Source organism: Arthrobacter woluwensis, from assembly GCF_030816155.1.
GTDB lineage: Bacteria > Actinomycetota > Actinomycetes > Actinomycetales > Micrococcaceae > Arthrobacter_E > Arthrobacter_E woluwensis_A.
On record NZ_JAUSXR010000001.1, the window covers coordinates 2,806,989 to 2,863,433 of the forward strand.

The 56,445-nt window shown below is 68.7% G+C and carries 51 protein-coding genes and 4 pseudogenes (2 of these 55 running past the window's edge); 21 read left to right on the forward strand and 34 right to left on the reverse strand.

The annotated features are described in order from the left end of the window. The 5 genes and pseudogenes from ccsB to QFZ52_RS12830 form a co-directional block, all read right to left on the reverse strand. Window positions 1-494, reverse strand: partial view of a c-type cytochrome biogenesis protein CcsB gene (gene ccsB / locus QFZ52_RS12810; protein ID WP_307497976.1) — the 5' portion only. It extends 520 nt beyond the left edge of the window; 494 of the gene's 1,014 nt are visible here — the first part of the coding sequence; its start codon is at window positions 492-494; its stop codon lies beyond the left edge, outside the window. Beyond that, window positions 491-2,270 (reverse strand): annotated as a pseudogene (gene resB / locus QFZ52_RS12815) (cytochrome c biogenesis protein ResB). Before resB ends, ccsB begins: the two are co-directional and overlap by 4 nt. Before the next feature lie 72 nt (window positions 2,271-2,342). Continuing rightward, window positions 2,343-3,101, reverse strand: a complete 759-nt coding sequence (locus QFZ52_RS12820; RefSeq protein ID WP_307497977.1) for a cytochrome c biogenesis CcdA family protein — start codon at window positions 3,099-3,101, stop codon at window positions 2,343-2,345. 3 nt (window positions 3,102-3,104) lie between these two features. Next, complete coding sequence (locus tag QFZ52_RS12825) at window positions 3,105-3,719, reverse strand: TlpA family protein disulfide reductase (RefSeq protein ID WP_307497978.1); 615 nt, start codon at window positions 3,717-3,719, stop codon at window positions 3,105-3,107. A gap of 3 nt (window positions 3,720-3,722) precedes the next feature. Beyond that, window positions 3,723-4,388 carry a histidine phosphatase family protein gene (locus tag QFZ52_RS12830; protein WP_307497979.1) on the reverse strand — a complete coding sequence of 222 codons (666 nt, stop codon included), beginning with the start codon at window positions 4,386-4,388 and terminating at the stop codon, window positions 3,723-3,725. Between the two features lie 245 nt (window positions 4,389-4,633). Here QFZ52_RS12830 and QFZ52_RS12835 point away from each other — a divergent pair, with 245 nt between their 5' ends. The 5 genes from QFZ52_RS12835 (at window position 4,634) to QFZ52_RS12855 (ending at window position 8,532) form a co-directional block, all read left to right on the forward strand. Further along, window positions 4,634-5,179: a YceI family protein gene (locus QFZ52_RS12835; RefSeq protein ID WP_307497980.1), complete on the forward strand. Its 546-nt coding sequence runs from the start codon at window positions 4,634-4,636 to the stop codon at window positions 5,177-5,179. A gap of 215 nt (window positions 5,180-5,394) precedes the next feature. Continuing rightward, entirely contained in the window at window positions 5,395-5,904 is a 510-nt protein-coding gene (locus QFZ52_RS12840) for a hypothetical protein (protein ID WP_307497981.1), read from the forward strand. 116 nt (window positions 5,905-6,020) lie between these two features. Then, window positions 6,021-6,680 (forward strand): hypothetical protein, encoded by a 660-nt coding sequence (locus QFZ52_RS12845; protein WP_307497982.1) that lies wholly within the window; start codon window positions 6,021-6,023, stop codon window positions 6,678-6,680. A 102-nt stretch (window positions 6,681-6,782) separates the two neighbouring features. After that, entirely contained in the window at window positions 6,783-7,640 is an 858-nt protein-coding gene (locus QFZ52_RS12850; protein ID WP_307497983.1) for a hypothetical protein, read from the forward strand. Window positions 7,641-7,815: 175 nt separating this feature from the next. After that, window positions 7,816-8,532: a GntR family transcriptional regulator gene (locus QFZ52_RS12855; protein WP_307497984.1), complete on the forward strand. Its 717-nt coding sequence runs from the start codon at window positions 7,816-7,818 to the stop codon at window positions 8,530-8,532. Window positions 8,533-8,553: 21 nt separating this feature from the next. On the opposite strand, the gene QFZ52_RS12860 is transcribed toward QFZ52_RS12855, so the two are convergent. The 3 genes from QFZ52_RS12860 to QFZ52_RS12870 form a co-directional block, all read right to left on the reverse strand. Continuing rightward, window positions 8,554-9,237 carry an HAD family hydrolase gene (locus QFZ52_RS12860; RefSeq protein WP_307497985.1) on the reverse strand — a complete coding sequence of 228 codons (684 nt, stop codon included), beginning with the start codon at window positions 9,235-9,237 and terminating at the stop codon, window positions 8,554-8,556. A 152-nt stretch (window positions 9,238-9,389) separates the two neighbouring features. After that, the gene (locus QFZ52_RS12865; RefSeq protein WP_307497986.1) at window positions 9,390-10,124 is read right to left on the reverse strand and encodes a redox-sensing transcriptional repressor Rex; all 735 of its coding nucleotides are present in this window, start codon (window positions 10,122-10,124) and stop codon (window positions 9,390-9,392) included. 29 nt (window positions 10,125-10,153) lie between these two features. After that, entirely contained in the window at window positions 10,154-10,408 is a 255-nt protein-coding gene (locus tag QFZ52_RS12870) for a glutaredoxin family protein (RefSeq protein ID WP_278267286.1), read from the reverse strand. Window positions 10,409-10,472: 64 nt separating this feature from the next. Here QFZ52_RS12870 and QFZ52_RS12875 point away from each other — a divergent pair, with 64 nt between their 5' ends. Beyond that, window positions 10,473-11,288, forward strand: a complete 816-nt coding sequence (locus QFZ52_RS12875) for an HAD family hydrolase (RefSeq protein ID WP_307497988.1) — start codon at window positions 10,473-10,475, stop codon at window positions 11,286-11,288. A gap of 533 nt (window positions 11,289-11,821) precedes the next feature. Here QFZ52_RS12875 and QFZ52_RS12880 read toward each other — a convergent pair. The 3 genes and pseudogenes from QFZ52_RS12880 to QFZ52_RS12890 form a co-directional block, all read right to left on the reverse strand. Further along, entirely contained in the window at window positions 11,822-11,920 is a 99-nt protein-coding gene (locus tag QFZ52_RS12880; protein ID WP_003792170.1) for a 30S ribosomal protein bS22, read from the reverse strand. Window positions 11,921-12,082: 162 nt separating this feature from the next. Further along, the gene (locus QFZ52_RS12885; RefSeq protein WP_066215872.1) at window positions 12,083-12,286 is read right to left on the reverse strand and encodes a helix-turn-helix domain-containing protein; all 204 of its coding nucleotides are present in this window, start codon (window positions 12,284-12,286) and stop codon (window positions 12,083-12,085) included. A 147-nt stretch (window positions 12,287-12,433) separates the two neighbouring features. Further along, a pseudogene (locus tag QFZ52_RS12890) lies at window positions 12,434-13,587 on the reverse strand (3-deoxy-7-phosphoheptulonate synthase). Window positions 13,588-14,030: 443 nt separating this feature from the next. Between QFZ52_RS12890 and QFZ52_RS12895 the strand changes: the two are divergent. From QFZ52_RS12895 to QFZ52_RS12910, 4 genes are read left to right on the forward strand one after another with little or no spacing between them, the layout of a single operon-like run. Next, the gene (locus tag QFZ52_RS12895; protein WP_307497989.1) at window positions 14,031-15,047 is read left to right on the forward strand and encodes a sulfate ABC transporter substrate-binding protein; all 1,017 of its coding nucleotides are present in this window, start codon (window positions 14,031-14,033) and stop codon (window positions 15,045-15,047) included. Continuing rightward, entirely contained in the window at window positions 15,044-15,838 is a 795-nt protein-coding gene (gene cysT / locus QFZ52_RS12900; RefSeq protein ID WP_307497990.1) for a sulfate ABC transporter permease subunit CysT, read from the forward strand. Before QFZ52_RS12895 ends, cysT begins: the two co-directional genes overlap by 4 nt. Beyond that, the gene (locus QFZ52_RS12905; RefSeq protein WP_307497992.1) at window positions 15,831-16,808 is read left to right on the forward strand and encodes a sulfate ABC transporter permease; all 978 of its coding nucleotides are present in this window, start codon (window positions 15,831-15,833) and stop codon (window positions 16,806-16,808) included. The genes cysT and QFZ52_RS12905 overlap by 8 nt, the downstream gene beginning before the upstream one ends. Next, entirely contained in the window at window positions 16,805-17,761 is a 957-nt protein-coding gene (locus QFZ52_RS12910) for a sulfate/molybdate ABC transporter ATP-binding protein (RefSeq protein WP_307497993.1), read from the forward strand. The genes QFZ52_RS12905 and QFZ52_RS12910 overlap by 4 nt, the downstream gene beginning before the upstream one ends. A gap of 103 nt (window positions 17,762-17,864) precedes the next feature. On the opposite strand, the gene QFZ52_RS12915 is transcribed toward QFZ52_RS12910, so the two are convergent. Both QFZ52_RS12915 and QFZ52_RS12920 read right to left on the reverse strand, forming a co-directional pair. Then, window positions 17,865-18,368 (reverse strand): ArsR/SmtB family transcription factor, encoded by a 504-nt coding sequence (locus QFZ52_RS12915; protein ID WP_307497994.1) that lies wholly within the window; start codon window positions 18,366-18,368, stop codon window positions 17,865-17,867. A 114-nt stretch (window positions 18,369-18,482) separates the two neighbouring features. Next, window positions 18,483-19,664, reverse strand: a complete 1,182-nt coding sequence (locus tag QFZ52_RS12920) for an acetoin utilization protein AcuC (protein ID WP_307497995.1) — start codon at window positions 19,662-19,664, stop codon at window positions 18,483-18,485. A gap of 334 nt (window positions 19,665-19,998) precedes the next feature. Here QFZ52_RS12920 and QFZ52_RS12925 point away from each other — a divergent pair, with 334 nt between their 5' ends. Continuing rightward, window positions 19,999-21,423 (forward strand): TrkH family potassium uptake protein, encoded by a 1,425-nt coding sequence (locus QFZ52_RS12925; RefSeq protein WP_373425717.1) that lies wholly within the window; start codon window positions 19,999-20,001, stop codon window positions 21,421-21,423. Further along, window positions 21,416-22,102 carry a potassium channel family protein gene (locus QFZ52_RS12930; protein WP_066215881.1) on the forward strand — a complete coding sequence of 229 codons (687 nt, stop codon included), beginning with the start codon at window positions 21,416-21,418 and terminating at the stop codon, window positions 22,100-22,102. The genes QFZ52_RS12925 and QFZ52_RS12930 overlap by 8 nt, the downstream gene beginning before the upstream one ends. Window positions 22,103-22,204: 102 nt before the next feature. On the opposite strand, the gene proC is transcribed toward QFZ52_RS12930, so the two are convergent. The 10 genes from proC to QFZ52_RS12980 form a co-directional block, all read right to left on the reverse strand. After that, entirely contained in the window at window positions 22,205-23,032 is an 828-nt protein-coding gene (proC, locus tag QFZ52_RS12935) for a pyrroline-5-carboxylate reductase (protein ID WP_307497997.1), read from the reverse strand. A gap of 802 nt (window positions 23,033-23,834) precedes the next feature. After that, complete coding sequence (locus QFZ52_RS12940; protein ID WP_307497998.1) at window positions 23,835-24,455, reverse strand: DUF305 domain-containing protein; 621 nt, start codon at window positions 24,453-24,455, stop codon at window positions 23,835-23,837. 53 nt (window positions 24,456-24,508) lie between these two features. Next, entirely contained in the window at window positions 24,509-24,892 is a 384-nt protein-coding gene (locus QFZ52_RS12945; RefSeq protein WP_307497999.1) for a DUF6153 family protein, read from the reverse strand. After that, window positions 24,889-27,096: a heavy metal translocating P-type ATPase gene (locus QFZ52_RS12950; RefSeq protein WP_307498001.1), complete on the reverse strand. Its 2,208-nt coding sequence runs from the start codon at window positions 27,094-27,096 to the stop codon at window positions 24,889-24,891. The genes QFZ52_RS12945 and QFZ52_RS12950 overlap by 4 nt, the downstream gene beginning before the upstream one ends. A gap of 64 nt (window positions 27,097-27,160) precedes the next feature. Beyond that, window positions 27,161-27,508, reverse strand: a complete 348-nt coding sequence (locus QFZ52_RS12955; protein WP_307498002.1) for a heavy-metal-associated domain-containing protein — start codon at window positions 27,506-27,508, stop codon at window positions 27,161-27,163. Between the two features lie 275 nt (window positions 27,509-27,783). Beyond that, on the reverse strand, window positions 27,784-28,581 hold the full coding sequence (locus tag QFZ52_RS12960; RefSeq protein ID WP_307498004.1) for a sugar phosphate isomerase/epimerase family protein: 798 nt from the start codon (window positions 28,579-28,581) through the stop codon (window positions 27,784-27,786). 1 nt (window position 28,582) lies between these two features. Further along, entirely contained in the window at window positions 28,583-29,560 is a 978-nt protein-coding gene (locus QFZ52_RS12965) for a Ppx/GppA phosphatase family protein (protein ID WP_307498005.1), read from the reverse strand. 19 nt (window positions 29,561-29,579) lie between these two features. Continuing rightward, the gene (gene topA, locus QFZ52_RS12970) at window positions 29,580-32,318 is read right to left on the reverse strand and encodes a type I DNA topoisomerase (protein ID WP_307498006.1); all 2,739 of its coding nucleotides are present in this window, start codon (window positions 32,316-32,318) and stop codon (window positions 29,580-29,582) included. Between the two features lie 133 nt (window positions 32,319-32,451). After that, entirely contained in the window at window positions 32,452-33,057 is a 606-nt protein-coding gene (locus QFZ52_RS12975; protein WP_307498007.1) for a winged helix-turn-helix domain-containing protein, read from the reverse strand. 74 nt (window positions 33,058-33,131) lie between these two features. Next, window positions 33,132-34,763: a DUF7059 domain-containing protein gene (locus QFZ52_RS12980; protein ID WP_307498008.1), complete on the reverse strand. Its 1,632-nt coding sequence runs from the start codon at window positions 34,761-34,763 to the stop codon at window positions 33,132-33,134. 149 nt (window positions 34,764-34,912) lie between these two features. Here QFZ52_RS12980 and QFZ52_RS12985 point away from each other — a divergent pair, with 149 nt between their 5' ends. The 3 genes from QFZ52_RS12985 (at window position 34,913) to QFZ52_RS12995 (ending at window position 37,217) form a co-directional block, all read left to right on the forward strand. After that, a complete protein-coding gene (locus QFZ52_RS12985) occupies window positions 34,913-35,311 on the forward strand; it encodes a YybH family protein (RefSeq protein ID WP_307498010.1) in 399 nt (132 codons plus the stop codon). Window positions 35,312-35,314: 3 nt separating this feature from the next. Then, window positions 35,315-36,673, forward strand: a complete 1,359-nt coding sequence (locus tag QFZ52_RS12990; RefSeq protein ID WP_307498011.1) for a purine-cytosine permease family protein — start codon at window positions 35,315-35,317, stop codon at window positions 36,671-36,673. Window positions 36,674-36,776: 103 nt separating this feature from the next. Continuing rightward, window positions 36,777-37,217, forward strand: a complete 441-nt coding sequence (locus QFZ52_RS12995) for a hypothetical protein (protein ID WP_307498013.1) — start codon at window positions 36,777-36,779, stop codon at window positions 37,215-37,217. 93 nt (window positions 37,218-37,310) lie between these two features. On the opposite strand, the gene trhO is transcribed toward QFZ52_RS12995, so the two are convergent. Next, window positions 37,311-38,207 carry an oxygen-dependent tRNA uridine(34) hydroxylase TrhO gene (trhO, locus tag QFZ52_RS13000; RefSeq protein ID WP_307498014.1) on the reverse strand — a complete coding sequence of 299 codons (897 nt, stop codon included), beginning with the start codon at window positions 38,205-38,207 and terminating at the stop codon, window positions 37,311-37,313. A 152-nt stretch (window positions 38,208-38,359) separates the two neighbouring features. Here trhO and QFZ52_RS13005 point away from each other — a divergent pair, with 152 nt between their 5' ends. Both QFZ52_RS13005 and QFZ52_RS13010 read left to right on the forward strand, forming a co-directional pair. Further along, window positions 38,360-39,049, forward strand: a complete 690-nt coding sequence (locus QFZ52_RS13005; protein ID WP_307498015.1) for a GNAT family N-acetyltransferase — start codon at window positions 38,360-38,362, stop codon at window positions 39,047-39,049. 229 nt (window positions 39,050-39,278) lie between these two features. After that, window positions 39,279-41,643, forward strand: a pseudogene (locus tag QFZ52_RS13010) (DEAD/DEAH box helicase). 215 nt (window positions 41,644-41,858) lie between these two features. Here QFZ52_RS13010 and QFZ52_RS13015 read toward each other — a convergent pair. The 7 genes and pseudogenes from QFZ52_RS13015 to ssd form a co-directional block, all read right to left on the reverse strand. Continuing rightward, window positions 41,859-42,230 (reverse strand): annotated as a pseudogene (locus tag QFZ52_RS13015) (Rv3654c family TadE-like protein); the annotation flags it as partial. Continuing rightward, window positions 42,227-42,544: a TadE family type IV pilus minor pilin gene (locus QFZ52_RS13020; protein ID WP_307498016.1), complete on the reverse strand. Its 318-nt coding sequence runs from the start codon at window positions 42,542-42,544 to the stop codon at window positions 42,227-42,229. The gene QFZ52_RS13020 and the pseudogene QFZ52_RS13015, both read right to left, overlap by 4 nt. A gap of 62 nt (window positions 42,545-42,606) precedes the next feature. Further along, entirely contained in the window at window positions 42,607-42,906 is a 300-nt protein-coding gene (locus QFZ52_RS13025) for a DUF4244 domain-containing protein (protein ID WP_307498017.1), read from the reverse strand. Window positions 42,907-43,037: 131 nt separating this feature from the next. Next, window positions 43,038-43,553, reverse strand: coding sequence for a type II secretion system F family protein (locus tag QFZ52_RS13030; protein WP_307498018.1), 516 nt, complete (start codon window positions 43,551-43,553; stop codon window positions 43,038-43,040). A gap of 158 nt (window positions 43,554-43,711) precedes the next feature. Then, window positions 43,712-44,518, reverse strand: a complete 807-nt coding sequence (locus QFZ52_RS13035) for a type II secretion system F family protein (RefSeq protein WP_307498715.1) — start codon at window positions 44,516-44,518, stop codon at window positions 43,712-43,714. After that, window positions 44,518-45,831: a TadA family conjugal transfer-associated ATPase gene (locus QFZ52_RS13040; protein WP_307498019.1), complete on the reverse strand. Its 1,314-nt coding sequence runs from the start codon at window positions 45,829-45,831 to the stop codon at window positions 44,518-44,520. Before QFZ52_RS13040 ends, QFZ52_RS13035 begins: the two co-directional genes overlap by 1 nt. After that, complete coding sequence (ssd, locus tag QFZ52_RS13045) at window positions 45,828-46,946, reverse strand: septum site-determining protein Ssd (RefSeq protein WP_307498020.1); 1,119 nt, start codon at window positions 46,944-46,946, stop codon at window positions 45,828-45,830. Before ssd ends, QFZ52_RS13040 begins: the two co-directional genes overlap by 4 nt. Before the next feature lie 132 nt (window positions 46,947-47,078). Between ssd and QFZ52_RS13050 the strand changes: the two genes are divergently transcribed. Beyond that, window positions 47,079-48,797: a bifunctional 3'-5' exonuclease/DNA polymerase gene (locus QFZ52_RS13050; protein ID WP_307498021.1), complete on the forward strand. Its 1,719-nt coding sequence runs from the start codon at window positions 47,079-47,081 to the stop codon at window positions 48,795-48,797. A gap of 84 nt (window positions 48,798-48,881) precedes the next feature. Here the strand turns inward: QFZ52_RS13050 and QFZ52_RS13055 are convergent, their stop codons facing one another. The 3 genes from QFZ52_RS13055 to QFZ52_RS13065 are packed head-to-tail and all read right to left on the reverse strand — an operon-like array spanning window position 48,882 to window position 52,342. Then, window positions 48,882-49,562, reverse strand: coding sequence for an NUDIX hydrolase (locus QFZ52_RS13055; protein ID WP_307498022.1), 681 nt, complete (start codon window positions 49,560-49,562; stop codon window positions 48,882-48,884). Further along, complete coding sequence (nth, locus tag QFZ52_RS13060; protein ID WP_307498023.1) at window positions 49,559-50,380, reverse strand: endonuclease III; 822 nt, start codon at window positions 50,378-50,380, stop codon at window positions 49,559-49,561. The genes QFZ52_RS13055 and nth overlap by 4 nt, the downstream gene beginning before the upstream one ends. Window positions 50,381-50,386: 6 nt before the next feature. Further along, on the reverse strand, window positions 50,387-52,342 hold the full coding sequence (locus tag QFZ52_RS13065; RefSeq protein ID WP_307498024.1) for a hypothetical protein: 1,956 nt from the start codon (window positions 52,340-52,342) through the stop codon (window positions 50,387-50,389). Window positions 52,343-52,654: 312 nt separating this feature from the next. Between QFZ52_RS13065 and acs the strand changes: the two genes are divergently transcribed. The 3 genes from acs to QFZ52_RS13080 form a co-directional block, all read left to right on the forward strand. Next, window positions 52,655-54,625, forward strand: a complete 1,971-nt coding sequence (gene acs, locus QFZ52_RS13070; protein ID WP_307498025.1) for an acetate--CoA ligase — start codon at window positions 52,655-52,657, stop codon at window positions 54,623-54,625. A gap of 182 nt (window positions 54,626-54,807) precedes the next feature. After that, window positions 54,808-55,551 carry an ABC transporter ATP-binding protein gene (locus QFZ52_RS13075; RefSeq protein WP_307498026.1) on the forward strand — a complete coding sequence of 248 codons (744 nt, stop codon included), beginning with the start codon at window positions 54,808-54,810 and terminating at the stop codon, window positions 55,549-55,551. Beyond that, window positions 55,548-56,445: the 5' portion of an FtsX-like permease family protein gene (locus QFZ52_RS13080; protein ID WP_307498027.1), read on the forward strand. The gene runs 458 nt beyond the window's last position; the window shows 898 of its 1,356 coding nt (coding positions 1-898); its start codon is at window positions 55,548-55,550; the stop codon falls past the right edge of the window. The genes QFZ52_RS13075 and QFZ52_RS13080 overlap by 4 nt, the downstream gene beginning before the upstream one ends.

Genomic DNA, 56,445 nt, shown 5'->3' on the forward strand with positions numbered 1-56,445 from the left:
GCCGCCACGAGCATGATGATGACGAGCGCCGTCACGAAGGTGCCCACGAAGCGCAGGTCGCGGCGCAGCAGGACGAGCAGGAAGACCACGGCCACGAGCCAGGCGCCCGTGGTGAGGAATTCATACATGTTGCCCCACGGCACACGGCCGGCGGCGATGCCACGGGTGATCACGCCGGCGCCGTGGATCAGCGCCGCGAGGACCGTGAGCGCGACGGCCACGCGGGCGGGGACTCGCCGTTCCGTGGCGTAGCGCATGGAGGGATCCGCCGTGATGGCGCCGCCCCCGGAGGAGCCCTGGGACGTGACGGGCGCGCCCGCTCCGACCAGCTGGCGGGCCTGCTGCTGCGCGGCCCGCTCATCGATCGCCTTCAGGGTGGCGCTGCTCTTGGCCAGGTCCCAAGCGAAGGCGATGAACGCCACCGTGTAGGTTCCGGCGGCGAGCAGCATGAAGAGCTCGCTGTACTGCCCCAGCAGCGGGTTCAGCGGTGTCATGAGCTTTCCTTTCCATTGCGCGCCGCCCCGGTGTCAGGCCCGGACGCGTTCTTACCATTATCCGCCGTGCTTCCGGAGCCGCCAGGCGGGTCTCCGGGTCCGGCGTTCAGTCCCCAGCCGTCCTGAAGCGCCTGCCGGATCTTCGCGGTCTCCTTGGCCAGGCCGTGGTCCTCACCGCGGGCCAGGAGGCCGTACTCGACCATGACCCGGCCGTCGTCGGCGGTTCCGGTCCGGACCCAGGCCCGGCGGCGCCCGACGTAGAGGGAGATCACCAGACCGCCCACGGCCACCAGCGCGAACACGAGCGCGGGGACCTGGCCCGGGTTGTGCCGGACGTCGACGGCGATGAAGCGCTTGAGCCCGTCGAACGTGATGGACCCCTTGCCGTCCGGGAGCTTGTAGGTCTGCCCGGCGTCCAGCACGATGCCCTTGGCCGGCAGATCGCGGCCGTTGAGCTGCTTGAGGTTCTTCACGTCCAGGCTGTAGACGTTCTGCGGGGATCCCGAGTCGAGGCCGAGGTCACCGTAGTACGAGTTGAGGTTCAGCTGCGGCTTGAGCGGATCCGGGTCTGCGCTGAACGCCACGCCCTGCTCGTTGAGCTCAGCGGTCGGCAGGAAGAAGCCCACGAAGCCCAGCTGATCCGGCTTGGCGTCGGGCACCTTGATCACCATCGTGGAGGTGTAGACGCCGTCCGTCGGGATAGAGGGCATCGGCCCCTGCAGTGCCACGTTCCCGTTGCCGTCGCGCACGGTGACGACCGGAGCGTAGCCGTTGCCCACCAGGTAGACGCCGGTCCCGCCGATCTCCAGCGGGGAGTTGACCTTCAGGGTCTGCTGCTGGGGCGCCGCGTCGGGGCCGACCTGCGTGGTGACGTGGGCGGTGAAGTCGATCGGCTGGCCGAACTGCTTGACGGATTCGCGGTCGTAGCGGACCTCGAACTTGTCCAGCCTCATCGAGTACGGGCTCAGCCAGGCCGACTGGAAATTGGTCCCAGGGCGTGAACTGGTCGTAGCCCACCAGAGTGTTGACGAAGGTCTCGCCCTCCACGATCGTGCGCTGGCCGCTGTATCCGAAAAGTCCACCGAGGGCCACGGAGACGAGCACACCCACGAGCGAGCTGTGGAACACGAGGTTGCCGACCTCACGCAGGTAGCCGGTCTCGGCGCCGAGGTGGGGACGCTCGCCGTCGGCGTCGCGGGTCTCCACGCGGTAGCGGCGCTTGCGCAGCACCGCCGCGGCATCCTCCAGCGCCGACGACGCCGTCGCCCCCTGCGCGGCCGGGATCACCAGGGTGCCGTACTGGGGCAGCCGCGAGATGCGGCGCGGGGTCCTCGGCGGGGCGGTGCGCAGCGCCTTGTAATGCGCCCGCACGCGCGGGATGATGCAGCCGATCAGCGAGATGAAGAGCAGCAGGTAGATGGCGGAGAACCAGTAGGACGCGTAGACGTCGAAGAGCTGGAGACGGTCCAGCCACGGCCCGGTGACCGGGTTGTTCTTGATGTACTGCGTGACCACGGCCGGGTTGGCCGGGCGCTGCGGGAAGAGCGAGCCGGGGACCGCCGCCACCGCCAGCAGGAGGAGGAGCAGCAGGGCGGTGCGCATACTGGTCAGTTGCGTCCAGGCCCAGCGGAGCATGCCGAGCGGGCCCAGGACCGGGACGGCGATGTCCCGCTGCTGCGCCTTCTTGCTCTGGGCTTTCTTGCTCTGGGCTTTCTTGGCCTGTGCCTTCGTGGCCTGCGCTTCCGTGTCCTCGGGCTTCTTCACCGTCTCACTCATCCGTGCTTCTTCCCTGTCTGCGCTTTTCCCTGTCCGCGCTTCATGTCCTCTGGTCCCATTCCCGCGCCGGCCCTAGATGGGCAGCTTCACCTCGTTCTGGAACCAGGTCTGGAGCTGAACCGTCCATTCCCCCCACAGGCCGCTGATCATCAGCAGGCCCAAGGCGATCAGCATGAGTCCGCCGAGCCGCTGGATGGCGAGCTTGTGCTGGCGGAAGAACTTCATGACACCCATGCCGCGCCGGACCGCCAGGGCGATCAGCAGGAACGGGATCCCCAGGCCGAGGCTGTAGGCGAAGGCCAGCAAGGCGCCCTTGGCCGCCGTCGAACCGCCCGAGAGGCTGAGCAGCTGCACCGCCGAATAGGTCGGGCCGATGCACGGCGCCCAGCCCAGTCCGAACGTCATGCCGAGCAGGGGCGCGCCCCACAGCCCGGCGGGCGGCTTGGCTTTGAGCTTGGCGTTGCGCTGGAAGAAGTCGAAACCGCCCAGGAAGATGATGCCCATGATCACCACGACCACGCCGAGCCAACGGGTGACGGTCGGCAGCCGGTCACCCGAGATCAGACCGCCGAGCTGACCGAACGCGCCGCCCAGCAGGACGAACACCACGGAGAAGCCCAGCACGAACAGCGCCACGCCCGCAAAGATCCGGCCGCGCCGCTGCTTCTCCAGATCCACCCCGGTGAGCCCCGTGACGTAGCCGAGGTATCCCGGCACGAGGGGCAGGACGCACGGTGAGAGGAAGGAGACCAGCCCGGCGAGCATGGCCACCGGGATCGCCAGGAGCAGCGAACCGTTGAGCACGGTCTCCGCGAAGGGGTTGTTGGGCATGGGTCAGGCCCGCTCCGCCAGGGCGGACGCGATCAGGGTCTTCAGCGTGCCCTTCTCGAGCTGGCCGAGAATGCGGGCACTGACCCGGCCCTTCCGGTCGAAGATCAGCGTGGTGGGCACGGCGCCCGGAGGAACCAGGCCGGACACGGAGAGCAGCACTTGCCCGTCCTTGTCGTTGAAGCTGGGGTAGGTGATGCCGAAGTTCTTCTCGAACGCCTCGGCCGTGGCCTTCTCGTCGCGGAGATTGACGCCGTAGAACTCGACGCCCTTCGGCGCGAACTCGGTGTGCATGGCCTTGAGGTCCGGGGCCTCGACGCGGCAGGGCGCGCAGGCGGCGAACCAGAAGTTCATGACCACCACCTTGCCCTCGAGGTCCTTGCTCGTGACGCGCTTCCCGTCGAACAGGACACCCTGGAAGTCCTTGGCCGCCTTGCGCTGATCCGGGGCGAACTCGGTGACGGAACCGTCCCCGGCCACGTAGTTCTTGTTGTCACCGGCGCGGGCCTGCTTGGCGAGCGGGTCGTCCTGGCTGCAGGCGGACAAGGCGAGGCCCAGAAGACCGGCGCCCGCCAGGCCGAGGACCCGGCGGCGGTCCGGGGAGAAACGTTCGGTGCTCATCGCTCAGGCTCCCGGGGTGGTCGAGGCGCCCACCAGGAGGTCGGCGGCGGGTTCACGGTACGTCACACCGACCAGCCGGCCGGCGTCGTCGAACAGGAGGGAGGTGACCGAGGTGAGCGTGCATTCCCGCTTGCGGGGGTCATGGGCCAGACGGCGGCCCTCGGCGGCCAGGCGCGTGGACCAGATGGGCAGCTGGTGACTGACGATCACGGCCTCCGCTCCCGCTCCGGCACGCGCGACGGCGGTCTCCCGGGCCTGGTGCACGGCCGCCATGACGCGGCTCACCTGAGCGGCGTAAGGCTCACCCCAGGACGGGCGCAGGGGGTTCATCAGGTGCGGCCAGTGCCGCGGGTTCAGGAGTTCCTTGCGGTTGACCCGCAGTCCTTCGAAGTGGTTCTCCGCCTCGATGACCCGTTCGTCGGTCTCGATCTCCAGTCCCAGCGCGGAGGCGGTGGGAGCGGCGGTCTCCTGGGCGCGGAGCAGGGGTGACGCCACCAGGTGCACGATGGCCGCACCGGCCTCACGCTGCGCGCCGAAGTACTCGCCGAGACGGTCCGCCATGCGATAACCACGTTCTGAGAGGTGGAAGCCGGGGAGCCGCCCGTAGAGGACGCCGTCCGGGTTGTGGACCTCGCCGTGGCGCATCAGATGAACGATTGCATGGGGCATGGCTCCATTTTCTCAGAGTTTAAGGGCGGCCCGGGCCAGAGTGGGCCCGCAGCGGCTGAGAATCCGCCATGAATCGGCGGGCGGCGCCGATCACGCGGGGACATGTGACTGGCGCCACGCTGGAAGTTCAGGAAAAATTTTCCGAACCCGGGAACAAAAGATGCATATGCATGTTTATACTGGGTGACAGAAGGTTGGTTGAGGCTTCAACCAATCGACCTGAGTGACCTGACAAGGAGAACCCCATGAGCATCCCCACCAACCTCACCGCCGGCACCTGGACCCTGGACCCGTCCCACAGCGAGGCCGCCTGGACCGTCCGCCACGCAGGCATCAGCAAGGTGCGCGGCACCTTCGGCGATCTCGCCGCGACCGTGACCGTCAGCGACAGCGACGCCGTCGTGGACGCCACCATCCAGTCCGCCAGCATCAGCACCGGCGACGCCAACCGTGACGGCCACGTCAAGGGCGAGGACTTCTTCGACGTGGAGAACCACCCGACCCTGACCTTCAAGTCCACCAGCCTGGAAGGCGACGGCGAGGACTACAAGCTGAACGGCGAGCTGACCATCAAGGGCGTCTCCGTCCCCGTGACCTTCGACGCCGAGTTCGGCGGCGTGGCCGTCGACCCCTTCGGCAACACCCGCGCCGGCGTCTCCGCCGAGACCACCATTTCCCGCAAGGAGTTCGGCCTGACCTGGAACGCGGCCCTGGAAGCCGGTGGCGTGCTGGTCTCCGACAAGGTCAAGATCAACCTCGAGCTCTCCTTCCTGGCCCCGTCCGCCAACTGAAGCCCGCCCGGCGCACGGCCGCAGCATCGTCCTGAAGGATGATGCCGGCCTGGATGCCCGACGACGCCACCCGGCGCCGTCGGGCATCCTGCGTTAAGCGCCGCGTCATCCCAGGTCACTCACACCGTTACCTCGGGGTAACGGATGCATTGCGCTCCGGCGAAAGTTACGCCAGGGTCTATCCGGCGCGGCCCGTCGACCCTAAAGTGTGGATTATGAGCAGCCAATATCCCGGGGCTCCGGGCACCGCACCCAGCAACCAACCTCCCGCGGGTCTCGGCTATGCAGCCCCGGCCCGGAACAGCTTCGGTTTCGACACGAAGAATCTCGCCGTCCGGCTCAAGGACGTGTCCGGCGTCCCCCAGCAGCTGGCCTACTCCTACTGGCTCTGGGTGGCAGGAGCCGTGCTCGGCGTGCTCCTGTCCATCATCAACGTCTTCCTCCTCACCGCGACGTACGGCTCCTACGCGGGCATCGCGATCGGCGCTTCCGTGGGCGGGATCATCTGGAGCATCATCTGGGCCGCCGTCGTCATCTTCATCGCCGTCCGGCTCAAGGAAGGCTCCCGCTGGGCACGGATCGTCCTCAGCATCCTGGGCGGCCTCGCCGTCATCGGGCTGATCGTGGGCCTGGTAGGCCTCAGCATCACAGCCATCGGCTCCGCGGTGACCGTCGCCGCGGCCGTCCTCATGTGGCTGCCCGAGTCGCAGAAGCACTTCGTCTGAGGAATTGAAGAATCATCCCCTGGGCTGGGGATACGCCCCCGCCCAGGGGATACGGTAGAGGGAACGCCGTGTTCCTGGCGGCGCGACCCGTACATGCCGTTCACGAAGGAGCTGTCATGAGCAGCACACCCAACGAGCCTGCAACCCCTCAGCAGCCAGGCCAAGACCAGCCGTCCAGCGCACCCCAGTACGGTGCATCCCAGCCGAGCGCATCCCAGCCGGGCCCGCCGCAGTACGGTGCGAATCCGAGCGCACCGCAGTACGGCGCTCCCCCGGCCTATGGAACCCAGCCGGGCCCGCCGTCGTCCGGCTACCCCGGCGCTCCGCAGTGGCCCGGCGAGAACCCCTCGGCACCCGTCGCACGTCCCCAGAAGGTGGAGATCGCCTTCTGGCTCATCATCGCGGCCGGCGTGCTCAATCTGGTGGCCTCCCTGCTGGGCGCCGCCCTCGTCGGCGACACGGCTCAGTACCGTGACCTGGTCCGCCAGGTCGAGCAGTCCGGCGGCACCGCGGATTCCCTGCGGTCCATGATCACCGTGATGTCGATCGTGATCGGCGTCATCCAGCTGGGCCTGTATCTCCTGGTGGCGTTCTTCGTCCGCAAGGGCGCCAACTGGGCGCGCATCCTCGGCACCGTCTTCGCGGCGCTCTCGCTCTTCAGCCTGATGAGCGGCAACGTCCTGAACATCGTCGTCGTCCTGATGGGCATCGCCGCCATCGTGCTCCTTTACCTGAAGGACTCGAGCCCGTACTTCGCCAAGCGCCCGAAGTTCTGAGCGCCGGAACCGCAGCAGCACACCGTCCATGAGCCGGGGTGGGACGTGGTCGACGTCCCACCCCGGCTCGTCCGGGGCCACGCCCCAGTCAGGGATTTCCACATGAACAGCCACACGCCCACTCCGGAACCGGGCCGCGAGCCCGTCGCCCCGGAAGGTGGCTCGGGGCAGGACGCCCAGCAGGCGCCGGGCCAGCCGGCCGGCGCCCAGGCGCCACTTCAGCAGGACCGGCCCCAGCAGGACCGGCCCCAGTACGGGCTCCGCGCCGCCGATCTCGGGCTGCCCTCCCCGTATGAGAAGTACCAGCGCGACCAGGAGGCCGAGGCACGCGCCGCCCAGCAGGGCGGCTGGCAGGGTCACGCCCAGCAGCAGCCCGGTCCGTACGCCCCGCACCAGGGTCCATACGCTCCACAGCCCGGCGCCCAGTCCTGGCAGACACCCGTGCAGCCCGGTCCCTGGTACCAGGGCGCCCCGCCGGAAAAGCCGCAGGAACCGCGGACCATCGGCTGGGCTTTCTGGCTGATCCTCTCCGGCTGCGCCTTCGGCCTCATCTCCTCGCTGCAGGTGTTCCTGGGCATGGACCTGGACGAATTGTTCCGCCGGGCCCTGGAGCAGGCGCCGGCCAGCACCAGGGACATCCTGTCCCGGCAGAGCGGCGATTCGCTCAAGGGCATGGTCATCGCGTCCATGGTGATCACCCTCATCCTCACCGTGGCGCTCTATCTGCTGGTGGCCATCTTCGTGAAGAAGGGCCACCATTGGGCCAGGGTCCTGGGCACGGTCCTGGCCGCGATCTCCGTGACCGGCTTCGGTTCCCCCTCCCTCCTGGATCTGCTGAGCATCCTGTGCGGCGTCGTCGCGATCGTGCTGTGCTGGCTGCCAGACTCGGGCGCCTTCTTCGCGCGCATGAAGCTCTACAGGGACTTCCAGAAGTTCGCCCGCTTCCGCGCACCGCTCTGACCACGATCGCACCTCTCACGGACGACGACGGCGACTCCCACCCGTTCCGTCCCCCCGCAGCGCCCCGCCCACCTGGGCGGGGCGCTGCGGCATTCCCGGCTGCGGCATTTCCGGCATCGGCATACCCAGCTGCGGCATTCCTGCGGCCGTCACGGCCGGGCGATAGGCTGACCCCGTGACCGGCAGCCCCTCCTCGCAGCGCATTGAAGACGCCCTCCGGGACGCCATCGCCTCCGGCCGGTACGCGCCCGGCACGAAGCTCCCGGCCGAACGTGACCTCGCAGCGGAACTGGGCGTGAGCCGCATGACGCTCCGGCAGGCGCTGGAGACCCTACAGTTCCAGGGGGTGCTCCGCCGCCGTCCGGGACGGGCCGGAGGGACGTTCGTGTCCGGGGACGTCCCCGTGCTGGAACTCGGTTCCCTGCAGGGGCTCTTCCAGCAGCTTTCACGTGCCGGAGCGGTGGTCGAGTCCCGGATCCTGCTCGCCGAAACCTTCCCCGCTCCGGAGGACGTGGCCGAGGCGCTCCGGATCCCCGCGGGAGATCCCGCGCACCGGCTCCGTCGGCTCCGCTTCCTCGACGGGGAACCGCTCATGCTTGAGGACTCGTGGTTCCCGACGGAGAGGCTGCCCGGCTTCGCCGTCGAATCACTGACCGGCTCCGTCTACGCGCGCCTGGAGGGTCTCGGCTGGGAACCCGTCCGGAAGACCGAGGACCTCACCCCTTCCGCGGCCACACCGGAAGAGCGGGAACTCCTCTCGATCGGCGCCCGCCACCCGGTCCTGCGGATCATCAGGACCGCCTATCGTTCGGACGGCCTGCCGGTGGAGTACGCGGAGGACATCCACCGCTCGGACTCCCTGCGCCTGCGGGTCACCACCGGCGCCACCTGAGCCAATCCCGTCCGGGAGCGCTCAGGCCGCCAGCGCCGCGAGCTCCCCGAGCGGGTGCACCTCCGCGGGCGCACCCGTGGCCGGCGTCGCAGTGGCGAGCGGCCCGACCAGCACACACCGCATGCCCGCCGCCCGCGCAGCGGCCACCCCGGCGAGTGAGTCCTCGAAGACCACGGTCGCCGCGGCAGGCGCACCCAGCAGCTCGGCGCCGCGCAGGAAACCCTCCGGGTCCGGTTTGCCGCGCTCGACGTCGTCACTGCAGACCGTGGCGGAGATCAGCCCCGACAGCCCACTGTCCTCCAGCGCAGGCTCCAGCAGGCGGCGCAGTGTGCCCGTCACGACGGCGACCCTCGTCCCGGCGGCAACGAGTTCGCGGACCAGGGCGACGTGCGCGGCGGGGATCCGCGGCTCCCGGCGGATCTCGCGGAGGTACGCCCCACAGAGATGGTCCAGGATGCGGGCTGCGAGGCGCTCATCCCCCGAGGCCAGGGCGGCGCAGATGTCCGGATCGCTGAGGCCCACGAACCGCTCGCCGTATTCCTCCGGAGTGAGCTCCAGCCCGCAGACCTCCCGTGCGGCGTCCGCGTAGAGCCGGGCCATGAGGTCCTCGTCGAGGGAGAGCGTCCCGTTGAAATCGAACAGCACCGCCTCGGCCGAGTCCAGGAGCGCGCGGACGGCGTCGGGGGCGGAGGAGGGCTGAGGCATGGGAGTTCCTTTGCGGCGGGAGACCTTACGGAGGGAACACTAGAGGCTCGACTCCCGGGATCTTTTGGTCTAGACCAAAGTTTACCGAGTGTTCCCCCGCCAGGCGGCGACTTTTCATCCCCGCGGCCGTTCCGGCGCCACGAAGGGCCGGGTCAGTCCACCAGACGCTGAGCGTGATACGCCAGGATCTGCAACTCGGTGGCCATGTCCACCTTGCGCAGATTCACCCCGTCCGGGACCTGGAGCGTGATGGGCGCGAAGCTCAGAATGCTCTTCACCCCGGCCGAGACCACGCGGTCACACATCTCCTGGGCCACATGCGCGGGCAGTGCGAGCACCACCATGTTCGCCCGGGTCTGCGCCAGTCCTGTTTCGAGACCGAGGACGTCGCTGACCCGCAGGAAGCCGATCTCCTGGCCGACGATGAGCGGGTCGGCGTCGAAGATCGCCACGATGTCGAACCCGCGTGACTGGAAGCCGCCATACCGGGCGAGCGCGCGGCCCAGGTTGCCCGCACCCACGATTGCCACTTTCCAGTCCAGCGTGAGGCCCAGCGCGGCGGCGATCTGCCGGTTCAGGTAATCCACCTCGTAGCCGACGCCGCGCGTGCCGTGCGAGCCGATGTAGCTGAGGTCTTTCCGCAGCGTCGCCGAGCTGACCCCGGACGCTTCCGCCAGCGCCTCCGAGGAGACCCGCTCCACGCCGTCGCCGGTCAGGGAGTTGAGGGCGCGCAGGTAGAGCGTCAGACGAGCGACGGCGGCCGGCGGGATCTGCTTGACCGCCTGCCCGGCAGCCGGATATCCGCTCAGCGGGTCCTGCGCGGTGCGCGGCACCTCCACAGGGGGCTTCCCCCCGGTCGGCAGCGGACTCAGTTCTTTTTTCTTCATCGGTCTGTCTTCTTCACGGGCGGCCTCGGTCAGCCCTGCTGCGCAGCGCGCAGCTTCCGTTCCAGGCGGACGGGGTCGATCGTCCAGAAGTCGCGCTGCACGCCGTCGATCATCACCACGGGCACTTCGTCGGCGAACCGTTCCCGCAGCCCGGCGTCGTCGTCGATCAGGGATTCGCGCCAGGGGACGCCCAGGCGGCCGGCCACCTCGGACACGGTCTCACGGGCCGCGGCGCACAGATGACAGTCCTTCTTGGTGATGAGGAGAAGTTCAGGGACCCGCATCCTCCCACGGTAGCGGTATCGGGGCGCCCACGGCACATCAGCGCCGTTGGATAGACTCGTCTTCATGGCCTCCACGCGAACTGAATCATCCTCCAGCGTTCCCGTGGCCGATCTGCACCGCCATGAAGCCGCCTTCTTCGACGTGGACAACACGCTGATCCGCGGCGCCAGCATCTTCCACGCCGCCCGCAAGATGTACGAGCGGAAGGTCTTCACCCTCCGCGACGCCGCCTCGTTCGGCTGGCAGCAGCTCAAATTCATCGTCCGGGGCGAGAAGCTCTCCGACGTCCACGAGATCCGCGACCGCGGCATGAAGATCGCCGCCGGGATCCGCGCCGAAGACGTCGCGACCCTCGGGGACGAGGTCTTCGAGGAGAGCATCTCCAGCCGGATCTGGCCCGGCACCCGCGCCCTCGCCGAGCAGCACCTGCGCGTCGGCCGAAGGGTCTGGCTCATCACGGCCACCCCGATCGAACTGGCCGAACCCATCGCGTCACGGCTCGGCCTGACCGGCGCGCTGGGCACGCGGGTCGAAGTGGTCGACGGCGTGTACACCGGACGGCTGGTCGGAGACATCCTGCACGGGGAGGCCAAAGCCGACGCGGCCCGCGCCCTCGCCGACGCCGAAGGGCTGGACCTGGCGGAATGCTGGGCCTACAGCGACTCCCACAACGACATCCCCCTGCTGAGCATGGTGGGCCACCCGGTCGCGATCAACCCCGACGCCGGTCTGCGCCGTCACGCCAAAGCCCAGAACTGGCCGGTCTACGACTTCCGCTCCGGCCGCCGTGCCGCCACCCTGGGCCTGAAGGCGGCCACCGTGGGCGGGGCGGTGTACGGGCTCTGGAGGGGTCTCAACCACGCCCGCGGGCGGAGGTAGTTCTTCCTGCCGTGCCGGCTTTCGCGGGTTTTCACGCGGCTTAGACACGAGCCTTCGCTCGTTCCTCGCTACGGCTCGCGATGCGCCGCTTCCGAAAACCCACGACGCCGGCTCCTGTTCCACTCCGCCCGCGACGTGGTTTCGGTGGGAGATTGCCCGAGGTGCTCGGATTCTGCGGGGGCGGCTGGTCGAGAGTGCACTTTCTCGGGGTTCCACGCCTCCCAAACCCCAGAAACTGCAACCTCAAGAACACCCCGCCCCTCGGGCCTCTCCCCACGGAGCAGGCGTCAGCCCGGAACCTCAACGTCCCGGCCTCACGCTCACGGGCGCGACGACCGCGGTGACATCGGAAGAGCCGTGAGGCGATCCCGAAAGCGGCGCATCGCGAGCCGTAGCGAGGAACGAGCGGAGGTTCGTGTCTAAGCCGCGGGGGATTGCCTCGCGGCCACCCAAGGCGACCCGCCGTCGTCGCGCGTTAAAAGCACCAGGCCCGGGACCTGACGGTTCCGGGCCTGTACGCGTGCGAAGTATCTCTACTTCTTATTGCGGCGCTGGTGGCGAGTCTTGCGAAGCAGCTTGCGGTGCTTCTTCTTGGCCATGCGCTTGCGACGCTTCTTGATAACTGAACCCACAGAAGTTCCTTACGGTAATACGCGGCCACCCCGCACCCGAGAATCCGGGGCTTGGCAAGCCACACTTTCTTACGATGACGTAAAACGTTCCTTAACAGGGTACCGCTTCCGGCAGCCTGCCCTTGACCGGGTCCCTGAGGACCGGTCCGGAGGAACCCAGGTTCACGCGGTTTCGGAGCGATTCCCCGTGACCGCTGCGCGGACGTACTCCTCGACAGCCACTTCCGGCACACGGTAGGAACGCCCGAAGCGCACAGCCGGCAGCTCACCCGAGTGAATCAGGCGATAGACGGTCATTTTGGACACACGCATCTGGTCTGCAACTTCAGCCACCGTGAGGAAGTCGGTGTTCGCAAAGTGGGCCACGTCCGGCCTCCCCCTCCTGCAATTCAGCCTTGGTTCACGCCGCGAGGTAGTGCGGCGTGTCGGTACTGAGGTTGTCCCATCCTGAGTGCTAGTAACTCTAGTGGCAATTGAGCCTAAAGTGAAAGGCGCCACGGATGCGTCGGATGACTACTGTCCCGCCCTCCGGTTCCGGCTCGCGACGGCGAGACGTTTCAGCACGTCAGAGGTCACTTCCCAGCCCATGCAGGCGTCCGTGATGCTCTGCCCGTACACGAGGGCCTCGCGCGTCGAGGCATCCGTCTGAGGGTCGAACTTCTGGGCGCCGGGCACCAGGAAGCTCTCCAGCATCACCCCGGCGATCGCGTCGGCCGTCGCGGCGGTCTCCAGCTGCTCGGCGAGCTCGACGGCGACCCCGGCCTGTCGCACATGGTCCTTGCCGCTGTTGGCATGGCTCGCGTCCACCACCACGCGAGGGTTGCCGCCCCTCGCCTGCAGGGCCCGGGAGACCTCCGCGACGGATCCGGCGTCGTGGTTCGGGCCCGAGACTCCGCCGCGCAGGATGACGTGCCCGTCGCGGTTCCCGGCCGCGTGCACCACGCTGGTCCGCCCGTCCAGGTCCGTCCCGAGGAACGACTGCTCCCCCGCGGCCGCCTGGCACGCGTCGATCGCGTGTCCCACGGTGCCGTCGGTCGCGTTCTTGAAGCCCACGGGCAGATCCAGGGCCGCGCGGCCATCTGCCGGTGCACCTGGCTCTCCGTGGTCCGGGCGCCCACCGCGCCCCAGCTCACGAGGTCCTCGAGGTACGGGGCGCTGAACGGTTCCAGGAATTCGGTGGCCACGGGCAGTCCCAGGTCCGTCACGTCCAGCAGGAATCCGCGGGCCCGGTCGAGGCCCGTCGCCATGTCGTGGCCGCCGTCCAGCCCGGGATCGTTGATCAGGCCCTTCCAGCCGACGGTGGTGCGGGGCTTCTCGAAGTAGCAGCGCATCACCACGAGCAGATCCTCCCGGTGCCGTTCGGCCTCCGCCGCGAGACGACGGGCGTACTCGAGGCCCGCCTCGGTGTCATGCACGGAACACGGACCCACCACGACCAGAAGCCGGTCGTCCACACCGTTGAGGATGGCGCGGACCTCGTCACGGGCCCGCGCGACGACGGTCCCCTGCGCCGCCGTGAGCGGCCGGGAGGCGCGGAGTTCGCGAGGAGTGGGCAGCGGCGCGTAGCGGGTCACCGGAACGGTCGCGGCGGGAGAGGCGGCTCCCGGGGTGAGCGGGAGGTCCACGGCGGACGGTGCTGCCGGGTTCACGATGGCTGCTGGTTTCATGATCTGGGTCCTCGGTTCTGGACGGACCCTGACCCGCAGAGCCCGCCGGAATGGCGAAGGGCAGGGATTGCATCCCTGCCCTGTGAGCTCTGAAGGTCGATGTGTATGCGCGACTAGCGACGCCGTTGGCCCTCCAGAGCCACAGCAAAATACGCATACCAACGCTTCGTCATGGTCCCAAACTGTAAGACCTCCGCCCGGCCCGCGCAAGCCCGCGGCCGGATTATGGCGAGCCCGGCCGCCCTCCAGGTCACGCAACTACACACGGAGACCTATATGACAACCGCACGCGACGCCGTCGTCGTGCGTCGGTACATTTGGCGGCAACCGCGGCGCATGGGCGCCCGGCGACCACCCCGCTTCTCCGCCCGGTCCCTGACGTACGTCAGGACCGGCCCACTGCTGGAAGACCCAACGCTGGAAGACAACTGAAGGAAGACCTCATGAAGACCTGGAAATCCCGTCTGGCCGTCACCGCCACCGCTCTCGCAGCAGTCCTCGGCATGACCGCCTGCAGCGGTGGGGCCTCCGGGGCGAGCGGCACCCAGCTTTCGATCGTCGGCTTCGCCGTGCCGGAAACGGCCAACAAGGCCATCGCCGCCAAGTTCCAGCAGACCGACGCCGGCAAGGGCGTCACCTTCAGCGGTTCCTACGGCGCCTCCGGAGACCAGAGCCGCAAGGTGGCCGCCGGCGCCAAGGCTGACTACGTCCACTTCTCCCTGCAGAGCGACGTCACCCGCCTCGTCAAAGCCGGTCTCGTCGATGAGGACTGGAACAAGAACGCCACGAAGGGCATCGTCTCGGACTCCGTGGTCGTCCTCGTGGTGCCGAAGGGCAACCCCCAGAACATCAAGGGCTGGGAGGATCTGACCCGTCCCGACGTCAAGATCATCACCCCGGACCCCAAGTCCTCCGGCTCCGCCCGCTGGAACATCCTGGGCGCCTACGGCCACGCGGTCGCCTCCGGGAAGACCGAGGCCCAGGCCTCCGACTTCCTGAAGAAGATCTTCGCGAACGTGACCCAGTGGGCCGGCAGCGGCCGCGAGGCCACCGAAGCCTTCGACAAGAAGGTCGGCAACGTTCTCATCTCCTACGAGAACGAGGCGATCCTCGCCCGGCAGAAGGGCAAGGACTACGACTACATCGTGCCGAATGACACCGTGCTGATCGAGAACCCGGGCGCCATCCTGAAGAAGGCCGACCCCAAGGCCAAGGACTGGCTGAACTTCGTGCTCAGCAAGGACGGCCAGACCGAGTTCGCCAAGACCGGCTTTCGCCCCGTGATCGACGGCGTGAAGACCGAGGTCAAGGGCGCCAACGACCCCGCCAACCCGTTCCCGACCCCTGAGCACCTGCTCACGGTGGAGAAGGACTTCGGCGGCTGGACCACCGTGGACAAGAAGTTCTTCGCGGACGGCGCCCTCATCGACCAGCTGCGTGCGGCGGCCGTCAAGAAATGAAGCCTGACACGCTGACCCGCCCCGCCGCCGCGGGCCTCGGACTCGCGCTGCTCTGGTTCAGCATCCTGGTGCTGATCCCGCTCGCCGCGATCGTCCTGAGCTCGACGGCGGGGGGCTGGCAGCAGTTCATCGGCACCATCACGGATCCGCAGACCTTCGCGGCACTGCGGCTGACCGTGCTGCAGGCCCTGGGCGCGGCGCTCGTGAACGTCGTGGTCGGCACGACGATCGCCTGGGTCCTGGTCCGCGACCATTTCCCGGGCAAAGCGATCCTCGAGGTCATCATCGACATCCCGTTCGCGCTGCCGACCATCGTGGCCGGTCTGGTGCTGCTGAGCCTGTACGGGCCGGAGAGCCCGCTCGGTATCAACGTGGTCAACACGCAGCAGGGCATCTTCCTGGCGCTGCTGTTCGTGACCCTCCCCTTCGTGGTCCGGACCGTGCAGCCGGTGCTCCTGGAGCTCGACCAGGACGTCGAAGAGGCGGCCGCGTCCCTCGGCGCCGGCCGCTTCACCACGTTCCGGCGTGTGCTGCTGCCTGCGCTGATCCCTGCGATCACGGCCGGCGCCTCCCTGGCGTTCGCCCGGGCCATCAGCGAGTTCGGGGCCCTGGTCCTGATCTCGGGCAACACCCCGTTCGAGACCGAGGTGGCGTCCCTGAAGATCCTCAAATTCATCGAGAGCGACAACCGGGCCGCGGCCGCCTCCGTGGCGCTGGTCCTCCTGGTGGTCTCCCTGGCCGTCCTGGTCGCCCTCGACATCCTGCAACGGAAGGTGGCGCGTCGTGGCTGAGACCTCCCTGTCCACCGGCGTCTCCGCAGGCGTCTCCGCGGGAGCGACCGCTGACCAGGCCGTGCTCGCGTCCGACGCCTCGCGGACCTCCGCACCCAGCGCCCCCGCCCGCCGTCGGGCGTCCCGGAACCCCGGTCCGCGCCGCAACGGCGGGAGCCCTGTCCGCGTCCTGCTGCGCGTGCTCGTGATCGTCTACCTGTTCTTCCTGGTCGTCTGGCCGGTCTCGCTCGTGGTGCTGCGGACTTTCGCACCGGTGAACGACGTCGGCGGTTTCGACGCCTTCCTGACCCGCATCTCCGATCCCGCCTTCGGGTACGCGTTCGGCCTGACGCTCACCGCAGCCCTCTGGGCCGTGGGGCTCAACGCGTTGTTCGGCCTCGGCATCTCCCTGCTCCTGGTCCGCTACTCGTTCCCCGGACGCCGACTGCTCTCCGCCCTGGTGGACCTGCCCATGTCCGTCTCCCCCGTGGTGGTGGGACTGGCCCTGGTCCTCGCGTACAGCAGCAATCAAGGCTGGTTCGGTCCGGTCCTCGAATCCCTGAACTGGCAGATCATCTTCTCCACACCGGGCATCGTCCTGGCCACCACCTTCGTCTCCCTCCCCCTGGTGATCCGGGAGATCGTTCCGGTCCTTCAGGAGATCGGCACCGAACAGGAGCTCGCGGCCCGCAGCCTGGGCGCCGGGGCGGTGCAGACATTCCTGCGCATCACGCTGCCGGCCATCAAGTGGGCGCTCGTGTACGGCGTCGTGCTGTCACTGGCCCGCGCTCTCGGCGAATTCGGCGCCGTGAAGATCGTGAGCCAGGGGGCGTCCTTCAACGGCGAGACCGCCACCCTTCTGGTGGCCAACCGCTACGGCAACTTCGACGAGGCGACCGCCTACGCCGCCGCGTTCCTCCTGGTCCTGATCGCCATCACCGCGCTGGTGGTCGTGACCATCCTCCGCCCCTCCAAGGAGCACCGCTCATGAGCATCACGGTTTCTCAGGTCAACAAGAACTTCGGGGACTTCGTCGCCCTGCAGGACATCAACCTGGACATCCCCACCGGTCAGCTGACCGCCCTCCTCGGCCCGTCCGGCGGCGGCAAGTCCACCCTGCTGCGGATCATCGCCGGGCTGGAGAACGCCGACTCGGGGAGCATCACCATCAGCGGTCAGGAGGCCACGCATCTGCCGGCGCAGAAGCGCAATGTGGGCTTCGTGTTCCAGCACTACGCGGCGTTCAAGCACATGACGGTGGCGAAGAACATCGCGTTCGGGCTGGAGATCCGCAAGCTGCCCAAGGCACGCATCAAGGAGAAGGTGGACTCGCTCCTGGAGCTCGTCCACCTGACACAGTTCGCGAACCGGCTCCCGGCACAGCTCTCGGGCGGACAGCGGCAGCGCATGGCGCTGGCCCGCGCGCTGGCGATCGAGCCCAGCGTGCTGCTGCTGGACGAGCCGTTCGGCGCGCTCGACGCGAAGGTCCGCAAGGAGCTCCGGGACTGGCTGCGGCGCCTGCACGACGAGGTCCATGTGACCACCCTCTTCGTCACCCACGACCAGGAGGAGGCCCTCGAAGTGGCGGACAACATCGTGGTCATCAACCACGGCCGCGTGGAGCAGGTCGGCACGCCGGATGAGCTCTACGACGAGCCGGCCAACGACTTCGTCCTCGGGTTCCTGGGCCCCGTGACGGAGTTCCACGGACGGCTGGTCCGGCCGCATGATCTGGAGATCTTCACGTCCGAGACTCCGGGCGCCACGGCCGGCCGGATCGTCCGGAGCACCCGGGTGGGGTTCGAGGTGCGCCTCGAAGTGCAGCTGTTCGCGGCTCCCGACGGCCCCTCGGTGAACGTGGTGGTGACCCGAGGCGAGGCCCGTTCCCTGGGTCTGGCCGTCGGCGACACGGTGTTCCTGGGACTCCAGGCCGCCCTCGTCTGACCCGCCCCGTCGTCTCAACCCATCGACTGCTCCGTAGGATGCCGTTTTTCCCGGATTTCCGCCGGAAACGGCATCCTCTGGAGCAGTCGATCAGGAGATGGGCCTACTTCTTGCGGCCCAGCTTGGGGAGGTTCGCGAACACCTCTGCCGCGCGGGTGGCGGCGCGGCTCGCCGCACGGCCGAGCTGCTGGCCCGTGTTGGCCACGGCCCCCGCTTCCAGTCCCGCGAGTTCGGCATGGTCGGCGTCCGGCTGGACGAACGCCGCTGCAGCGGGCTGCAGTGCAGGAGCCGACGACGCCGGCACGCGGCTTCCGGGAGCCGGCGCAGTCTGCGGCCGGACGGGTCGCGGTGGCGTCAGGCCGCCGAGCCACTCCTGCACCGCGCGCAGGGGTTCCCGCTCGAGGGAGTAATAGCGCTTCTGGCCCTGGGCGCGCATGGTCACGAGACCGGCTTCCCGCAGGACGCGGAGATGCTTGGAGACCGTGGGCTGGCTCGCCTGGAGATCCGCCACGAGCTCGCCGACGGCTTTGTCGCCGGAACGGAGCGCGGACAGGATCTCCCGCCGCGTCGGCTCGGCAATGACCGCGAAGATGTCGTCAACCACCATGTTTCTTACCCTAGCGACATATATCGCCGAAGGCATCCTTGTGCCGTCATGAGTCGTGCGGCCTTGACCTGTGGGCGCGCGGCCTCCGGGGCCGTGGCGTGCGCGACAGGGCCTTCAGTCGAACCAGGGGTCGAGCCCGAAGAGCGGGAAGACCTCTTTGCGGGTGGCCATGATCGCCCGGTCCACGGCGTTGGACGGGTCGTACCCGGTCTCCCAGGACCGCCACCAGATGTCCTCGCCGTCGCCCATGAAGCGCGGGGCCTCCACGCCGAAGTCCCGTTCCACACGCTCGATCCAGCGTTCCGGCACGGGGGTGCTCACCGGCAGGGAGCGGCCACTGGCGATGGCCACCAGATGGGTCCAGGACCGCGGCACCACGGAGCACACCTCGTAGCCTCCGCCACCCGTGGCGATCCAGCGGTCCGCGCAATGACGCTGTGCCAGGGAGGCCACGGAGTTCATGGCCTCGCGCTGTCCGTCCACCGTGACGCGGAGATTGCTGAGGGGATCGTCCCGGTGCGAGTCCGCCCCGTGCTGGCTCACGATCACCTCAGGCGCGAATTCCCGCACCACCGCCGGAACCACCGAATGGAACGCGCGCAACCAGCCGGCGTCGTCCGTTCCGGCCGGCAGGGCGATGTTCACGGCGCTGCCCATCGCCTCCGGGCCGCCCGTCTCTCCGGGGAAACCGGTGCCGGGGAAGAGGGTCTGGCCGGATTCGTGGAGGGAGATGGTCAGGACCCTCGGGTCGTTCCAGAAGATGCTCTGGGTGCCGTCTCCGTGATGGGCGTCGACGTCGATGTAGGCCACGCGCCGCACTCCCCCGTCGAGGAGCCGCGTGATCGCGAGGGCCGCGTCGTTGTAGATGGAGAATCCGCTGGCACGGTCCCGGGCCGCATGATGCATGCCTCCGCCGAAATTCACCGCGCGGACGGCCTCCCCGGAAAGTATGCGGTCCGCGGCAAGCAATGAAGCACCCGCCAGGCGGGCGGCTGCCTCGTGCATGCCCGAGAAGGCGGGGTCGTCCTCGGTCCCCAGACCCAGCAGGGGCAACGGGCTGGCAGGATCCTTCGAGACCTGGCGGACCGCCTCCACGTACGCGGGGTCATGGACCCGCTCCAGCTCGGCATCCGAGGCGATCTCCGGGGCCAGCACCGTCACCTGAGGCCGGTACAGCACCCCGAGGTCCTGGGCGAGCTGGGCGGTCAGCTCAAGCCGCGCGGGGGCCATGGGGTGGGTGGGGCCGAAGTCATAGGCCGTCATGGCCGGGTCCCAGACCACCGTGGTCAGCGGCATGTCATGATTCACCGCACTCCGTGGCACTGCCGTGGAGTGGACAGGAGAAGACGGCGCCGGTGCTGCTTCATGGGACTGAGACATCAAGGACAGGCTACACGTCAGCCGCACAATGGGGCCGAATGGTGGTTAACTACTGCAAGGACAACGCGGGCCCCGGCCCAGAGCCTCAACAGAAGGACTGCTCATGCCCACCTCCGGGCCCCATCACCAGCCCCCACGGCCCTCCCGGGCCGAGGGGGCTCCGACGTCGGGCGGACGCGCCACAGGGAAGGCCCGCCGCGGCGTCGCGCCGGCCGCTCCGGGCGGCCGGACGCTGCGAGGCGATCCCGGCATGGACGCCCCGTTCGCCGAGCCCCTCACCGGCTGGCAGCCCCCTCAGGAGCCCGGAAGGTTCGGTGCCTTCACGGCGGTGCGCGACTTCGTCGACCGGCTGGCCAACTCCTCGCCCGCCCGCCTCGCGCTCGTGGCCTTCAGCTCGGTCATCCTGCTCTTCACCTTCCTGCTCTCGCTGCCGATGGCCTCCAGCAGCGGACAGGTCACCCCGCTGCACCAGGCCCTGTTCACCGCGGTCTCGGCGGTCTGCGTCACCGGCCTGACGGTGGTCTCGACCGCCACGCACTGGACGTTCTTCGGACAGTTCGTGATCATGATCGGCATCTTCGTCGGCGGGCTCGGCACGCTGACCCTCGCCTCCCTCCTCGCCCTCATGGTCAGCAAGAAGCTCGGCGTGCGCGGCAAGCTCATCGCCCAGGAGGCCATGAACAACGCCGGCAGGCTCGGCGAGGTCGGCACCCTGCTCCGGGTGGTCATCATGACGTCCATGGTGATCGAAGGCGCGCTGGCCCTCGCCCTCATCCCGCGCTTCTGGACGCTCGGCGAGAGCTTCTGGACGGGCATCTGGCATGGGGTGTTCTACTCGATCTCCGCGTTCAACAACGCCGGATTCACCCCGCATTCGGATGGGATCGTGCCCTATGAGACGGATCTGTGGATCCTGATCCCCCTCATGCTGGGCGTGTTCCTGGGTTCCCTGGGCTTCCCCGTGGTGATGGTCCTGCAGCAGAACGGCCTGAACTGGCGCAAATGGAACCTCCACACGAAACTCACCATCCAGGTGTCCCTCATCCTCCTGGTGGTCGGCAGCCTGCTCTGGGCGCTCATGGAGTGGGACAACCCCCGCACCATCGGCAGCATGGGGGTCGGGGACAAGGTCATCCACTCCGTGTTCGCCTCGGTGATGACCCGTTCGGGCGGGTTCAACCTGGTGGATCAGAACCATCTGGACTCCACCACCATGCTCCTGACCGATGCGCTGATGTTCGCCGGCGGCGGCTCGGCGTCGACGGCCGGCGGCATCAAGGTCACCACGATCGCCGTGATGTTCCTGGCCATCCGGGCCGAGGCCCGAGGTGACGCGGACGTGAAGGTCTACGGCCGGACCATCCCCCAGGGCACCATGCGGGTGGCCATCTCGGTGATCGTCATGGGCGCGACCTTCGTCTCGGTCGCCGCGTTCTCCCTGCTCGCCATCAGCGGCGCCAGCCTGGACCGGGTGCTCTTCGAAACCATCTCAGCCTTCGCCACCGTGGGGCTGAGCACCAACCTCAGTGCTGAACTGCCGCCCGCGGGCGTATATGTTTTGAGTGCTCTGATGTTCGCCGGACGCGTCGGCACGGTCACCCTGGCCGCGGCGCTGGCGATCCGGCAGCGGAGCCAGCTGTACCACTTCCCGGAAGAGAGGCCGATCATTGGCTAAGAACCAGGGCGCCACGAACCGCCCCTCCCCCAACGCGCCGGTCCTCGTGATCGGGCTGGGCCGTTTCGGCGCCGCGACGGCCGAGCAACTGGTCAAACAGGGCCGCGAGGTCCTGGCGATCGAGCGCGACCGCACCCTGGTCCAGAAGTGGGCCCCGGTCCTGACCCACGTGGTCGAGGCCGACGCCACGAACATGGATGCTCTGCGGCAGCTGGGCGCACAGGAGTTCTCCTCCGCCGTGGTGGGAGTGGGCACGTCCATCGAGTCGAGCGTGCTCATCACCGTGAACCTGGTGGACCTCGGCATCGAACACCTGTGGGTCAAGGCCATCACGCCGTCGCACGGCAAGATCCTCACCCGCATCGGCGCGAACCACGTCATCTATCCGGAGGCCGACGCCGGCGTCCGCGCGGCGCACCTGGTCTCCGGCCGTCTGCTCGACTTCATCGAGTTCGACGACGACTTCGCCATCGTCAAGATGTACCCGCCCAAGGAGACCGTCGGTTTCACCCTGGAGGAGTCCAAGGTCCGCTCCAAGTACGGCGTGACCGTGGTCGGCGTGAAGTCCCCCGGCGAGGACTTCACCTACGCGCGGCCGGACACCAAGGTCTCCAGCCACGACATGCTGATCGTCTCAGGCCACGTCGATCTCCTGGAGCGTTTCGCGGCACGCCCCTGAGACTCTCTCCTTCGGCCACCGGCACGCGAGGTCACAGTTGAGGCCCGGAAAACCATGTTTTCCGGGCCTCAACTGTGACTTCGCGGGTGACGAGCGGGCGCGTCAGTCCAGGCTTGCGGTGATCTCCGCAGCACGGGCCGCAGCGGCGCGCGCACCGGCGGCGATGATCGCGGGAATGCCCTTCTCATCGAAGGTGGCGATGGCGCGTTCCGTCGTGCCGTTGGGGCTCGTGACGGCCTTGCGCAGCGCCGCGGCGTCGGCGCCCTCTTCGCCCAGCATCAGGCCCGCTCCCGCGACCGTCTCGCGAGCCAGGAGGGCGGACAGCTCGGGATCCAGCCCCAGTTCGACGCCGGCGGCGGCCATGGCCTCGGCCAGGTAGAAGGCGTAGGCGGGTCCGGAGCCGCTGACGGCGGACAGGGCGTCCACCTGCTCCTCCGGGATCTCGACGACGGTCCCCACCGTTTCGAACAGCTCCCGGACCGTGGCGAGCTGGTCAGCACTGGTGCTGGTGCCTCCGGACACCGAGATGACGCCCTTGCCCAGACGCGCGGGCGTGTTGGGCATGGTGCGGATGACGGGCTGACCGGCCGGCAGAGCCGCTTCCAGCTGCGCGATGGACACGGCCGCGGCCACACTCACCACGACGGTCTCCGGTGCGAGCACCGGGGCGATCTCCCGGGCGAGCGCGGCGATCCCCACCGGCTTGACCCCCAGGATCACGACGGCGGCGTCCCGCACGGCTTCACGGTTCGCCTCCGGGTCCTCGGAGCCCGCGATGGCCACCACCCCGTGGCGCTCCGCGAGTTCCGCGGCCCGTTCGGCGCGACGCACCGTGGCGACGATGTCGCTGGGCTCAGAGCCTGCGGCGATCATGCCGGACAGGATGGCTTCGTTCATGGATCCACAACCGAGGAAGGCGATTCTGCTCATGTCCCCATCTTGGCACGGAGCGTCCAAGGGGCACGAGGCTCGTGACAGCAAGGGGTCGAGGGGTCGAGCGCCTGAGCAAGCTGGGGGGGTTGGTTTGAGCACCGGGCCTGAACACGAGGCCGGCCACATTGAGTGCCAGCACCGGGCCCGACCACACGGGGGCCGAGCGTGGCGTGGCACGCCGGTCAGGCCAAGCGATCCGACCACATCTTGAGACGCAGGTCACCGACCGTTTTCCCGATTCCCAGGCTATGCACGGGTTCGGTGAAGCCTCTTCACAACTTGCCTTCCTAGAGTAGTAACTACCTCAAAGGGTGCGAGTGAATCTGCGGATGCGAAAGCGTCCGCACGGAAGTCGGTAGCTGTTCGGGTTTTCCCCCTGATCCCCCGTTCAGCTGCCGGCTTTCGGTCTTTAACGCCGCGTTACGCGGCCCGCCACGCCGGAGCGCCACGCGTCATCTGACATCGTGGACAAAGTATTCCCACGTCAAACACGTGTTAAGTGAAAATCGTCGCTTTTCCCAGGGAGTTCCAAGGTAAAAACTGTTGTTTCGGGGAGCTTGAAGAGTAAAGTAGTTATTGCCTCATGGAGGTGCGAGTGATGATCCAGCCCCGCAAGGGCTGGACGACGCCGGGTAGTGCAAGGAACGTTCCCCCCAAGTGTTCCTTGATCAAGCTACCCGGCGTTCGCTCGTTAACGTGCAGGTTCGTCAGCGGGCCCGTGAGTAGGCCCGCCCTTCAACCGCGGGCCCCCGGCGGGCCGGGATCGTCACGATCCCGGCCCGCCGGCGACCCCGGACGGTCAGAGTCCGGCCAGCAGCTTCTTCATCTCGGCGATCTCCGCGGCCTGATCGGCCACGATCTTGCGGCTCAGTTCCACGGACTTCGCATCCTTGCCGTCACGGCTCTCCGTGCGGGCCATGGTGAGCGCCCCCTCGTGATGCTTGATCATCTGCGTCAGGAAGAGCCGCGCGGCGGCCGTTCCCTGAGCGGACTTCAGCTGCTTCAGGTCCTCGGCGCTCATCATCCCCTCCATCGAGTGGCCTCCGTGATCGGCGGGATTCTCACCCCAGCCGCTGAGCCACGAGGTGAGCGTGGCGATCTCCGGACCCTGCGCCTTCTGGATCCTTCGGGCCAGGGCCGTCACCTCCGCAGGCAGCCCCTTTTTCTCCAGCACGATCCCGCTCATCTCAAGGGCCTGCTGATGGTGCGGGATCATCATGGCGGCGAACATCGTGTCCGCGGCATTGTGGCCACCTTGAGCAGGGGTGCCGGCCGACGACGCCGGAGCGCTGGACGCGGACATACTGTGCCCGGGCATCCCGGCCATGTCCCCGCCCGAGCCCCCGGAGCCCGTCGAGCAGGCTGAGAGCAGGAGCGCGGCGCTGAGTGCGGCCGCCGTGGTGATCAGTGTCTTCTTCATGAAATGGGTCCTTCCAGTGGATTCAGGGGTCGGTCAGCGATGCCACCGGGACCTCACGTTCTGCTGATGCAGAGTTCCACCAGGGACGGCGCTCCCGGACCACGAGGCGACGCCGGGACCATCAACTCCCGGAACGTCATCCCGAATCCGGCCCGCAATTGGGCCGGAGCCACGAGCCCCGGTGCCTGGCCGCCCGGCAAGGGTACGCAGCCCGACCCCGTGCCTGCCATGGTGTGGCACGGAGCCGGGCCGTCACACGGTGCGGTAGCCTCCGACGGCGAGCCGTCCCCGGCGTGGGGGACGGCGCCGTCGTCGTGGGCCGGCTGAGCCGCCGCATGCGAGTGGGCCGCGGCCAGCGGAAGGCCCGCGAGCGGGTGCATGCCCAGGAGCCCCGCCACCACGCCGAGGACGAGCAGCAGCCGCTTCAGCACGGTCATACGAGCGACGCCGGATCGAGGCGGAGGCGGCGCAGCAGCTGTGCGTTGAGAGCCACCACGATCGTGGACAGGGACATGAGCACGGCACCGGCCGCCGGAGACAGCACGACGCCGGCGAAGGCCAGGACGCCCGCGGCGAGCGGCACGGAGAGCACGTTGTAGCCCGTGGCCCAGACCAGGTTCTGCCACATCTTCCGGTAACTCGCGCGGGAGAGCTCGACCAGGGAGAGGACCGCCCGCGGGTCGTTCCCGGCCAGCACCACCCCGGCCGATTCGACGGCGACGTCCGTGCCGGCGCCGATCGCGATCCCCACATCGGCCCTGGCCAGCGCCGGGGAGTCGTTGACGCCGTCGCCCACCATCGCCACGCGCAGACCCCGGGCCTGCAGCTCCGCGACCTTGCCGTCCTTGTCGGCGGGCAGCACCTCGGCGAAGACCTCGTCGATGCCGAGTTCGGACGCGACCGCCTCGGCCACCTGACGGGCGTCGCCGGTGATCATGGCGACCCTGATCCCCCGCGCCTGGAGAGCGGACACCGCTTGCCGGGACTCGGGCCGGATGCCGTCCTCCAGGCTCAGGGCACCCAGCACGGTCCGGTCCCGGAGCACGTGCAGCACCGCCGCGCCGCGCGATGACCAGGCCTCCGTGGCACCCCGCAGCTCCTCGGGCTCGGTGACGCCCAGTTCGGCCAGCAGGGCGGGGCCGCCCACCTGGTACTCCACACCGTCGACGACGGCGCGAGCCCCTCTCCCGGTCAGCGCGGCGAAGTCCCGGGCCGGGGGAACCGTCAGGCCACGCTCCCGGGCCGCGCGGACGATCGCGCGGGCCACAGGGTGCTCGCTGTCAGCCTCGACGGCGGCCGCGAGGGCGAGCATCCGGTCGATGTCGCCGTCGACCGCGGCGGTCTCGCGGACGGCCGGCTCACCCTGCGTGAGGGTCCCGGTCTTGTCGAAGAGCACGACGTCCACGGTCCGCATCTTCTCCAGGGCGATCCGGTTCTTGATAAGGATCCCGGCCCGCGCCGCCCTTTCCGTCGAGATCGCGATCACGAGCGGAATGGCCAGGCCCAGGGCGTGCGGGCACGCGATCACGAGTACCGTCACGGTCCGGGTCACGGCCTCGGGGATGTTCCCCAGGAGGGCCCAGACCAGGAAGGTCAGAAGCCCCGCGCCGGTGGCGAAGTAGAAGAGGAAGGCGGCCGCGCGGTCGGCGAGGGCCTGCGTCCGGGACGAGGACGCCTGCGCTTCGGCGACGAGCCGCTCGATGCCCGCCAGTGCAGTGTCCCCGCCCACCGCGGTGACCCTGACCCGCACGCTGTTGTCCGTGGCGACGGTGCCGGCGACCACCTGGTCGCCCGGAGACCTGAGGACGGTCCGGGACTCGCCCGTGATCATCGACTCGTCGAACTCGGCCCGCCCTTCCGTGATCACGCCGTCCGCGGGCATCCGCGAACCGGACCGGACCAGGAGCAGGTCGCCTGCCCGCAGCGCGGAGGTCGGCACCGTCTCGGTCCCCTGATCCGTGAGGCGCTCCGCCTCATCGGGCAGGAGCGCGGCGAGGGCGTCGAGCGCACCGCGGGCCGAGCCGAGGGCCCGCATCTCGATCCAGTGCCCGAGCAGCATGATGGTGACCAGCAGAGCCAGCTCCCACCAGAAGTCCAGGTCGAAGCCGCCCAGGCCCAGGGTGGTGGCCCAGGACGCCAGGAAGGCCACGGTGATGGCCATGCTGATCAGGAGCATCATGCCGGGGCGGCGATCCCGCAGTTCCTGGGCGCCGCCTTTCAGGAACGGTGCGCCGCCGTACAGGAAGATCACGGTGCCGAGAATGGGCGTGATCCAGGACGAACCGGGGAACTCCGGGGCGCGGAAGCCCAGCAGGTGGCCCACCATGGGGCTGAAGAAGACCACGGGGACGGAGAGCACGAGCGTGAGCCAGAACCGGCTGCGGAACATGGCGGTGCTGTGTCCGGCGTGTTCCCCGTGCTGGTGGACCTGGTGGTCGTCGTCCGGCGCGTGGTGGTGGGTGTGGTGAGTGTGTGCTGTCGTGGTGGCCGTGGGCGGCGCCGTCGTCAGCGAGCCGGGCTCGTGGGAGCCGGGCTCCTGGGAATCGGACTCGTGGCCCTGTTCGCCGTGGCCAGCGGAGGCCTCGTCGCCAAGGATTTCAGGATTCTGCGGGTGGTGATGGTCGTACTGTTGCTGCTTCATGTCCCCTCCCGGGAGATCTGCCGCGCGCTGCCGACGGGACCGCGCCCGCCGGCAACGGATCGGCTCAGCGTTCGCTCAGGTGGAAGCCGGTGGACGCGAGAGCGTCACGCACGGCCGAGAGTCCGGCCGTTCCCGAGACACGGAGCCTCGAGGTTCCGCCCGGGACCAGCTCGACGCTGCTGGATTCGACGCCGTCCACGGTGGAGAGCGCCGTCTCCACCTTCCGGACGCAGCTGCCGCAGCTCAGGCCGTCGACGCCGACGTCGAGCGTCTGCGCCGCCGGCTGGGACTGTTCTGGAGCCGTTTCTAGCGCGTCGGTCGAGGGGCTGGGCGCCGCCGGGGCGCAGCAGGAGCAGGAGGATTCCTGCACGGGGGTGAGGGTCAGTTCATTCCGGAGTTCGGAGTCGCACATGTCAGTTCCATTCCTTGACGTGAGAAAGGTCGTGGGTGCTGGGGTTGAACGGCTGTGACGGCGGCGGAAAGACGACCGCCTGGACATACCACTTCACTGACAACGCTTCAAAAATACCCCTGGGGGGTATCTAGGTCAAGCCCTCACTCCGATGACATGAACGAGGCGGGACGGCAGGGGTGCTCGAAACCGTGGGTTTCCGCCGAAACCGCGCGCACAACACACTGTTTCAGCGGAAACCCACGGTGTCGGCGAAAGAGGGGGCGCGGGAGTGGCTAGCGGGCCAGGTGACGGCGCGCGAAGGCGAGGGTCTGCGCGAGCATCTCTTCCCGCTCCCCCGCGACCTTGGCCTTGCGGGTGCTGATCTCGGCCACCACGACGCCGTCGAAATCGGAGGCGGCCAGGTACTGAAGGGCCTCGGCGCAGCGCTGATTGCCCTCCCCCGGCATGAGGTGCTCGTCCTTGCTGCCCACGCCGGTGCCATCCGTGAGGTGCACGTGCCGCAGCGCGGAGCCCAGCTCCCGCATGGCGTCCAGGCTGTCCATGCCCGCCGTCGCGGAGTGCGAGAAGTCCCAGGTCACATGCTGGTACCCGAATCCGAGCGGGTTCCAGTGCGGCAGGTACATCAGGATCTCCCGGCCACGGACGCGCCAGGGGTACATGTTCTCCACGGCGATCTTCACGCCGTGACGCTCCTGCGCCTCGAGCACGCCGTCGAAGAACTCCTCGGCATACCCGTTCTGCCAACGGAACGGCGGGTGGACGACCACGACGTCGCAGCCCACCTCACGGGCCATGAGGCACGACTGCTCGATCTTGTTCCACGCCTTGCCCCACACCTGCTGGGTCAGCAGCAGCGTCGGCGCGTGGATGGACACGATCTCCTGGCCGTACCGTTCACTCAGCTGGCGGAGGGCGCGCGGATCCTGGCTGATGGGGTTGTTGGTGACCATGACCTCCACCCCGTCGTAGCCCAGGTCCTGGGCCACGGCGAAGGCGTCATGCACGCTCAGCGGGTACACGGAGGCGCTGGACAGCGCGACCGTGAGGGGAGACTTGCCGGATTCGGCCATCTCAGAGTTCTCCCTCGTCCTTGACGTGGGCCGGAGGGTCCAGCGGCCCGTCGAAGACCAGCTGGTCGAGACGCCGCAGGATGAGCCCTTCACGCAGGGCCCAGGGGCAGATCACGATCCGCGGCTGGTCGAAGAGTTCCAGCGCGGCCTCGGCCACGAGGGCGCCGGCCAGCAACTGAGGCGCCCTGGCCAGCGAGACGCCCGGCAGATGCAGGCGGTCTTCGGCACTCATGGCGGAGATCCGCTGCGCCCAGAGGCCGAGGTCCTCGCGAAGGAGCTCACGCCGCACATACGGGCCGGCCGCGCTGGGCGCGGCACCGGCGATCCGGGCCAGCGAGCGGAAGGTCTTGGACGTCCCGGTCACCACATGCGGGGTGCCGACCCGGGCGAAGTCCTTCACGACGGGCTTGAGCGTGGACCGGATGTACTTCCGGAGTTCCTTGACGCTCTTGGCGGTGGGAGGATCCTCAGCCAGCCAGTCACGCGTCAGGCGGCTCGCGCCGAGCGGAACACTCGTGGCGATCTCCGGGAGCTCGTCACGACCCAGGGCCATTTCGAACGAACCGCCGCCGATGTCCAGGTCCAGGACGGTGCCCGCAGCCCAGCCGAACCAGCGCCGGACGGCGAAGAAGGTCATCTCCGCCTCTTCACTGCCGGACAGCTCACGCAGGGTCACGGTGGTCTCGTGCTTCACGCGGGCGAGCACCTGCGGACCGTTCGTCGCTTCCCGGATCGCCGAGGTGCAGAACGCCAGGAGGTCCTCCGCTTTGTGCCGGGCGGCGAACTCCCAGGCCTCCAGGACGAACTCGACGAGTTCCTTCTGCCCGGCCTCGTTGATGCTGCCGTCCGGCTCCAGGTACTGGACCAGGGAAAGCGGCCTCTTGTGGGAGGCGAACGGCACCGGCTGGGCACCCGGATGGGCGTCCACCAGCAGCAGGTGGACGGTGTTGGAACCGATATCCAGGACGCCTAGACGCATGTGCTCATTATGTCCTGTGTCAGGCCTTCTTCTTCGCGGCCGGCTTCTTGGCCGTGCTCCGTGACGTGGTGCTACGGGCGGTCCGCTTCACCGGCCCCTTGGCCCGCTTCTCCGCCAGAAGTTCGACGGCGCGTTCCCGGGTCAGCTCCTCGACGCTCGTGGAGCGCGGGACGGTGATGTTGGTGATCCCGTCGGTGATGTACGGCCCGAAGCGGCCCTCCTTCACCACGATGTTCTTCTCCGAGACCGGGTCCGGCCCGAACTCGGCGAGCGGCGGAACGGCCGCACGGGCGCCACGCTGCTTGGGCTGCGAGTAGATCTCCAGCGCCTGTTCCAGGGTGATGGTGAAGATCTCCTCTTCGGAGCCGATCGACCGGGAGTCCGCGCCCTTCTTCAGGTACGGACCGAAGCGGCCGTTCTGCACCGTGATGGGAGTGCCTTCCTCATCCTGGCCCAGCACGCGGGGCAGGCTGAGCAGCGCCAGGGCCTCGTCCAGCGTGACGGTGTCCACGGACATGGACTTGAAGAGCGAACCGGAACGCGGCTTGAGCTTGACCGGCTTCTTCGGGGGCTTCGGCTTGCCGTTCTTGTAATACTCGACCGGCTGCGCGGCGATCTCCTCGGCCGTCGGCTCGGGGATGATCTCCGTGACGAAGGCGCCATAGCGGCCGTTCTTGGCCACCACGGTGTGCCCGGTGTGCGGGTCCACTCCGAGGACGCGCTCTTCCGGGGCGGAGTTCTCCAGCAGCTCGCGGGCCTTCTCCGGGGTCAGCTCGTCCGGCGCCAGGTCCTCGGGGACGTTGGCGCGCAGCGCCTCCACCACCTCACCGGTCTTGGCGTCGACCGTGGGCACGGTGCTCTCCAGGTACGGGCCGAACTTGCCCACCCGGAGGACGATGCCGTCGGTGACGGGGATCGAGTTGATGTCACGCGCGTCGATCTCGCCGAGGTTGTTGACCACGGACTTCAGGCCGGCGTCCTTGCCGCCGTCACCGAAGTAGAAGTGCTTGAGCCAGCTGGCGCCGGGCTCCTCACCGCGGGCGATGCGGTCCAGGTCCGTCTCCATGTCAGCGGTGAACTCATAGTCCACGTAGTCGGAGAAGTGCTGTTCGAGCAGCTTGATGACGGAGAACGCGATCCAGCTGGGCACCAGGGCGGAACCCTGCTTCCGGACGTAGCCGCGGTCCTGGATGGTGGAGATGGTGGCCGCGTACGTGGAGGGACGGCCGATGCCCTCCTTCTCCATCTCGGCGGTCAGCGAAGCCTCCGTGTACCGCGGGGGCGGGGACGTCTGGTGCCCGACGGCGGTGATGTCGCCACCCTGCAGGCGGTCGCCTTCGCCGACGTTCGGCAGCCGGCGAGACTCGTCCGAGTCGTCCTCGCGGCTTTCGTCCTTGCCCTCCTCATAGGCGGCCAGGAAGCCGGGGAAGGTGATGACGGTGCCGGACGCCGTGAACTCGGCGTCCCGGCCGTCGGAGGACACGGCGCCCAGCTTGATGGTCGCCGTCGAGCCCTTGGCATCCGCCATCTGCGAGGCGACGGTGCGCTTCCAGATCAGTTCGTACAGGCGGAACTCGTCAGCGGAGAGCTGGGACTTGACCTGCGCCGGGGTGCGGAAGGCGTCACCGGCGGGGCGGATGGCCTCGTGGGCCTCCTGCGCGTTGGCGCTCTTGTTGGCATACACGCGGCGGCTGGACGGGATGTACTCGGCGCCGTACAGCTCGCTCGCCTGCTTGCGGGCCGCGTTGACGGCCTCGTCCGAAAGCGCCGACGAGTCGGTGCGCATATAGGTGATGTAGCCGTTCTCGTAGAGACGCTGCGCCACCTGCATGGTGATCTTCGAGGAGAAGCGGAGCTTACGGCCCGCCTCCTGCTGGAGGGTCGACGTGGTGAACGGCGCTGCCGGACGGCGGGTGTACGGCTTGGTCTCCATGGAGCGGACGCTGAAGTCCGCGGATCCCAGGTTCTCCGCCAGGCTGGTGGCCGAGGCTTCGTCCAGCAGGGCCACGGCCTTGCCCTTGAGCTGGCCGGCGTCGGTGAAGTCCTTGCCCGTGGCGAGACGCTCGCCGTTGACGGCGCTCAGCTTGGCCTTGAAGGACTCGCCCGCGGCACTGAAGACACCGGTGAGGTCCCAGTACGAGGCGGACGTGAACGCCATGCGTTCCCGTTCGCGGTCCACCACGAGGCGGGTGACCACCGACTGCACGCGGCCTGCGGAGAGCCCGCTGGCGACCTTCCGCCAGAGCACCGGGGAGATCTCGTAGCCGTAAAGGCGGTCCAGGACGCGGCGCGTCTCCTGAGCGTCCACCAGATCCGTGTCGATGTCCCTCAGGCTGGTCATGGCCCGCTGGATGGCTTCCTTGGTGATCTCACCGAAGGTCATCCGGTACACGGGGACCTTGGGCTTGAGCACCTCGAGAAGGTGCCACGCGATGGCTTCGCCTTCGCGATCCCCATCAGTGGCGAGGTAGAGCTCGTCGGCGTCCTTGAGCTGCGCCTTGAGTTCCGCCACCACCTTCTTCTTGTTGCTGGAGACCACGTAGTACGGCTTGAAGTCGTGATCCACGTCCACCGCGAACTTGCCCACCGAGGTCTTCTTCAGCTCGGCGGGGAGTTCGGAGGGCTGCGGCAGGTCACGGATGTGACCGATGGAAGCCTCCACCACGAAACCCTCGCCCAGGTACTTGGCGATGGTCTTGCTCTTGGCGGGAGACTCCACGATCACGAGTTTCTTGCCGGTCTTGGCCTTGGTGGGCACGGTGCTCCTACGGAATTCTTCTCTGGCGGGCCTGACGCCCATATCTGCCTAGTTCACCACACTTTGCCGGGCAGTTCCGACATGGAGCCTGCCCTGTGGACATCCGGCCTCCGGCCGGGACGGGACCGCGGCTCTAGGGAGCGCTGTCCGGCACGATCGACCACAGGGCGGAGACCCTGCGGGTGTCCTCGGAGGCCTCGTTGCGGTCCTGCACGGCGTATTCCCTGATCAACTGGTTCATCCGGTCGATCAGCTCGCGTGCCTTGGACGGGTCCAGGTAGAGCACTTCGGTGGACATCGACATCGAGGGGAAGCGCTGGTTCTCGGCGCCCCGCAGGGTCAGCTCGTCCCGTTCCTGATTGTGAGCGAGGATACGGCGGCGCTGCGCATCCAGCTCGAGATCCAGGATCGCGAGCTCGGGGTGCCCCGAACCGCTGACCGACTTGATCATGAAATCGGTGCCCGCAGCCTTCCAGCGGCGCTCACGCGCGTCGCCGTCGCTTTCGGCGGGCTCCACCATGCCCCATTTCTGGAGTGCGCGGAGGTGATAACTCATCGCGCTGGGGGTGAGTCCGGTGACGGCCGCGAGTTCGGTGGCCGTGCGGCTCACCTGGCTCGAATAGAGGTCACTGATGGCAGCCAGGCGAGCGGCATGCGCAAGCGCACGGATGGCCTTCGGGTCGGAGATCTCCACCTGGCGGCGGGGCTCCTGCGCAGTTTCTGAAGCCTGGGTGCTCACAAAACCATTCTATCGATTGGGGGCAGATATGAAGGAAATCTTTGACGAAACTGCCCCTGAGGTCCAGCACTCCGTCAGGGCTGGGACACCAGGCCTACGGGAACAAGAAAGCCATCGATCACCAAATTGTGCACGTCTTCCAGCAATGCGGCAATGCGGGACGCGTCATCGATCGGTCCGCCACCCTCCGCCGAAGGGGTCAGACTCACGACGGCGGCGGCCAGCTGGGCGGCCGTGAAGTCGCCATCGCAGGCCGAGACGAAGCCCGCGAGCTCGCTGCTGAGCAGGTTGGTGCGCCGCAGTCCGGCGCCCTGCCGGAGCAGGATCACGCCGGGATGCTCCGCGCCCGGGCGCTGATGACGTTCCTCCGTCACGTCCTCCGCCACGACGAGGGCCGCGTCGCCCACTTCATGCTCCTCGAGCCAGGCCCGGCGCTCCAGGGCGGCGAGCAGGTGAGGCCCGAGCGGCTGCTCCACGGGATAGGTGATCTCCTCGAAGCGCTCGAGGTCGGGTCCCTCCCACGCGCCGGTCAGCAGCACCATGCCGAAACCGATCGCCCCCACATCGCGGGCCGCGAAGTCGTTCAGATAGTCCCGGTAGCTGCGGGCGTACAGCTCAGGGTCGCGGCCTTCCGAGGCGTCCTGAAGCCAGGTCTCGGCGTAGAGCTCGGGGCTGAGCTGCTCCCGCTGGATGACCCACGCCCCCGCGCCGTCCGGCAGCCACGACCGCACCCGCTCGTCCCACGCGGCGCCTTCCGCGATCTCCCAGTTCCCGAGCATCTGGGCGGCCCCGCCCGGGTTGAGGACGCCCGGCAGGTCCCTGAAGAGCGTGGAGACGATCGCGTCACCCGGGAGCCCGCCGTCCCGGTACGTGAACTGGTCGTCGGTGGACTCGCCGTCGTGACGCGGGGTGATGACGAACGGCGGATTCGAGACCACCAGGTCGAATCGGTCCCCGGCGACCGGCTCCAGGAGCGAGCCGCAGCGCAGGCTGACGCGGTCGTCCGGGTGCTCCGGGTCGATCCCCAGAGGCCCGGCATTGAGCAGCAGATTGAAACGGGTGACGGCGAGCGCCCGCGGGGAGATGTCCGTGGCCACCACGTGCCGCGCATGCTGGAGCAGGTGGAACGTCTGGATCCCGCAGCCGGTCCCGAGGTCCAGAGCCGTCCCGACCGGGCGGCGCAGGGTGACCTGGACGAGCGTGGTGGAGGCCTGGCCGATGCCGAGCACGTGGTCATGCCGGAGCACCCCGGGTCTCTGGTGAGCGCCCAGATCGCTGGCGACCCAGAGCAGCGTCTCCGCCCCGTCCTCACCGGTCCACGCGTACGGCCGCAGGTCGACGGCGGCCTGGACGGCGCCGTCGTCGGCCCGCTCCACGAGGCCGAGCGCCAGGAGGCCCGCGATCCCCAGCCGCGGCAGTGCCGCCTCCAGCGCCTCGGCCTGCTGCGGCGCGGCCAGCAGCCACAGCCCGACGACGGCGGCGAGCCCGCGCCCGGCGTGCGGCTCGAGGGCGATACGGGCCGGGACGAGCTGGTCCCGCGAGAGCGACTCGTACGCGGGCGCTCCGAGCAGGTCGGCGACGCCGTCGGCGGTGTAGTCGAGGGCCTTCAGATCCGAGGCCAGGGCCTGGAGGAGAGGGAGGTCGTCGGCGCGCGGCGCGTCCACGCGGGCTTCGGGCGAGTCCTGCCAGGAGGTCGGTTCAGTCACCTTGCCATGGTAGGCGCACCGGCCGGGACGGGCGGGTTGGGACCCCGCCCCTACCCCGCTAATTGTTATTCCGGTAGCATCACATGTTGCCTGACGCGAAACCTGCGGGCTCCCCGCTGTTCCGCCCGGCGTCGATTCGAAGGAGCATCATGGAGACACCCACCCAGGCCAGCGTCGAAGAGGCTGCCGCAGCGATCGTCCAGGCCTTCCGGGCCAATGACCGGGATGCGTATTTCGGCACGTTCGCCGAGGACGCCACGTTCGTCTTCCACCCCGAACAGCACCGCCTGAACGACCGCGCCTCCTACGAGCGCGCGTGGGACGGCTGGCGCGCGGAGGGCTGGGCCGTCCTCGACTGCGTCTCCCGTGACGCCCTCATCCAGTGCTATCCCGGGATGGCCGTCTTCACCCACACCGTCGACACCACGGTGGACCCGGGGGACGGCAGCACCGAGCGCAGCACCGAACGCGAGACCATCGTCTTCCGCACCGAAGGGGACGGCCTGATCGCCGTCCACGAGCACCTGTCCACCGTCCCCGGGGAGTGACGCGTGTCCCTGAAAACGGTGTACGCAGGACTCGACGCCCGGCTCTCCGCGGAAGCTGACAGCTCCGGGCCCGTCAAGGGCACCCTGTCCGGCGCGCGGATCGGGATGATCTGGCTCGCCGCGAACCTCGTGGTCACCACGCTGCTGACAGGCACGCTGTTCGTGACCGCGGTGCCGTTCCCCACCGCCGTCGCGATGATCGTGGCAGGGACGCTGGTGGGCGCCATGGTCCTGACGTCCATCGGCGCGATCGGCACACGCACCGGTCTGCCCACCATGGCCGTGACCCGCGGCGCGTTCGGCCTGCGCGGCTCACTGCTGCCGGTCGGGGCGAACGTCGTGATCCTGATGGGCTGGAGCTGGGTGCAGGCGATGCTGGCCGGCGTGACCGTGAACCACGTGGTCCACGAGTTCACGGGCTTCAGCAATCCGGTGCTGTTCTCGATGCTGTGCCAGCTGCTCGTGGTGATCCTGGCGATCTTCGGACACTCGGGCATCTCCCGGGTCGAGCCGTGGCTGGCCGTCGTGATCCTGGTGGTCATCGCCTGGGTCTTCGCCACCGCCCTGGGCCGTTTCGCCCCCTCGGAATTCGCCGCGATCGCGGTGGACCCGGCCCTCGGCTCGACGCCCGCGATCGTCCTCGACCTCGTCATCGCCACGGCGGTCTCCTGGACCGTCCTGTCCGCCGACATCAACCGCATGGCCCGCAGCACCCGTGCCGGGGTCCTCGGTGGCGGCATCGGCTACTCGCTCTCCACCATCGTCGCGATGCTGCTCGGCGCCACCGCGCTCGGCTACGTGGTGCTCTCGGGCGGGGACGCCGTCTCGTTCGACCCCGTCGCCATCGTGGGCCCGTTCGGCATCCCGCTCGCGCTCGTGATCTTCTTCTCCGTCATGGCCACCAACTCGATGGTGGTCTACGGCATGACCACCACCGTGGTGAACGCCCGGCCCGACGGGCGCGTCCGGTTCCTCCCCGCCGCTCTCATCCTCGGGACGGTCTCGATCGCCGGTTCGGCCTGGCTAGGTCTGCTCGACCAGTTCACGTCCTTCCTGACGGTCATCAGCTCGCTGTTCGTCCCGGTGTTCGCCGTAGTCATCGTCGACTACTACTGGTTCAAGCGCGCGCGGTACGGCGCGGACCTGCTGCGGTCCTCCGGCGGGGCGTTCTGGTACTCCGGGGGCGTCAACTGGGTGGCGGTCGTGAGCTGGGCCTCCGGCGCCGCCGTCTCGGTGGTGCTGAGTTTCGTGTGGCCCAGCCCCCTCGGAGCCACGCTGCCGACGTTCGTCTGCTCGGCGTTGCTCTACTGGGGTGGCATGAGACTGAGCGGTCACACGCGGGCGGCCCGGCTCCCGGTCTGAGCGTCCGGGTGGCGGACGGCGTGAGCGGCGGGGCCGGCGTCGTCGGCCGGTGACTGCCCGGGCACTGCACGGGGACGACGACGGCGCGCGGTAGCGTAGATACATGACCTCCCGCATGACTGTCCTCACCCGCGCCCTCACGGCGGGAGCGCTCGGCGCACTGCTGCTCGGAACGGTGTCAGGATGCGTGCAGCGGCCGGGCATCGAGCAGGTGGACGTCCCGTCCTGGCAGGCCACGGCGCTGCCTTCGGCCTCGGGCGCCGTTCTGGGTGGCAGCGGCAAGCTCCTGGACCGTCATCCGGCCGACACGTCCCTCGCCCACCTCACGGCGGGGAACTACACCTTCACCATGACCTGCGAAGGCAACGGCAAGACGTATTTCACCCTCTCCGTGGCGGGCAAGGAAGCGGCCGATGCCACGAGCGCCTGTAACGGCAACAAGGACGTCGTGACCGTGTCCCTGCCGGCCGGGGATCTCAGTGTCAAGGCGTCCACGGTCGACGCCCCCATCATCTACGCGTTCCAGCTCGTCCCGAAGGGCTGAGCCGGGCTGGCGCTGGCACCGTTGGAGGGGCTGCCGCCGTCGGCGGGGCCGTGGCGGCGCTGGCACCGTCGGCAGGGCCGTGGTGGGGCCGGGTCAGGCGACCTGGCAGCCGTCCGGGCAGCGCAACTTCTCCGGGTCCGCGGCGCATTCGGCGCAGTAGAGGGTCAGTGTGCGGCATTCCGGGTTGCCGCAATTGTGGAAGTCGCTCGTGGGGGCGGCGCAGCGTGCACAGGCGCCGATGGTCTTCGCCTCGTCGCTGAACTCGAGGTGCATGCGCTTGTCGAAGACGTAGAGCGAGCCCTCCCAGAGGCCCTTGTCCTTGAACTTCTCGCCGTAGCGGACGATCCCGCCGTCGAGCTGATAGACCTCGGTGAAGCCGCGGTTGACCATCAGGCTGGAGAGCACCTCACAGCGGATTCCGCCCGTGCAGTACGTGACGACCGGCTGATCCTTGAGGTCGTCGTATTTCCCGGAGTCCAGCTCACGGATGAAGTCATGGGTGGTGGCGACGTCCGGCACGATCGCGTCCTTGAATTTGCCGATCTGGGCCTCGAAGGCGTTGCGCCCGTCGAAGAACCGCACGGGCCGGCCCGCGGCCTCCTTTTCGGCCACCAGGGTGTGCAGCGCTTCGGGCGAGAGGTGCGTGCCACCGCCGACGACTCCGTGGTCGTCGACCTTCAGTTCACCGGGTGCCCCGAAGGAGACGATCTCCTCGCGGGCCTTGACGCTCAGCCGCGGGAAGTCCTCCGCCCCGCCGTCGGACCACTTCACGTCCAGTCCCCGGAACGCCCCGTACTCCTTGGTGGTGCGGACGTACTCCTTCACGGCCTGGATGGGACCGCCGACGGTGCCGTTGATGCCGTCCTTCGAGATGATGATCCGGCCCCGCAGACCGAGCTTCTCGCACAGCGCACGCTGCCACAGCCGCACGGCGTCCGGGTCGGCGACGGGGGCGAAGGCGTAATAGAGGGCAATCTTGTTCTGGGCCACCGTTAAAGGTTAACGTTCCGGCGGATCGCGGCTGTCCCCGGGGGCACGGGCCCGCGTCCGCTCGGCGTCGAGATGACTTTGAGACTGAGAGTTTACCGACAAGATACTGATACCGGCTGTCGCTTTAACCGGCCCTGTCATAGGCTCGAATCATGACTGCGGAGACCCTGATGGAAGACATTGACGGCCTGCTGGATGTCTGGGTGGAAGGCTGGGCCGGCTGCCGAGGCTATTCGGTGGCGCGCGTCGGGGCCTTCCCTGCCGTGGACCGTGACGACAACGTCAAGGCCCGCGAGTTCTTCGCTGTGGAGCCGTCGGCCGAGGATTTCGCGAACCTCGCGCAGCAGACCCGTGAGGTGCCGGGACGTCTCCTGACGGTCCTGACCCGTGACCCCCAGAAGTACCTTGCTCTTGGCGATTCCGAGGGCCTTTTCCTCAATTCGACCTCCGAGTCGATGATGATCGTCGACATGGACACCCAGGACACCGAGGACCCCTGGCTCCCGGACGATGATCTCGAAGTCAGCTACACGGTCGTGGACGGCTCCCACCGTGCGGAGGTCCGCGCGGGTGACGTCGTAGCGGCCAGCGGCCGGGTGTTCGTGGCCAACGGCACCGTCGCCGTCTTCGACCAGATCGTCACCCATGACGATTTCCGCCGTCGCGGCCTCGGCAGCTTCATCATGAAATCCCTGGCGGCACGGTCCTTCGAGCACCCGGTGGAAATCGGCCTGCTCCTCGCCTCCGCGGACGGCCGCCTGCTGTACTCCCACCTCGGCTGGCAGGAAGTCTGCGCCGTGGTCATGTTCTCCAGCACGGAGCAGAAGCCCGCCGACATCTGAGCGGCCTGAGCGTCCGGTTCCAGAATCGTCGGTTCCTGAGTCGTCGGTTCCGCCGGCACTTCCTGATGGGATGCCGCTCCGGCCGGGCACCTGGGTCCCGCGTTCGCGGTCGGCCGAGCCCGGCATGCGCGATCCGCGAACCGTCGGACGGGGGCGCCGCTCCAGTCATACGGCCGGCCCGGTTCCCGCCGCGAAAGTGGGCCCAGCCTGCGGGTGACACAATATTCCGGTGCGCTCCTCTGACTCGCTGATCCCTCTCCTGGGCCGCTCCGCGGAACCGGAACAGCTTCAGCACGTCCGCACCATCCCCTCGCGTCAGGCCCGCCACGGTTCCTGGCCGGAATGGGCTCACCCCGACGTCGTGGCCGCGTATCAGCGGCTGGGGGTCGACACCCCGTATGAGCACCAGGTGGCAGCGGCGGAGCGGGCTCATGCCGGCGACCACGTGGTGATCGCGACCGGGACCGCCTCCGGCAAGTCGCTGGCGTACCAGTTGCCCGCCGTCGACGCCGTGCACCGGTCCGAACTCCGGGTGCTCGCCGAGCCGGGCAAGCTCCACGACGACGGCGCCACGGTCCTCTACCTCGCCCCCACCAAGGCTCTGGCGGCGGACCAGCTGGCCTCCCTGCGTTCGCTTCGCCTGGGGACGCTGCGGGCCGAGAGCTATGACGGCGACACCGATGCGAGCTCACGCCGGTGGATCCGCGAGCACGCCAACATCATCCTGGCCAACCCGGACATGCTGCACCACGGCATCCTGCCGAACCATTCCTGGTGGGCCCGGTTCTTCCGGCGTCTGCGGTACGTGGTCATCGACGAGGCGCACAGCTACCGGGGCGTCTTCGGCTCCCATGTGGCGAATCTGCTGCGGCGCCTGCGCCGGGTCTGCGCCTACTACGGTGCCGAACCGGTGTTCCTCGCTGCCTCCGCCACCGCTGCCGAAACCCGCGGAATCCTTCTCCCGGCTCATCGGCGCTCCCGTCACCGCGGTGACGGACGACGCCTCCCCTCGGGGTGCCACCACCGTCGCCTTCTGGGAACCTCGGCTGACCGAATTGCAAGGAGAGAACGGAGCGCCCACCCGGCGGACCGCGATCGCCGAGTCCGCCGACATGCTCGCCAATCTGGTGTCGTCCCACGTGCGTACCATCGCTTTCATCAAGTCCCGCAGAGGGGCCGAGCGGATCGCCTCCATCACCAAGCGGCTCCTCGACGACGTGGATCCCAGTCTCCCGGGTCGAATCGCCGCGTACCGTTCGGGGTACCTCCCCGAAGAACGCCGGGCGCTGGAGGCCTCCCTGCGCTCCGGGGAACTCCTCGGGGTGTCCAGCACCTCCGCCCTGGAACTCGGCATCGACATCTCGGGGCTCGACGCTGTCCTGGTGGCCGGCTGGCCCGGAACCAGGGCCTCCTTCTTCCAGCAGATCGGCCGGGCCGGGCGAGCAGGTCAGGACGCCGTGGCCGCTTTCGTGGCCAGCGACGACCCCCTCGACACCTACCTCGTGCACCATCCCGAGGCCGTGTTCGACGTCGGGGTTGAGGCCACGGTCTTCGATCCGTCCAACCCCTACGTCCTGGGCCCGCATCTCTGCGCCGCCGCGGCTGAACAGCCACTGCGCCCCGGGGATGAGGAGCTCTTCGGTCCCACCGCCCGCGCCATGCTGGACACCCTGGTGGAACGCGGCTATCTGCGCCGCCGCCCCGCCGGCTGGTTCTGGACGCACGCCCAGAGCGCGGCGGGGATGGTCAGTATCCGCGATGACGGCGGTGGACCCGCGCGGATCGTGGACGCGGACACCGGTGCCCTGCTCGGCTCGATGGACTCGCCCCAGACGCATTATCAGGCGCACCGGGGAGCGGTCTACATCCACCAGGGTTCCAGTTACCTCGTGGAGGAACTGGATGAGGAGGACCACACCGTCCTGGTCCGGCGGGCCAATCCGGATTACTACACCACCGCCAGGGACGTCACCCAGGTGGAAGTCCTGTCCGTGGACCGCTCCATGGAATGGGGCGACGTCGCGGTTCACTTCGGCGAGGTCAAGGTGACGACTCAAGTGGTCTCCTTCCAGAGGAAATCGCTGGCCTCCAATGAGGTGCTCGGCGAGGAGCCCCTCGACCTGGAGGCACGCGACTTGTTCACCAAGGCGGTGTGGTTCGTGGTGGGCAACCAGCGCCTGATGAACGCCGGCCTGGTGGAGGCGCAGTTCCCGGGCGCCCTGCACGCGGCAGAACATGCTTCGATCGGCATGCTCCCGCTCGTGGCCTCGAGCGACCGCTGGGACATCGGTGGTGTCTCCACGGCCTTGCACGCCGACACCGGGCATCCCACGATCTTCGTGTACGACGGGCACGCCGGTGGAGCGGGCTTCGCCGAGCGGGCCTTCGCCAAGGCCCGCACCTGGCTCGCCGCCACCCGCGAGGCCATCCTGTCCTGTGAGTGCGAATCCGGCTGTCCCTCGTGCGTCCAGTCCCCGAAGTGCGGTAACAAGAACAACCCGCTCGACAAGGCGGGGGCGCTGGTCCTGCTGGAGGCCTTCCTCAAGGACGCCCATGACTGGACAGGCCCGAAGACGCCCGACGGCGAAGCGTAGGGGCCGGCGCGCAGGCCGACTCGGCCCTCTTGGCCGCCCAGGCCGACTCGGCCTCCAAAGCCGCCCAGACCACGCGGGCCGCGCTGGCCGGAGAGGGCTGGCGAAGTGCTGCCCTGAGCGGCCCGAACGCCCAAGCCGCCCACACCACGCGAGCTGCGCGGGCCGGTGACGGCTGGCGAAGTGCCGCCTCCTTCCTCAGGCGGCGGACCCGCGCGTGCGCGACCTTCGCCGCGTCCCACCCCGAACACACCGCCGATGCTCGTCCGGATCTCCGCGATGTCTCGAGATGGCCCCTGCAATTCGCAGGAGTCCAGCTGTGCTCCGTCTCTGGAGGCGATCTCCGCCGCTACGGTGCATGGATCTCCGTTCCGCAAGCCACGCGCGGCGTCCGCGGCCGCGAGCGCTGAGAGATCCGCCGCAGCGGCCGCGCGGGAAGCCAGCGAGGCCGCCTGTCCGAGCAGGACGACGAGCAGTACCGCGACGAGGACCACCAGCCCGAGTCCGAGTGACAGCATGGTGCCCGAACCACCTTCCGACAGCCGGCGGGTCTCCTCTAAAGCCGGGCAGGACGCCTTCCGACAGCTCATGGGGTTCCTCCGGGATCTTCCAACGCCGCGGTCGACTGAGCCGTCTGGACCCAGGGAACCGCGGCGCCGAGGACGCCCGGTGCGGGTGCCTGGACGGTGGCGCGGACGAAGCCCGCGCCGTCGTCGTGGAACTCCAGCGACGCGTGGTCCCCTGCCAGCCGGAGAGCACCGGCGCTGGCCGCTTCCTGACTGTCACCGCGGGCGAGGGCACGCGAGGCGGCCCGGGCCGCCTCCTCGAGGCGCACTTGCTGTGAGCCGGCGGCGACGGCTCCCAGCAGTACCGCGAGAAGGGAGACGACCACCGGCAACGTCACCGCGAACTCCGCAGTCACCGTGCCGCGTTCACCCGGTCCCCGGTGGCCGGGACGGTGCTCTTTCACGGGATCGCCAGGGCCGTGCGGATGATGTTCAGCAGGAATCCTCGGACCTCGTCGCTGCGCATGATGACGACCAGGAGTCCGGCGAATGCCACGGCAGCCAAGGTCGCGATGGCATATTCCGCCGTCGATGTCCCTGCCTGCCCTGAACAGGTCCTGGCCAGCCTGGCGCGGAAGCGCCAGAGGATTCCGGCCACGCGGAGCCAGAGAACGGCACACTCGCCCGCAAGGATCTCCGTCCACCGGGCGACCCCTGCGCGGACCCCGCCCGCAAGGGTGCGGCGTTCAGGGATACTCACGTCTGCTGGAGACGGAGAAGTGTTGTTGTGCATAGAGATTTCCTTTCAGTTGTTGCTTGCATAAGGGGTTGCTTGCATAAGGGGTTGCTTGCATCAGTTGCGACTTTCGGTGGGTGCCCTTCCGGGCGATGTCAAACGACTCCAGGGAGGAGCGCCAGGACCACCGGGACGATGCCCAGGCAGATGAACGACGGCAGGGAGCACATCCCCAGGGGCAGGACGAGCCGGACGCCCAGAGTCGCGGCCCGTCGTTCGGATTCCCTCAGAGTCCTGCGCCGCTCTGCCGCAGCACTGGACTGGATGCTCTGAGCCGACGGCGCTCCGCTGAGTGCGGCGAATCCCAGTGATTGCTTCACCGCCTGCAGCGCCGGGTGAAGAGCAGGCGCGGATCCACGAACGAGGCGGACTGCGAACCGGACCGGACCCGCCCGGCTGGGGCTCACGCCAGAAGGGAGACCGGCTCCGGATGCACTGCGCCAGGCTTCATCCCACGCGCCGCCCAGGGCAAGACCTGCCACGACTCTTCGAAGCTGAGCCGCTATGGCCTGATCCGTGCACTCAGCCAGCACTTCGAGGCTGCGCTGCACACTGAGTCCGGCCTCCAGCAGAACCCCGACCAGTTCCAGCAGGAGGGCACTGTCATCCACGGCTCCGGCACCCCCAAAGGTTTCCGACGGGTTGGGTGGCTCGCCGGACCTCTGCCGGGCAGGACCGGTCCTCCGGGCCAGAACTGCGACGCTCGATGGTCTGGCACTGGTCAGACACCAGCACGCGATCAGCAGGGCGAGAAACTGGAGAAGGCCCGTCATAGCGCCGCCTCCGCCTGGCGTACCAAGTGCGAAGACCAGATCCGTCCGAGGAACCAGAAGACCAGGCCCGCTCCCACGGAAAGCCCGCCCAGCGGCGACTGCAGCATGATGGTCACCGGGTCGACACCCAGAAGCAGTCCAAGGCCCAGCCCGAAGAACGGCAGCCAGCCGAGCAACACGACACTGGCCCTGGGACCGGCGAGCGCAGTCTGGCGAGACCTCTCCGCGTCGGCGGAGTGTTCGAGGTCAACGGCGAATCGCGCCAGAAGCTCTGCCAGCGGACAGCCACTGAGCTCGCTGGCCCGAACGCAGGCGGCGAGCCTGGACCAATGCCGAGCGGCGGAGCCGGACGCCTTCGCGAAATGTCCGGTCGTCACGTGACGGTGAATGGCAAGCGCGGGGCTCTCCCCCAGAGCGGCCGCCTGAGCCGCCGCGATGAGCGGGCCCGGATCCGCCAGGCGACCCCCGCCCGGCCCGGACATGGAGGGCAGCCCATCGTCCGTCCGTTGGAGGTCCAGCAGTTCCCGCCACGCCTGGGCCGGGCTGCGCCCGCCACTCAGCAATGCACCGAGATGGTGGACCAGAACAGCCATGGCTTCGAGATCCGAGGCGACGGATTTCCGTGCGCCGGAAGCGCCCCGACCGAACCGATTCCGGAAGGGGGCCAAAGTGCCGTTCCAGAATTTCCCACCGCTGCGACGGGAGCAACCGTCAGCGAATCGCCAGTGGTCCCGCCACACCCATGCGCCCTGTCCGGGACCGGCGACCAGCAGGGCCGCCATCAGAAAGACGGTGAAGAGCATCACGAGTCCGCCTCGCCGTACAGCCTGGTCCTGAATGCCGGCCAGCCCGGCCCGTGACTCACTCGCCCGCCGGAGTGCCGCAGGACGGATTCCGTGATCAAGCGGCCGCTGACTGCGCGCACCACGCTCAGTTCACGGATTTCCCGTCCCGTCGACGTCCGGGCCAGATGGATGATCACATCGACCGCGCTCGACACCTGGGCCGCTGTGGCGACGCCGTCCATCCCCGCCAAGGCGCACAAGGCCTCGAGACGGGCCGGCACGTCATCGGCCGAGTTCGCGTGCAGCGTCCCGGCCCCACAATGTCCGGTGTTCAGGGCCATGAGCAGTTCGCGGACCTCCGAGCCGCGGCACTCCCCCACCACGAGACGGTCCGGCCTCATACGCAGGGACTCCCGGACGAGTTCACGCAACCCGATCGCTCCTTTGCCTTCGATGTTTCCGTGCCGGGACTCCAGCCTGATGACGTGGGAGTGTCCGGGGTCGAGTTCCGATGCGTCTTCGATCAGGACGAGCCGCTCCTGTGGTCCCGCGAGGCTCAGCAGCGAGGACAGCAAAGTGGTCTTGCCGGAGCCGGTGGCGCCACTGATCAAGAAGTTCATGCGTCGCATCATCAAGGCACGGAGCACACCCTGGAGGTCCGGGGTGAACATCCCGGCCTCGCCGAGTTCGGAGAGAGTGAACCGCTGATCACGGCGGATCCTGATGGACAGCACGGTGCCGTCGGGCGATAACGGCGGGATGACCGCGTGGACCCGGTAGCCGCCCGGAATCCGCACATCAACGCACGGATTGCCTTCGTCCAGGCGTCTCCCACCGGCCGAGATCAACCGCTGGGCGAGGGCGCGCACCTGTTCTTCATGCCCCAAGGGCACAGCGATCCGCTCCAGCCCGGAACCGCGGTCCCACCAGACGTCGTCGGGACCGTTGACGAAGATGTCGGTGACTCCCGGAACGTCGGCGACCACCTGTAACGGTCCCAGACCTCGCAGTTCCGCGTTGATGCTCTCCACCGCCGCGAGCGCCACGGAAGGCCCCAGGAACCGGCCCGTCGAGTTCACAGCGGCAGCGACCAGCTCGGTGGTCACGGGGCCGGGTGAGCTCAGCACATCCTGGCGGATGGTCTCGAGGAGCGCCTGATCCACGCCGTGTCCGTTCCCGGGACTCTGGGCGAAGCCATCATCCGGGCCGCTGTCGATGGCCGCGAAAGGACGCCGCCGCCGTAGAGTGGCCGAACGGACTGCGCGTCGGCGGCCGCTGTCCGGCCCGGGGAGATCCGACGAGATCCGTCGCTCGTCCGGTGTCTCGGTCATCGGGCACCACCTCCGACGTGGGTCAGCACCGCGTGAACCACCTTCCGCACGGGGCGGTCGTGGGCCAGCGCGGGCAGGCGGCCTTCATCCGCCGCAGCGACGACGCCCCGCAAAGGCGGGATCAGGCCGTGATACTCGAGACCCAGCCTCCCAGCGAGCTCTGCCGCTTCCGGACCCCGTCCTCGGTGAGCCCGGGCCACGAGTCCAGGAGAGGACACCGGCACATGGCCGAGTTCGTTGCTGGCACGGACGGCCGCATTGAGGGTGAGAGGGGCGCACACGGTCAACGAATCGCACCACCGCGCGAGCTGGTGCAGGGTGGAATCCGCAAGGTCGAGGATGACCAGGTCATACGCCTTGCGCGCCGCATCCAGGACACGAGGATCATGAACCGTCGTTCCCGGCTCGACACTGCCAGCCGTCCACGTGAGGACCGAGAAACCCGAGACCTGTGGCAAGGAGTTCGCAAGGCGCTCGGGGCTGATCGCGCCACCACTCGAATTCAGCTCGGTCCACCCCACTCCCGCGAGTTCCGTGGCGGACAACGCGTATCCCCAGCCGGTGTCCTGGGACGCGGTGTTCACCAGCACCGCGCGCAATCCCTGCTCAGCCGCCTGCGCCGCCAGCCACACCGCGAGGGTCGAGGTGCCGCTTCCTCCGGAGGCACCCCAGACCCCGGTGACCAGCCCGCCGTCGCGCACCGTGCCCATACCGCCGAGGAATTCCGCCAGCCAGCCCATGGCGGCGGGCAGGACACCGACTCGTTCCACGCCCCACATGGCCGCACGGTCCCACAGCCCGGAGTCATCCTCGGCGCCGAGCAGCGCATCCACCGGCCGACGACGAACCGGCAGTTCCAGCACGTCTCCTCCCACGATCACAGCTCTGGACCGGTCCCACTCCGGGAGCGCACTCTGGACGTCTTCCGCGACCCGCAGCCGCACACCGGCCGCAGCGGCAGCAGCCCTCACCGCTTCACGGATGACGGCGCGTCCGGTGATCACGAGGAATGGCGCGCTGAAGGGATCCGTTCCGGTGGCAGCCGATACCGGGGATCCGGGGGCGCCCTGCGCGGCCGGGAAAGGTGCCGTCGCGCTCTGCATACGTCGTTTCATGAATCCAGCGTGCTGGCGAATCGGGCATCCCGGCATGGGCCGACTCCGCGATGTGGACAGGCCTCACAGCCACTTATCCACACCGCGAGAACCCCGTCGGGAAACGTCGGCGCCACCCGGGAGAATGGAACCATGCACATCCTGATCACCCCCGACGACGACGGCGGGGCGCACCTGTCCCGTCTCGACGCCTCGGGCGTGACGATCGGCAGTCCGTGGCGGGTCCCTGCGGAGGAGCTCCCCGCGGAGGTGCTGTCGCTCGAAGGTGAGCAGCCCCGCTGGGTGTGGGACACCGTGCACGACTTCTACCCCCGTCTCCTGGCCGCCGGTGTGCGAGTGGCCAGATGTCACGACATCAGCCTGATCCGCACGATCCTGCGGTTCTCCTCTCGGGTGGATGCCCCGGACTATGCGGAGATGGCCGCCCGGATCAGCGGTTCCACGGAATATCCCAGCCCCGATGCCGGCCCTGTGGAGCAGGTCCAGGACAGCCTCTTCGACGCACCGCGCCAAGCCCGGGACCACGAACTGACGCGCCAGGAGTTCGCGGCTCAGCTGAAGGCGATCGCGGATTCCACCTCGCCCGTCCGGCTGCGCCTGCTGGTCGCGGCGGAATCGGCGGCGGCACTGGTGGCCACCGAGATGCAGTTCCTGGGCGTTCCGTGGGACCAGGCGGCCCATCGCAGGCTGCTGGAGGACGTGCTCGGCCCGGAACCTGCCCCCGCACAACGGCCCCGGAAGATGGAGACCCTGGTGGCGGAGATGAGGGAACTGCTCCGCTCGCCCTCGCTCAACCCGGATTCGCCACAGGATCTGCTGCGGGCGCTGCACCGTAACGGGATCGAAGTGCGGACCACCCGGCAGTGGGAGCTGCAGGAGTTCAACCATCCCGTGATCGCCCCGTTGCTGGAGTACAAGAAGCTGTCCCGGCTTTACACGGCGAACGGCTGGTCATGGCTGGACAGCTGGGTGCGTCATGGGCGCTTCAGATCGGATTACGTGGTGGGAGGCGTGGTCACCGGACGATGGTCGTCCCGAGGAGGCGGGGCCCTGCAGATCCCGAAATCAGTCCGGAACGCGGTCCGGGCGCTTCCGGGGTACAAGCTGCTGGTCGCCGACGCCTCACAGGTGGAGCCTCGGATTCTGGCGGCGATGTCGGCCGATCAGGGCATGGCCACCGCCGCCCGCGGTCAGGACCTGTACGCGGAAATCGCCGACGCCGGGTTCGGGGGCAGCCGTTCCTCGGCGAAGGTAGCCCTTCTGGGTGCGATGTATGGGGCGACCACCGGCGAATCCGCTCGGCTCATGCCCCAGCTGAAGAAGCTGTATCCCGCAGCCATCGGGCTGGTGGAGGACGCCGCCCGGCGCGGGGAACGCGGGGAATCCGTCTCCACGTGGCTGGGCAGGACCACTCCTCCTCCCGGCGCCGCATGGGACGCGGCCCAGCGGACTCAGACGCAGGAGGAACAGCGCCGCGCGGATTCCTGGGCCAGGTCACGAGGCCGGTTCACCCGCAACTTCGTCGTCCAGGGAACCGCGGCGGAATGGGCCGAGTGCTGGCTGGCGGGAATCAGGTCGCGGCTCCACGAGCTCGGCGCCGCCTTGCCGAGGGCTCGGGAGAGCAATACCGGTGAGGCCGGATCCTCGTCCTGGCCGATCACGGGCCCCGCGGAACTCGTCTTCTTCCTCCACGACGAGATCATGGTCCACGCTCCCGAAGAGCTCATCCCCGACTGTGTCGAGGCGGTGGAAAGCGCGGCCCGGGATGCCGGGCGGCTCCTGTTCGGCACGGCCCCCGTGGACTTTCCGCTCACGGTGGCCGTGGTCGATTCATACGATCAGGCCAAGTGATGCAGCGTTGCACCTTTCACAGGCCCCCGGACCGCCACGCGGAACCCCGCCACCATTCAGAACCCGACGGTCAGAGAGCACAGCTCAGAGCGTGAAAAAGTGCTTCCGCTCCGGGTCCCACGGCTTGGCCCACCCGAGGTAGTGGAACGTCTCCTCCAGCAGCTTGCCGGTGAATCCCCAGATGAAGATGTCCTCCACCAGGAAGGCCGGGGATTCAAAGGTGACCCCGGCTCGCTCCAGGCTGGCCGTGACCCGGTTGGCAGGATCCAGGAGGTCCCGCACGGGGATGCGGAACACCAGGGCCGACTCCCGAGGATCCACCACGAACACCGGACTCGCCTCGCGCCACCAGGCCAGGACAGGAGTGACCATGAAATTGCTGTAGGGCAGCGGATGCGACGGCAGAACCCCGACCACGTCCACACCGGCCGGGTTCAGACCCGTCTCCTCCACCGCCTCCCGCAGTGCGGCGGCGGCCTCGTCGGCGTCCTCGGGCTCCACTTTGCCGCCGGGGAAGGCGATCTCCCCCGCGTGGCTGCCGAGCGTCGTCGCGCGCTGAAGCATCAGAAGGTCCAGGTCATCCGGGCCGAGGCTCTGCGGGTCGCGTCCGGCGCTTTCGGCCGTGGGCGCGAAGAGCATGAGGACCGCGGCGTCGCGGGCGGTGTCGGGCTCGGCGAGCGTGAGCCGCCACCGTGCGCCCAGCTCTTCAGCGAGGACGGTTCCGGCCTCGCCGGCGAACCGGCGGAGGTCCTGCAGGGCGCTCACGAAGCGGACTCGGCCAGCAGTGCCCGCTGAGAAGCCATCCGGATCTCGGCCGGATCCTTCACTGCGGCCAGATACGCGGCGCGGAGTTCCTCCTGGCCGGGAGCGAGTTCGTACTTCAGGAGCTTGGCCGCCTTGACGGGGTCCGTCTCGCCCATGCCGTACGACGGGCACCACTGGGCCACCACGCACGCGCCGCACGCCGGCTTCCGGGAATGGCACACCCTGCGCCCGTGGAACACGACCCTGTGCGAAAGCTGCGTCCATTCCTTGCGCTCCACCAGCTCGCCCACCTCGCGTTCCACCACCACCGGATCGTCCGAGGTGGTCCACTCGAAGCGCCGGGCGAGGCGCCCGAAATGCGTGTCGACCGTGATGCCGGGGATGCCGAACGCATTGCCCAGCACCACATTGGCCGTCTTGCGACCCACGCCGGCCAGGGTGATCAGGTCCTCCACGGTCGGCGGGACCTCGCCGTCGTACTCGTCGACCAGCCGAGTCGCCAGCGCCACGAGGTTCCGCGCCTTGGCCCGGAAGAAACCGGTGGGCTGGATGATGGCTTCCAGGTCCGGAAGCTCGGCCTGCGCCATCTCGCGGGGGCCCGGATAGCGGGCGAACAGCGCGGGGGTGATCTGGTTGACCCTCATATCAGTGGTCTGCGCGGAGAGCACCGTGGCGACCAGCAACTCGAACGGGTTCCGGAAGTCGAGCTCCGGGTGGGCGTACGGATAGAACTCCCCCAGGACCTTGTTGATCTTCCGCGCCCGGCGTTTCTTAGCCAGCAGACTTTCGCCGCCGGCCGCCACGGTGTTCTTCGTCATTGCGGGTCAGGAACCCCGCTCGATGCTGCGGAGGTCGTGCAGCACGCCGATCCGGCCGTCCTCGTTCTGGACCACCAGACCCTGCGGGCCTTCCTGCAGCGCCAGGATCCACTTGCCCGGCTCCAGGTCGAACACGGGAGCGCCACTGCGCTCGTCCAGGGCCACGCGCCGTTCCGGCACCGCGAACCAGAAGGCCTGCTGCGCGGGCTGCTCGGCCTCACGGTGCGGGTCGACGACGGCGTGAATCGGGTCCGCGGACCCGGAACCTGCGGGAGCGGCCTCCTCAGCCTCTGCCGGCTCCGCAGAGCCGGCAGAGGCGCTGCCCGCCCCAGTATTCGGTGCACTGCCGGTGTTGAGCGCACTGCGGAGCACCGTGACGTCGGAGTCATCGTCCGGATGGGGAGCGAAGAACTCCTCCTCTTCCGGCTCCTCGACGGGTTCGTTCAGCGTCGGGACGCCGAGCACGGGCTCCGGAAGCTCAGGAGCTTCGGCCACGCGCGACTGGGCCTCCTTCAGAAGGTCGTCTTCGGACGGGCCTTCCGACGCGTCGTAGTCGGCGGTCGCCAGGACTTCGTCGCCCAGGATCGGATCGGACCCGGCGAGCGCCGAGTCGTCCCGCGTCGAGGACGGCTCCTCCGACGGCACTTCAGCGGCGGCGGCGCCGGCATCGGAACTGGTGACCGTTTCGGGATCGGAACCCGCAGCTCCTGCGGCGGGCGCGGGCGACGGTTCGTCAGCCGAGGCGGCGGAACCGGCGTCGCGGGCCTCGCCCACACCCTCCCCCAGACCTTCAACGGTACCCTCCGGTGCTCCAGGCGCCTCCGGCGCGCGGTGCCGCGACCCGGACGGCGAGGCTCCGGCGTCGTCGGTCGGCGATTCCGCCGGCTCGGCAGCCGGCGCACCGTGCCCAGCGGCTGCCGCGCCCACCCCTGCCGCACCGGCAGCAGCCGGGGCAGCCCAGGCTGAGCCCTGCTGCGACTGCTGCGACTGGTAGCCCTGCGGAGCGTACGGCGACGGCGCACCCTGCGGCGCACCGCCCTGTGCCGGGCCACCCGGGTGATTCCCGTAGCCCGGGGTGCTCGGGTACTGCTGCGCAGCGGGACCGGAGTGAGACGGACCGGAGTGCACCGGCTGCGCGGGACGGTTCGCCGGAGCGGCGTCCCGGGCCACGACGTGAGCGGGCGCTTCGGGACGGCCGGTGAAATCGGCCGCGAACACGGGAATGAAACGCGCCAGGACGGTCGTCACGAAGAGCAGCGCGGCGCCCAGAAGACTCAGGATCACCGACGTCCAGTTGATGTAGGCGTAATACCCCAGGAACGGCAGGACACTGAGCCGGCTCAGCGCGCCCAGCAGCGCCAGGGACGCCAGCACCGAGGCGAGCTGGTCGAGGGAGAAGGACCCGAGACGGAGCTTGGTGGTCGGGCTGACCCGGCGGATGACGAAACCGACCCCGACCGCGAGCGGAAGGATCATGTCCAGCCCGAGGAACTCGAGACTCGGGATGAAGCCGAGACGGCCGAAGTTCCCCAGGCCATTGCTCACGAGGAGCAGCACGACGGCGACCAGGACGAGCACATCACGGAGAGTCAGAGGGCCGAGGAGGGCCTTTCCACCCTCGGGCTGCTGACTCACCGAGGCGCCGTGACCCGCACCGGGCGCCTGGGTGTAGCCGGGGCCGGGATATCCAGCGCCCGGCGCCTGCCGGCCGTAGTCGGGCGCGTTCTGCTGAGGAGCGGGCTGCTGGCCGTACTGCTGTCCCTGCCCGCCCGCGCCTCCGTACGGAGCACCGGCGGAAGTGCCACTCTGCGGACCGCCCTGATACTGTCCCGGAACCTGCTGCGCCGGCTGCCCTTGCGGCTGGCCCTGGTACTGACCCGGAGGTCCCCAGGGATTCCGCTCCGGGTTCTGCTGGCCAGGCGTTTCCGGCCCGCCCTGGTTGTTGAACTCTGGCGTTGACATCGGCTGTGTTCTCCTGTCGATGGAGGTCATGCTGCGGACTTGTCACCAGCCTAATGGGCGGACGGCCCGCCCGGGAGAAGTGTTGCCTGAGAACGCCGAGGCCCCCGCGCCGACGCTCGCTGCGATTTCTCCAGAAAAGCGCCAAATCGCCCGCCACACCCCGTCCCACCGCTGTCGAGGATCGCCCGGCCGGCTCCACTGCCATATCTGTTCACCGTGGTCCATAGTGTGACCGTCGACACTCATTTGTCGGAGCGGAGGACTAAGGTGGTCGGTGGAATGCACCTCAACGAAGAAGTAGAAGGATCCAGGATGTCTGAAGAGACCACTCCAGCCGCAGGTGACGCCTTGGAAAACCTGCTCCAGGAGAACCGCCGTTTCGCCCCCACCCCGGAATTCGCAGCGAGCGCCGTCGCCGGTGAGGAACTGTATGCGGAAGCCGCAGCTGATCGCCCCGCGTTCTGGGCCCGGCAGGCGCGTGAGCTGCTGACCTGGGACAAAGACTTCGAGACCGCTTTGGACTGGAGCAACGCCCCCTTCGCCAAGTGGTTCGTGGGCGGCGAGGTCAATGCGGCGTACAACGCTCTGGACCGGCACGTCGAGAACGGTCTCGGCGAGCGCGTGGCCATCCACTTCGAAGGCGAGCCCGGGGACACCCGCAGCTACACCTATGCCCAGCTCACCGACGAGGTGAAGAAGGCGGCGAACGCCTTCGAATCCCTCGGCGTCGGCAAGGGTGACCGCGTCGCCGTGTACCTCCCCATGATCCCGGAAGCCGTCATCACCCTGCTGGCCTGCGCCCGGATCGGCGCCATCCACTCGGTGGTGTTCGGCGGGTTCTCGGCCGACGCTCTGCGCTCCCGCATCGACGACGCCGAAGCCAAGCTCGTCGTCACGGCCGACGGCACCTACCGCCGCGGCAAGCCCAGCGCGCTGAAGCCCGCCGTGGACGAAGCGCTCGCCGCGGACGGCCACACGGTCCAGAACGTCGTCGTGGTCCAGCGGAACGGCGAGCCGGTGTCCTGGACCGAGGGCCGCGACCAGTGGTGGGACGACGTGGTGGGAGGCGCCTCCGCCGCGTACACCGCGGTGGCCCACGACTCCGAGCATCCGCTCTTCATCCTCTACACCTCCGGCACCACCGGGAAGCCCAAGGGCATCCTGCACACCACGGGCGGGTACCTGACCCAGGCGGCGTTCACCCACAAGAACGTCTTCGACCTCCACCCGGAGACGGACGTCTACTGGTGCACCGCCGACGTCGGCTGGATCACCGGTCACTCCTACGTCACCTACGCGCCGCTCATCAACGGCGCCACCCAGGTCATGTACGAGGGCACCCCGGACTCCCCCCACCAGGGACGCTGGTGGGAGATCGTGGAGAAGTACAAGGTCTCCATCCTCTACACCGCTCCCACGGCCATCCGGACCTTCATGAAATGGGGCCGCGAGATCCCGGAGAAGTACGACCTCTCCTCCATCCGCGTGCTCGGTTCCGTGGGCGAGCCCATCAACCCGGAAGCGTGGATGTGGTACCGCGAGGTCATCGGCTCGAACAAGGCCCCGATCGTGGACACCTGGTGGCAGACCGAGACCGGCGCCATGATGATCTCCCCGCTGCCCGGCGTGACGGCCACGAAGCCCGGTTCGGCCCAGGTGCCGCTGCCCGGCATCGCGGTGGACGTGGTGGACGAGGTCGGCGAGTCCGTGCCGGACGGCCACGGCGGCTTCCTGGTCATCCGCGAGCCCTGGCCCTCCATGCTGCGCGGCATCTGGGGCGATCCGGAGCGCTACAAGGACACCTACTGGTCCCGCTTCGATGACATGTACTTCGCGGGCGACGGCGCCAAGAAGGACGCCGATGGGGACGTCTGGCTGCTCGGCCGCGTGGATGACGTCATGAACGTCTCCGGCCACCGGCTCTCCACCACGGAGATCGAGTCGGCCCTGGTCAGCCACCCGTCGGTGGCGGAAGCCGCCGTGGTGGGCGCCAACGACGAGACCACCGGCCAGGCGGTCGTGGCGTTCGTGATCCTGCGCGAAGGCGTGGAGGACACGGGAGACGTGATCGTCCAGGACCTCCGCACCCACGTGGGCAAGGAGATCGGCCCGATCGCCAAGCCGAAGAACATCCTGGTGGTGCCGGAACTTCCCAAGACCCGCTCAGGCAAGATCATGCGCCGTCTGCTCAAGGACGTGGCGGAAGGCCGCGACCCGGGTGACGCCACCACGCTGGCGGACCCCACGGTCATGCAGCAGATCGCCGCGGACCTGCGGAAGTAGGGGCGGCCGGGGCGGGCCACCCGGCCCGCCCCGGCCCGGCCGGTCGACGACGGCGAGTGCGCACTCTCAGCGCGAGGGTGCACACCCGCCGTCGTCTCTTTCATACCGGGGTATGAACCACCCCGCTCAGACTCCGCTCCTGCTCCGATGTGCCTTTCTCCGCGCTTCGGAAGACTGGAGTCATGACCACGATCCTCCACGCCAGAGACCTGTCCCTCTCCTACCCCGGCGCGTCGCTCCCGGCGCTTGACTCCGTCAGCCTGAGCATCGGCCACGGTGAGTCGGTGGCGATCATGGGCGCCTCAGGTTCGGGCAAGACGTCCCTCCTCCACTGCCTGGCCGGCATCATCCGGCCGGCCAGTGGTTCCATCACCTTCGTCTCCAGCGCCGGGCCACTTCAGGTCGAGACCCTCGACGACGGCGCCCGCGCCCGGTTGCGCCGCGAGGAATTCGGCTTCGTCTTCCAGCAGGGACTCCTGCTCCACGAACTGACGGCCCTGGAGAACGTGGCGGTGGCCCGCATGCTCAACGGCGTCCCCCGGGCGCACGCCGAGGAGGAGGCCGTCCGCTGGCTGGCCCACCTCGGCCTGGCCGGGATGGAGAACCGCAGGCTCGGCGAGCTGTCCGGCGGTCAGGCGCAGCGCGTGGCGATCGCCCGGGCCCAGATCACCGGCGCCCGCCTGATCTTCGCGGACGAGCCCACCGGCGCCCTCGACTCGACCACGTCCACCGAGGTCCTCGACCTGCTGCTCGGCACGGTCGGGGAAGGACGCACCCTCGTGATGGTCACCCACGATCCCGAGGTCGCCCGCCGCTGCGGCCGCATCGTGACCCTGAGCGATGGCCGGATCGTCTCCGACACGGGCTCCCCCGCCTCCGCCTCAGCTCCGGGGGCCTTCGGCCTCGGAAGCGGTGCGGCCCGATGAACACCCTCCGGACCTCACTCCGCCTGGCCGGGCTTTTCCGGCGCCGGCAGGACGGCGACCGCGCCGCGACCCTGCTGCCGCTCCTCTCCTTCGCCCTCGTCACGGCGCTTCTCCTGCTGGTGACGGGCGGCGCACAGGCCTTCTTCCGCTGGGACGACGAGCTCGCCATCACCTACCAGATCCTCGCCGTGATCGCCTTGGTCCTGCTGCTCGTGCCGCTCGGCACAGTGGGCGCCTCGGCCGCGAAACTCGCCGCACGACGCCGGGACGACCGCCTCTCCTCGCTCCGCCTCCTGGGCGCCTCGACGGGGACGGTCACCCTCCTGACCGTGCTGGAGGCCGCCACGACCGCCCTGCTCGGCTCCCTTCTGGGCGTCGTCCTCTACTGCGCCACGGCTCCCTTGCTCGGACTGCTCCACTTCCGGGGCGCCGCACTGGGCGATCAGATCTGGCTGCCCTGGGCCGTGGTGCCCCTCCTCGCCCTGGGGATCGTGCTGCTCGCCTCGGTGAGCGCCGTCGTCGGGCTCCGGTCCGTGGTGGTGACTCCGCTGGGCGTCCGCACCCGACAGCGCGCCGGCACCGCCCACTGGGTCCGCGCGCTGGTGGCGGCCGGGATCGTGGTCGTCGGCGTGTTCCTCTTGCAGGGGATCGGCGCGCTGGGCCAGTTCGGCGGCGTCGCCGCGATGATCATCGCGATGGCTGTGGCGTTCGGCGGCGCCCTCCTCGCCCTCAACTTCATCGGCCCCTGGTTCATCCGCGTCGTGGCCCGCCGGCGGCACCGGAAGGCGCCCACCGTCGCGAAGCTCCTCGCCGCGCGGATGATCCTCGAGGACCCGAAGGCCGCATGGCGGCAGGTCAGCGGCGTGGCGATGACCAGCTTCGTCGGAGTGTTCG

Coding starts and splice junctions, on each gene's coding strand:
- QFZ52_RS12965 (WP_307498005.1), bottom strand. CDS start 29,560: ATGCGTCTAGGCGTCCTGGATATCGGTTCCAACACCGTCCACCTGCTG.
- QFZ52_RS12820 (WP_307497977.1), bottom strand. CDS start 3,101: ATGCCCAACAACCCCTTCGCGGAGACCGTGCTCAACGGTTCGCTGCTC.
- QFZ52_RS12860 (WP_307497985.1), bottom strand. CDS start 9,237: ATGCCTCAGCCCTCCTCCGCCCCCGACGCCGTCCGCGCGCTCCTGGAC.
- QFZ52_RS12940 (WP_307497998.1), bottom strand. CDS start 24,455: ATGAAGAAGACACTGATCACCACGGCGGCCGCACTCAGCGCCGCGCTC.
- nth (WP_307498023.1), bottom strand. CDS start 50,380: ATGACGAAGAACACCGTGGCGGCCGGCGGCGAAAGTCTGCTGGCTAAG.
- QFZ52_RS12870 (WP_278267286.1), bottom strand. CDS start 10,408: ATGCGGGTCCCTGAACTTCTCCTCATCACCAAGAAGGACTGTCATCTG.
- QFZ52_RS12840 (WP_307497981.1), top strand. CDS start 5,395: ATGAGCAGCCAATATCCCGGGGCTCCGGGCACCGCACCCAGCAACCAA.
- QFZ52_RS12910 (WP_307497993.1), top strand. CDS start 16,805: ATGAGCATCACGGTTTCTCAGGTCAACAAGAACTTCGGGGACTTCGTC.
- QFZ52_RS12920 (WP_307497995.1), bottom strand. CDS start 19,664: ATGCCGCTGACCACGGTGGTCTGGGACCCGGCCATGACGGCCTATGAC.
- QFZ52_RS12830 (WP_307497979.1), bottom strand. CDS start 4,388: ATGCCCCATGCAATCGTTCATCTGATGCGCCACGGCGAGGTCCACAAC.
- QFZ52_RS12950 (WP_307498001.1), bottom strand. CDS start 27,096: ATGAAGCAGCAACAGTACGACCATCACCACCCGCAGAATCCTGAAATC.
- QFZ52_RS13040 (WP_307498019.1), bottom strand. CDS start 45,831: ATGACCGAGACACCGGACGAGCGACGGATCTCGTCGGATCTCCCCGGG.
- proC (WP_307497997.1), bottom strand. CDS start 23,032: ATGAGCAGAATCGCCTTCCTCGGTTGTGGATCCATGAACGAAGCCATC.
- QFZ52_RS12985 (WP_307498010.1), top strand. CDS start 34,913: ATGGAGACACCCACCCAGGCCAGCGTCGAAGAGGCTGCCGCAGCGATC.
- cysT (WP_307497990.1), top strand. CDS start 15,044: ATGAAGCCTGACACGCTGACCCGCCCCGCCGCCGCGGGCCTCGGACTC.
- QFZ52_RS12945 (WP_307497999.1), bottom strand. CDS start 24,892: ATGACCGTGCTGAAGCGGCTGCTGCTCGTCCTCGGCGTGGTGGCGGGG.
- QFZ52_RS13005 (WP_307498015.1), top strand. CDS start 38,360: ATGACTGCGGAGACCCTGATGGAAGACATTGACGGCCTGCTGGATGTC.
- acs (WP_307498025.1), top strand. CDS start 52,655: ATGTCTGAAGAGACCACTCCAGCCGCAGGTGACGCCTTGGAAAACCTG.
- ssd (WP_307498020.1), bottom strand. CDS start 46,946: ATGAAACGACGTATGCAGAGCGCGACGGCACCTTTCCCGGCCGCGCAG.
- QFZ52_RS12850 (WP_307497983.1), top strand. CDS start 6,783: ATGAACAGCCACACGCCCACTCCGGAACCGGGCCGCGAGCCCGTCGCC.
- QFZ52_RS12845 (WP_307497982.1), top strand. CDS start 6,021: ATGAGCAGCACACCCAACGAGCCTGCAACCCCTCAGCAGCCAGGCCAA.
- QFZ52_RS12865 (WP_307497986.1), bottom strand. CDS start 10,124: ATGAAGAAAAAAGAACTGAGTCCGCTGCCGACCGGGGGGAAGCCCCCT.
- QFZ52_RS12995 (WP_307498013.1), top strand. CDS start 36,777: ATGACCTCCCGCATGACTGTCCTCACCCGCGCCCTCACGGCGGGAGCG.
- QFZ52_RS12955 (WP_307498002.1), bottom strand. CDS start 27,508: ATGTGCGACTCCGAACTCCGGAATGAACTGACCCTCACCCCCGTGCAG.
- QFZ52_RS13075 (WP_307498026.1), top strand. CDS start 54,808: ATGACCACGATCCTCCACGCCAGAGACCTGTCCCTCTCCTACCCCGGC.
- QFZ52_RS12915 (WP_307497994.1), bottom strand. CDS start 18,368: ATGGTGGTTGACGACATCTTCGCGGTCATTGCCGAGCCGACGCGGCGG.
- QFZ52_RS12875 (WP_307497988.1), top strand. CDS start 10,473: ATGGCCTCCACGCGAACTGAATCATCCTCCAGCGTTCCCGTGGCCGAT.
- QFZ52_RS12825 (WP_307497978.1), bottom strand. CDS start 3,719: ATGAGCACCGAACGTTTCTCCCCGGACCGCCGCCGGGTCCTCGGCCTG.
- QFZ52_RS13050 (WP_307498021.1), top strand. CDS start 47,079: ATGCACATCCTGATCACCCCCGACGACGACGGCGGGGCGCACCTGTCC.
- QFZ52_RS12925 (WP_373425717.1), top strand. CDS start 19,999: ATGGACGCCCCGTTCGCCGAGCCCCTCACCGGCTGGCAGCCCCCTCAG.
- QFZ52_RS13035 (WP_307498715.1), bottom strand. CDS start 44,518: ATGCTCTTCACCGTCTTTCTGATGGCGGCCCTGCTGGTCGCCGGTCCC.
- QFZ52_RS12895 (WP_307497989.1), top strand. CDS start 14,031: ATGAAGACCTGGAAATCCCGTCTGGCCGTCACCGCCACCGCTCTCGCA.
- QFZ52_RS13065 (WP_307498024.1), bottom strand. CDS start 52,342: ATGTCAACGCCAGAGTTCAACAACCAGGGCGGGCCGGAAACGCCTGGC.
- QFZ52_RS12960 (WP_307498004.1), bottom strand. CDS start 28,581: ATGGCCGAATCCGGCAAGTCTCCCCTCACGGTCGCGCTGTCCAGCGCC.
- QFZ52_RS12835 (WP_307497980.1), top strand. CDS start 4,634: ATGAGCATCCCCACCAACCTCACCGCCGGCACCTGGACCCTGGACCCG.